This window comes from Bifidobacterium thermophilum (assembly GCF_002846655.1).
Taxonomy (GTDB): Bacteria; Actinomycetota; Actinomycetes; order Actinomycetales; family Bifidobacteriaceae; genus Bifidobacterium; species Bifidobacterium thermophilum.
Map to the genome: position 1 here is coordinate 461371 of NZ_PCGX01000008.1, position 57671 is coordinate 519041.

General features: G+C 59.4%; 54 protein-coding genes (2 of these 54 only partly in view). 35 read left to right on the top strand and 19 right to left on the bottom strand.

The window, feature by feature from the left end:
- Window positions 1-1221, top strand: the 3' portion of a protein-coding gene (hemW, locus tag CQR48_RS04555) for a radical SAM family heme chaperone HemW (RefSeq protein WP_101452132.1). Its footprint begins 123 nt before the window's first position; only the last 1221 of its 1344 coding nucleotides appear in the window; its start codon lies off the left edge, out of view; it ends in the stop codon at window positions 1219-1221.
- An 83-nt stretch (window positions 1222-1304) separates the two neighbouring features.
- Here hemW and CQR48_RS04560 read toward each other — a convergent pair whose 3' ends face one another.
- A complete protein-coding gene (locus CQR48_RS04560; protein ID WP_101452133.1) occupies window positions 1305-1940 on the bottom strand; it encodes an endonuclease III domain-containing protein in 636 nt (211 codons plus the stop codon).
- A gap of 198 nt (window positions 1941-2138) precedes the next feature.
- On the opposite strand from CQR48_RS04560, the gene CQR48_RS04565 reads away from it, so the two are divergent.
- Window positions 2139-4802: an excinuclease ABC subunit UvrA gene (locus tag CQR48_RS04565; protein WP_244898948.1), complete on the top strand. Its 2664-nt coding sequence runs from the start codon at window positions 2139-2141 to the stop codon at window positions 4800-4802.
- 83 nt (window positions 4803-4885) lie between these two features.
- Here CQR48_RS04565 and CQR48_RS04570 read toward each other — a convergent pair whose 3' ends face one another.
- The gene (locus tag CQR48_RS04570) at window positions 4886-5872 is read right to left on the bottom strand and encodes a YdcF family protein (RefSeq protein ID WP_244898938.1); all 987 of its coding nucleotides are present in this window, start codon (window positions 5870-5872) and stop codon (window positions 4886-4888) included.
- A gap of 585 nt (window positions 5873-6457) precedes the next feature.
- Between CQR48_RS04570 and CQR48_RS04580 the strand changes: the two genes are divergently transcribed.
- From CQR48_RS04580 to CQR48_RS09135, 7 genes are all read left to right on the top strand, one after another.
- Window positions 6458-7213: a carboxymuconolactone decarboxylase family protein gene (locus tag CQR48_RS04580; RefSeq protein WP_101452134.1), complete on the top strand. Its 756-nt coding sequence runs from the start codon at window positions 6458-6460 to the stop codon at window positions 7211-7213.
- A 99-nt stretch (window positions 7214-7312) separates the two neighbouring features.
- Window positions 7313-7795, top strand: coding sequence for a flavodoxin (locus CQR48_RS04585; RefSeq protein WP_101452135.1), 483 nt, complete (start codon window positions 7313-7315; stop codon window positions 7793-7795).
- A 159-nt stretch (window positions 7796-7954) separates the two neighbouring features.
- On the top strand, window positions 7955-8638 hold the full coding sequence (locus CQR48_RS04590; protein ID WP_244898939.1) for a sugar O-acetyltransferase: 684 nt from the start codon (window positions 7955-7957) through the stop codon (window positions 8636-8638).
- Window positions 8639-8844: 206 nt separating this feature from the next.
- Window positions 8845-13416 carry a glutamate synthase large subunit gene (gene gltB / locus CQR48_RS04595; protein WP_101452136.1) on the top strand — a complete coding sequence of 1524 codons (4572 nt, stop codon included), beginning with the start codon at window positions 8845-8847 and terminating at the stop codon, window positions 13414-13416.
- A gap of 1 nt (window position 13417) precedes the next feature.
- Window positions 13418-14944: a glutamate synthase subunit beta gene (locus CQR48_RS04600; RefSeq protein ID WP_101452137.1), complete on the top strand. Its 1527-nt coding sequence runs from the start codon at window positions 13418-13420 to the stop codon at window positions 14942-14944.
- A gap of 179 nt (window positions 14945-15123) precedes the next feature.
- Window positions 15124-15588, top strand: coding sequence for a membrane protein (locus CQR48_RS04605; RefSeq protein ID WP_033505556.1), 465 nt, complete (start codon window positions 15124-15126; stop codon window positions 15586-15588).
- Window positions 15589-16145: 557 nt separating this feature from the next.
- Window positions 16146-16640 (top strand): M23 family metallopeptidase, encoded by a 495-nt coding sequence (locus CQR48_RS09135; protein WP_180335116.1) that lies wholly within the window; start codon window positions 16146-16148, stop codon window positions 16638-16640.
- A 102-nt stretch (window positions 16641-16742) separates the two neighbouring features.
- On the opposite strand, the gene CQR48_RS04615 is transcribed toward CQR48_RS09135, so the two are convergent.
- Together CQR48_RS04615 and CQR48_RS04620 are read right to left on the bottom strand one after the other, a co-directional pair.
- Entirely contained in the window at window positions 16743-18224 is a 1482-nt protein-coding gene (locus CQR48_RS04615; protein WP_425513411.1) for a substrate-binding domain-containing protein, read from the bottom strand.
- An 87-nt stretch (window positions 18225-18311) separates the two neighbouring features.
- Window positions 18312-19529 (bottom strand): NADP-dependent isocitrate dehydrogenase, encoded by a 1218-nt coding sequence (locus CQR48_RS04620; protein WP_101452140.1) that lies wholly within the window; start codon window positions 19527-19529, stop codon window positions 18312-18314.
- 198 nt (window positions 19530-19727) lie between these two features.
- On the opposite strand from CQR48_RS04620, the gene CQR48_RS04625 reads away from it, so the two are divergent.
- The 26 genes from CQR48_RS04625 (at window position 19728) to CQR48_RS04750 (ending at window position 44058) form a co-directional block, all read left to right on the top strand.
- Window positions 19728-20849, top strand: a complete 1122-nt coding sequence (locus tag CQR48_RS04625; protein ID WP_015450532.1) for a GuaB3 family IMP dehydrogenase-related protein — start codon at window positions 19728-19730, stop codon at window positions 20847-20849.
- A 273-nt stretch (window positions 20850-21122) separates the two neighbouring features.
- Window positions 21123-21485 (top strand): hypothetical protein, encoded by a 363-nt coding sequence (locus CQR48_RS04630; protein ID WP_218971684.1) that lies wholly within the window; start codon window positions 21123-21125, stop codon window positions 21483-21485.
- Window positions 21486-21540: 55 nt separating this feature from the next.
- Window positions 21541-23598: an AMP-dependent synthetase/ligase gene (locus CQR48_RS04635; protein ID WP_101452142.1), complete on the top strand. Its 2058-nt coding sequence runs from the start codon at window positions 21541-21543 to the stop codon at window positions 23596-23598.
- Between the two features lie 3 nt (window positions 23599-23601).
- Window positions 23602-24084, top strand: a complete 483-nt coding sequence (locus CQR48_RS04640; protein ID WP_015450535.1) for a peptide deformylase — start codon at window positions 23602-23604, stop codon at window positions 24082-24084.
- 233 nt (window positions 24085-24317) lie between these two features.
- Window positions 24318-25133: a 30S ribosomal protein S2 gene (rpsB, locus tag CQR48_RS04645; RefSeq protein ID WP_015450536.1), complete on the top strand. Its 816-nt coding sequence runs from the start codon at window positions 24318-24320 to the stop codon at window positions 25131-25133.
- Between the two features lie 85 nt (window positions 25134-25218).
- Window positions 25219-26097: a translation elongation factor Ts gene (gene tsf / locus CQR48_RS04650; protein WP_015450537.1), complete on the top strand. Its 879-nt coding sequence runs from the start codon at window positions 25219-25221 to the stop codon at window positions 26095-26097.
- 235 nt (window positions 26098-26332) lie between these two features.
- A complete protein-coding gene (pyrH, locus tag CQR48_RS04655) occupies window positions 26333-27073 on the top strand; it encodes a UMP kinase (protein WP_015450538.1) in 741 nt (246 codons plus the stop codon).
- Window positions 27074-27163: 90 nt separating this feature from the next.
- Complete coding sequence (gene frr / locus CQR48_RS04660) at window positions 27164-27718, top strand: ribosome recycling factor (protein ID WP_015450539.1); 555 nt, start codon at window positions 27164-27166, stop codon at window positions 27716-27718.
- 84 nt (window positions 27719-27802) lie between these two features.
- Window positions 27803-28786: a phosphatidate cytidylyltransferase gene (locus tag CQR48_RS04665; RefSeq protein ID WP_015450540.1), complete on the top strand. Its 984-nt coding sequence runs from the start codon at window positions 27803-27805 to the stop codon at window positions 28784-28786.
- Window positions 28787-28876: 90 nt separating this feature from the next.
- A complete protein-coding gene (gene rlmN / locus CQR48_RS04670; RefSeq protein WP_044288468.1) occupies window positions 28877-30073 on the top strand; it encodes a dual-specificity RNA methyltransferase RlmN in 1197 nt (398 codons plus the stop codon).
- Between the two features lie 117 nt (window positions 30074-30190).
- Entirely contained in the window at window positions 30191-30961 is a 771-nt protein-coding gene (hisF, locus tag CQR48_RS04675; RefSeq protein WP_015450542.1) for an imidazole glycerol phosphate synthase subunit HisF, read from the top strand.
- 193 nt (window positions 30962-31154) lie between these two features.
- Window positions 31155-31577, top strand: coding sequence for a phosphoribosyl-AMP cyclohydrolase (gene hisI / locus CQR48_RS04680; RefSeq protein WP_015450543.1), 423 nt, complete (start codon window positions 31155-31157; stop codon window positions 31575-31577).
- On the top strand, window positions 31574-33160 hold the full coding sequence (locus CQR48_RS04685) for a chorismate-binding protein (RefSeq protein WP_101452143.1): 1587 nt from the start codon (window positions 31574-31576) through the stop codon (window positions 33158-33160). The genes hisI and CQR48_RS04685 overlap by 4 nt, the downstream gene beginning before the upstream one ends.
- A 102-nt stretch (window positions 33161-33262) precedes the next feature.
- Window positions 33263-35356 (top strand): tryptophan synthase subunit beta, encoded by a 2094-nt coding sequence (trpB, locus tag CQR48_RS04690; RefSeq protein ID WP_033492563.1) that lies wholly within the window; start codon window positions 33263-33265, stop codon window positions 35354-35356.
- 3 nt (window positions 35357-35359) lie between these two features.
- On the top strand, window positions 35360-36232 hold the full coding sequence (gene trpA / locus CQR48_RS04695) for a tryptophan synthase subunit alpha (protein ID WP_015450546.1): 873 nt from the start codon (window positions 35360-35362) through the stop codon (window positions 36230-36232).
- A 280-nt stretch (window positions 36233-36512) separates the two neighbouring features.
- The gene (gene lgt / locus CQR48_RS04700) at window positions 36513-37412 is read left to right on the top strand and encodes a prolipoprotein diacylglyceryl transferase (protein ID WP_101452144.1); all 900 of its coding nucleotides are present in this window, start codon (window positions 36513-36515) and stop codon (window positions 37410-37412) included.
- Window positions 37413-37489: 77 nt separating this feature from the next.
- Window positions 37490-38155, top strand: a complete 666-nt coding sequence (gene rpe / locus CQR48_RS04705) for a ribulose-phosphate 3-epimerase (RefSeq protein ID WP_015450549.1) — start codon at window positions 37490-37492, stop codon at window positions 38153-38155.
- Between the two features lie 45 nt (window positions 38156-38200).
- Window positions 38201-38464 carry a phosphoribosyl-ATP diphosphatase gene (locus CQR48_RS04710; protein ID WP_029576760.1) on the top strand — a complete coding sequence of 88 codons (264 nt, stop codon included), beginning with the start codon at window positions 38201-38203 and terminating at the stop codon, window positions 38462-38464.
- A gap of 40 nt (window positions 38465-38504) precedes the next feature.
- Complete coding sequence (hisG, locus tag CQR48_RS04715) at window positions 38505-39356, top strand: ATP phosphoribosyltransferase (RefSeq protein ID WP_033492560.1); 852 nt, start codon at window positions 38505-38507, stop codon at window positions 39354-39356.
- Window positions 39357-39370: 14 nt separating this feature from the next.
- The gene (locus tag CQR48_RS04720) at window positions 39371-39991 is read left to right on the top strand and encodes a CDP-alcohol phosphatidyltransferase family protein (RefSeq protein ID WP_029576758.1); all 621 of its coding nucleotides are present in this window, start codon (window positions 39371-39373) and stop codon (window positions 39989-39991) included.
- Window positions 39992-39994: 3 nt separating this feature from the next.
- Entirely contained in the window at window positions 39995-40984 is a 990-nt protein-coding gene (locus tag CQR48_RS04725; RefSeq protein WP_033492558.1) for a DUF881 domain-containing protein, read from the top strand.
- Window positions 40984-41316, top strand: a complete 333-nt coding sequence (locus CQR48_RS04730; RefSeq protein ID WP_015450554.1) for a DUF1290 domain-containing protein — start codon at window positions 40984-40986, stop codon at window positions 41314-41316. The genes CQR48_RS04725 and CQR48_RS04730 overlap by 1 nt, the downstream gene beginning before the upstream one ends.
- A 6-nt stretch (window positions 41317-41322) precedes the next feature.
- Window positions 41323-42144, top strand: coding sequence for a DUF881 domain-containing protein (locus tag CQR48_RS04735; RefSeq protein ID WP_101452145.1), 822 nt, complete (start codon window positions 41323-41325; stop codon window positions 42142-42144).
- A gap of 5 nt (window positions 42145-42149) precedes the next feature.
- Window positions 42150-42584 (top strand): FHA domain-containing protein, encoded by a 435-nt coding sequence (locus CQR48_RS04740; RefSeq protein WP_015450556.1) that lies wholly within the window; start codon window positions 42150-42152, stop codon window positions 42582-42584.
- Window positions 42585-42693: 109 nt separating this feature from the next.
- Window positions 42694-43371: a MerR family transcriptional regulator gene (locus CQR48_RS04745; protein WP_244898940.1), complete on the top strand. Its 678-nt coding sequence runs from the start codon at window positions 42694-42696 to the stop codon at window positions 43369-43371.
- Window positions 43372-43476: 105 nt separating this feature from the next.
- Window positions 43477-44058 (top strand): lipase chaperone, encoded by a 582-nt coding sequence (locus CQR48_RS04750; protein ID WP_015450558.1) that lies wholly within the window; start codon window positions 43477-43479, stop codon window positions 44056-44058.
- Window positions 44059-44786: 728 nt separating this feature from the next.
- Here CQR48_RS04750 and CQR48_RS04760 read toward each other — a convergent pair.
- From CQR48_RS04760 to CQR48_RS04830, 15 genes are all read right to left on the bottom strand, one after another.
- Window positions 44787-45809, bottom strand: a complete 1023-nt coding sequence (locus tag CQR48_RS04760; protein ID WP_143252480.1) for a protein rep — start codon at window positions 45807-45809, stop codon at window positions 44787-44789.
- Window positions 45810-45867: 58 nt separating this feature from the next.
- Complete coding sequence (locus tag CQR48_RS04765; protein ID WP_101452148.1) at window positions 45868-46056, bottom strand: hypothetical protein; 189 nt, start codon at window positions 46054-46056, stop codon at window positions 45868-45870.
- Window positions 46057-46124: 68 nt separating this feature from the next.
- Window positions 46125-46508 (bottom strand): hypothetical protein, encoded by a 384-nt coding sequence (locus CQR48_RS04770; protein WP_101452149.1) that lies wholly within the window; start codon window positions 46506-46508, stop codon window positions 46125-46127.
- A 162-nt stretch (window positions 46509-46670) separates the two neighbouring features.
- Window positions 46671-47579 (bottom strand): hypothetical protein, encoded by a 909-nt coding sequence (locus CQR48_RS04775; protein ID WP_101452150.1) that lies wholly within the window; start codon window positions 47577-47579, stop codon window positions 46671-46673.
- Window positions 47579-47851, bottom strand: coding sequence for a hypothetical protein (locus CQR48_RS04780; protein WP_033492545.1), 273 nt, complete (start codon window positions 47849-47851; stop codon window positions 47579-47581). The genes CQR48_RS04775 and CQR48_RS04780 overlap by 1 nt, the downstream gene beginning before the upstream one ends.
- Complete coding sequence (locus CQR48_RS04785; protein ID WP_143252482.1) at window positions 47848-50691, bottom strand: hypothetical protein; 2844 nt, start codon at window positions 50689-50691, stop codon at window positions 47848-47850. The genes CQR48_RS04780 and CQR48_RS04785 overlap by 4 nt, the downstream gene beginning before the upstream one ends.
- Window positions 50692-50765: 74 nt before the next feature.
- Window positions 50766-50960 carry a hypothetical protein gene (locus CQR48_RS04790; protein WP_033492541.1) on the bottom strand — a complete coding sequence of 65 codons (195 nt, stop codon included), beginning with the start codon at window positions 50958-50960 and terminating at the stop codon, window positions 50766-50768.
- 303 nt (window positions 50961-51263) lie between these two features.
- The gene (locus tag CQR48_RS04795) at window positions 51264-51557 is read right to left on the bottom strand and encodes a hypothetical protein (RefSeq protein ID WP_029576744.1); all 294 of its coding nucleotides are present in this window, start codon (window positions 51555-51557) and stop codon (window positions 51264-51266) included.
- A gap of 234 nt (window positions 51558-51791) precedes the next feature.
- Complete coding sequence (locus CQR48_RS04800; RefSeq protein WP_101452152.1) at window positions 51792-52310, bottom strand: hypothetical protein; 519 nt, start codon at window positions 52308-52310, stop codon at window positions 51792-51794.
- Between the two features lie 44 nt (window positions 52311-52354).
- Window positions 52355-52726 carry a hypothetical protein gene (locus CQR48_RS04805; RefSeq protein ID WP_101452153.1) on the bottom strand — a complete coding sequence of 124 codons (372 nt, stop codon included), beginning with the start codon at window positions 52724-52726 and terminating at the stop codon, window positions 52355-52357.
- Between the two features lie 195 nt (window positions 52727-52921).
- Window positions 52922-53653 carry an HAD hydrolase-like protein gene (locus tag CQR48_RS04810; protein WP_015450560.1) on the bottom strand — a complete coding sequence of 244 codons (732 nt, stop codon included), beginning with the start codon at window positions 53651-53653 and terminating at the stop codon, window positions 52922-52924.
- 243 nt (window positions 53654-53896) lie between these two features.
- Entirely contained in the window at window positions 53897-54244 is a 348-nt protein-coding gene (locus CQR48_RS04815) for an RNA polymerase-binding protein RbpA (RefSeq protein ID WP_101452154.1), read from the bottom strand.
- Between the two features lie 158 nt (window positions 54245-54402).
- Window positions 54403-57006 carry a DEAD/DEAH box helicase gene (locus CQR48_RS04820; protein WP_101452155.1) on the bottom strand — a complete coding sequence of 868 codons (2604 nt, stop codon included), beginning with the start codon at window positions 57004-57006 and terminating at the stop codon, window positions 54403-54405.
- A gap of 47 nt (window positions 57007-57053) precedes the next feature.
- Entirely contained in the window at window positions 57054-57368 is a 315-nt protein-coding gene (locus CQR48_RS04825; protein ID WP_015450563.1) for a hypothetical protein, read from the bottom strand.
- 42 nt (window positions 57369-57410) lie between these two features.
- Window positions 57411-57671: the 3' portion of a helix-turn-helix transcriptional regulator gene (locus tag CQR48_RS04830; protein WP_101452156.1), read on the bottom strand. Its footprint extends 1662 nt past the window's final position; the window shows 261 of its 1923 coding nt (coding positions 1663-1923); its start codon lies beyond the right edge, outside the window — the gene reads right to left on this strand; its stop codon occupies window positions 57411-57413.

A 57671-nucleotide genomic window follows, 5' to 3' on the forward strand; every position in this document is an offset into this window, starting at 1 on the left:
GCGGTTCGCGAGATGGAGCTGGTGCGTGCGTGGCAGGCGGCGCATGACATCCGTGAGCAGAAGACGGCTACGGTGTTTTTCGGCGGCGGCACGCCCACGATTCTTCCCGCCGCTGACTTGGTCGCCATGCTCGACGCGGTGCGTCGCATCTGGGGGATTGAGCCTGACGCGGAAATCACGACCGAGGCGAATCCGGACACTGTCGACGCCGACTATATCAAACGGCTGGCCGACGGCGGGTTCACGAGGATTTCGTTCGGCATGCAGTCCGCCGTGCCTCATGTGCTCGCTACCCTTGACCGACGGCATACCCCAGCGAATGTGGAGGCTGGTTTGCGGGCGGCCGATGCATGCGGGCTTCGTTCCAGTGTGGATCTGATTTATGGGGCACCGGGGGAGAGCTTGGAGGATTGGCGCACATCCGTGCGCACGGCGATAGATCTTGGTGCGAATCATGTTTCCGCATATGCGCTGACCATCGCCCCGCACACCAAGATGGGCAGGATGATCGCCACCGGCGATCTTCCCCAACCCAGTGATGATGATGAGGCGGCGAAATACGAAATCGCCGATGAGGCTTTCGCCGACGCCGGGTTGCACTGGTATGAGATCAGCAACTGGGCGAGGCCGGGCTACGAGTCGCGTCACAACTTGGGGTATTGGCGTAACGTCGATTGGGCGGGTATAGGCCCCGGCGCACATTCGCATTACCGATTAGACGGGGAAGCTGCCGGGGTGGCGAGCAGCAGCCTGGAAAGCGGGGCTGGCGACAATCCCAAGTCAAAGGATTGTGGTGCAGATGATGCGGTTGCGCGTCATGATGACGCCGGATTCCGCAAGACCGCGGCGGCTGCCCCCGACACCTCAAGCATATCAGTGGCAGCCGGTGCCGTCGGCTTGCGCGCTTGGGACATTGCCCATCCACGCGCTTGGGCGCATGCGATCAACGCCGGCACCGTGCCATGGGGTGGCTGCGAAGGCATCACGGCCCAGGAAGACCGCGAGGAGACGCTCATGCTGGGGTTGCGCTTGCGAGAAGGCTTCGACACGTCGCGTTTCGCGGGCATCATTCCCGATGAAGCGTGGGTCTCTTTGCAATCCGAAGGGCTGGTCACATTGGCGCCCGGTTCGCGTGCCGGTCAAGGGTGCATCGCCGTGCCCACGCTACGCGGCCGGTTGTTGAACGACCTCATCATAGAACATCTGTTCGATTACCTGTGACGCGCCGATAGAAGGCGCAACTGCCGTATACCGCCCGGTGACACGGAAATCGAGACGCCATTCAGGCTTCGCCGATGGCATGCTCAGAGAGCCCGTCCAGGGCATACCTCGCTGAACACGCAGCCTTCGCACACCGGCTGCTTGCGGCAATGGTTCTTGCCATGTTCGAGCAGCAGCCAGTGGTACCACCCGTAGACCCGGTAATCGGCGGTCAGGCCGGATTCGAAGAAGCGGCGGATTTGCCGGTCATCGCCGAACCCGTACCCCATGCGGTCAAGGAAGCGGCGCGTGTAGGCGTCGATGACGAACGACGGCTTGTGCAGCGCGAACACGAGCATCGCGTCCGCGGTTTCCGCACCGATACCCTTCAAACCCAGCAGTTCGCGCCGCAGCCGATGCTGGTCTGCTGTTCGCGCCTGTTCGATGTCGAAGCCATACCCGCGATACCATTCGGTGACGCCACGGATCGTCGCCGCCTTCGCCTTCATGAAACCGCACGGGCGAATCGTCTCCTGCAGCTGCTCGACAGGCATCGCCAGCACTTTTGCGGGCTCGGGTTCACCCCATGCGGCGAACACCTTCTCCACCTGCGTCCACGCCGTGTTCTGTACGAGGATGGCGCTGACCATGATTTCGTATGGCGTGCCCGGCCACCATCGCGGCGTGCCGTAGCCTTTCACCAGGTTGTCGTAGACCTGCTGTGCCGTCAACCGTTCCATGTTCCGTCCCGTCTCATCGCGTCATCACGATCGCCGCCCGTAGTAGTGCATTCCGCCCGCATTGTGTTCACGGTGTTCAGCATATCGCTGAGCATATCGCTGAATCATTCCGAACGGTCACGATGCCGTGCAAGGATAGAACCACCAATCTTGGAGACAGCTGTGAATGTCTTGGAGGTAACCGTGAACAAACACCAGATGCCGTCATCGTCGGATAACCACAAGTCGTTCCCCGCACACTCAGCGAACGCCCAAGCGTCAGCCCGCACGCCATCCCAAAAGCCCGCCGCCATCGAAGTGCGCGGGGCGCGCGTCCACAACCTGCGAAACATCGACGTGGACGTGCCGCTCGGCACAATCGTGGGCATCGCCGGCGTCTCCGGATCCGGTAAATCGTCGCTCGCGCTCGGCGTGCTGTACGCGGAAGGTTCACGCCGCTACCTCGAATCCCTTTCCACCTACACGCGCCGGCGTATGACGCTGGCAGAACGGGCGGACGTGGACGACGTGCGCTACGTGCCCGCCGCGCTCGCATTGCACCAGCGTCCCGGCGTGCCCGGCATCCGCAGCACCTTCGGCACGATGAGCGAGCTGCTCAACAGCCTGCGCCTCATGTTTTCGCGCCTGGCGAGCCACCGGTGCCCCAACGGGCATTACGTCGAGCCCACCCTCGCCGTAGCCGCCATGCAGCCGATCGTCTGCCCCGAATGCGGGGCTCAGGTCGAGGCGCCTGGGGCAGAGGATCTCGCCTTCAACAGTCGCGGCGCCTGCCCGACCTGCCAAGGCACCGGCATCGCGCACATCGTCGATGAATCCACCCTCGTGCCCGACCAGTCGAAGACCATTGACGAAGGCGCCGTCGTCGTGTGGGGCAGCCTCATCTGGTCGCTCATGACGGACGTGTGCCGTGAGATGGGCGTGCGCACCGACGTGCCGTTCCGCGACCTGACCGACCGTGAGAAAGACATCGTCTACCACGGGCCCATGGTCAAGAAGCACATCCATTACGTCAGCAAGAACGCGCAGCAGGACGGCGAGCTTGACTTCACCTATTACAGCGCCGTCAACACCGTCAAGAACGCGCTGTCCAAAGTCAAGGACGAGCGTGGCATGAAACGTGTCGCCAAGTATTTAAAGGACGGCACATGCCCCGATTGTCAGGGCACGCGTCTGAGCGAGGCGGCACGGGCGCCGAGACTACGTGGCATCGGGCTGGACGAAGCAACCGCGATGACGCTCAGCGATGCCATCGAGTGGGTCAAGGGCGTGCCGGATTCGCTGCCCGCCAAGATGCGCCCGATGGCAAAGAACATCGGCGATTCGTTCCTCGACACGGCGCGCCGCTTGATGGACCTGGGTCTGGGCTACCTGTCGCTCGACCGCGCCGGTTCCACGTTGTCGACCGGCGAACGCCAGCGCGTGCAACTCGCCCGCGCCGTGCGCAACCGCACGACCGGGGTGCTGTACGTGCTGGACGAGCCGTCCATCGGCTTGCATCCCTACAATCTGCAGGGATTGGTGGGTGTGATGGACGATCTGGTTGCCGACGGCAATTCCGTAGTGCTGGTGGACCATGACACGCAGGTGCTGGGGCATGCCGATTGGATCGTCGAGATGGGGCCGGGCGCCGGTGCAGACGGCGGCAGGGTGATCGCGCAGGGCACGGTGCAAGACCTGGCGGGAGATGCCCGGTCGGTGATCGGCCCGTTCCTCGCGCGGCAAGTCGGATTCAGAGACGGGGAGCGTGCAGCGGCTGGCGGTGCAGACGTGGCGGCGGAACGCGTACGCCCCGTGGTGCCGGAGGGCGAGGTGTTCGACTTGGGCACGATAGCCATGCGCACCCGCGCCATCCACACCGTGCATCCGTTGGATGTGCGCATACCCAAGGGTAGGCTCACCGTAGTGACCGGCGTGTCAGGATCCGGCAAGACGACGATGGTGCTCGAAAGCCTGGTGCCGGCGCTTCAGGCGGCCGCGGATTCGGCTGGTTCAACTGATTCTGCTGATTCGACTGATGTTGCGTTGCCTGCGCATGTGCAGAGCCTTTCGGCGCCGGGAATCAAGCATGCCAAGCTCATCGATGCCACGCCGATCGGCATCAACGTGCGTTCCACCGTCGCCACCTACGCGGGCATCCACGACGAGCTGCGCAAGGCGTTCGCGCGTACGGATGACGCGAAACGGTTGGGATTCAAGGCAGGGGACTTCTCATACAACACCGGAAGGCTGCGGTGCCCCACATGTGACGGCACTGGCCAGATTTCGCTCGATGTGCAGTTCCTGCCCGATGTGCAGGTGGATTGCCCCGATTGCCATGGGTCGCGCTACGGCAAGCAGGCCGATGCGATACGACGCCCGTTCGGCGGCGCAGCCAAGGACGGCGCGGTTGAATACAGCCTGCCGCAACTCATGCGCATGAGCGTGGATGAAGCGCTCGAAGCGTTCGATTCCGGCAGGGGTCTCAGGCTGCTGCGCCAACGTCTGCAGACGCTGCATGACCTGGGGCTGGGCTATCTCACGATCGGGGAGCAGACGCCCGGACTCTCCGGCGGCGAGGCGCAGCGTCTCAAGCTCGCCAGCGAGATGGGGCGCGCCCAGGACGATTCGCTGTTCGTGTTCGACGAGCCGACGATCGGTCTGCATCCCAAGGATGTGCTCACGCTGCTGGACGTGTTTCAGACGCTCATTGACCACGGTGCCACCGTCATCGTCATCGAACATGACCTCGATGTGATGCGCAACGCCGACTGGATCATCGACATGGGTCCGCTCGGAGGTGTGCAAGGCGGGCGTATCGTGGCCCAAGGCACACCGGACGATATCCGTCGCAATCCCGACAGCCTCACCGGCAGGTTCCTCTGAGGCGGGGCACGGCTGGCAAGGCAAAACTGGCGGCTGGTGGCGGGTGATGCCGGCGAGGCGGGTGAAGACGGCGGGCCGGCCGGTCAGCGCTTGATCAGATATTTGGCTTCCGCGAAGGACTCGCGCACCATGTTGTTCAGAAGCATGTCGCGCGGGGAGCCCGCCGCGATGCCGTGCACATCCGTGTACCCCTGGTCATGGGCGATGTGCAGGGAGCGGAATACGTGGAAATCGTTGGTGACGATGCCGATGGATGGTTCGGACGCGGCGCTTCCGGCGCTGCCTGTGTTGCTGGCGCGGTCGATGATCATGCGGCTGTTGTGCAGGTTCTCCACAGTCGTGGTGGAATCGGGCTCCTCGATGATGCGCGACGCATCGATGCCGGCGTCATGCTCAAGATAATCCGCCATTCCCCGCGCCTCCGCATACGGTTCATTGGGCCCCTGCCCGCCCGAGACGATGCACGTCGTGTCAGGGTTTGCACGCAAGTATTCGGCGGCCCTGTCAAGGCGATAGCGTAGCACGAGGCTGGGGGAGCCTTGGTGGACCTGAGCGCCCAGCACGATGATGTAATCAAGGTTCCGGTCGCCTTCGTCGCGCATATGAGAAGCAATGGCGGCTTGCGACACGCCAAAACCGCACAGTGCGACGCATAGCACGATGCCGATGGGAATGCGCACCGCATTGGGCAGCGCTCGCCACCAATGGAACCAGATCGCCGCAGCCCACACGCCGAGGGCGAGCGCAATAGCCACCCAGAACAGCCAGAATGACGTGCCGGTGTGCGTGTTGTAGACCGCACGGGCGTACCACAGGCTGGCGAGCGCGCCGATGCTCACAATCGCCGTCGCCACCTGACGCAGAGGGAAGTGAATGTGCGAAGCGGCTGGGTTGGTGGCGGTCGCGGCGGTGTCATTGGCGGATTCGGTGGTTGTGGTTTTGGCATCGGTTGAGGCGCCGGTTGCGGTGGTGGTGCTGGTGGTGTCGGTGTCAGCTTCGGTAGCGCCACCTGTTGAATGAGGATCGTGTCGGTTGTCTTGCGGGTCCCCGGACTGGAGTTCATTCATCATGGATCGTCCTTCAGCGGTTGTCTGTGGCGGATTGCCCTTGGGCAGTCTTGCGTGCCGCGGGTCGCGTTCTATGCGTAGCGTCAGCGGTGATGCAGCTCATGCCACCATGTGTATCGATTGTTGGCGAGCTTTCCCTTTTTCTTCGCTTTCCATTGTATTTCATTCCTTTTCGTTATCTCTTGTCATCTCCTTTCCCGTATCTCCTCTCTTTCTCCCCGCTTTCCCTTTTCCGCCTCCTTCTCTCATCCTCTGCGTGTCGCGCTTTGACTTCAAGTGCACTTGAAGTCCTACGGTGAAGTTATCGAAAGCAAACACGGCTGGATGCCAACCGAGAGGAGATGCGCCGCATGGAACGCTGCGCTGCGGACTGCATGACGATATAGAAGGAGACCACATCATGACGGATTCAGCATTGATCCAGAGGCCAATCTCAACAACGGGGTGACGACCAAACTCGCCGCGGAATACCTCGCACGCGGTGTCCAAACAAACCCACAGGCGCATTTGTAACAACCCGATGCAAACACAACTCAATCCACACAGGCCGAAGGGTAAGCATTCGGCCCTATTACCAAGGGGATGACAATGATCAAGCAAACAGCAGGACACGATCAGTTGGGCGATTTCTCGCCGAAGTTCGCCCATTACAACGACGATGTGCTCTTCGGCGAAGTGTGGAATGACCCCACGCTCTCGCCTAAGACGCGCAGTATCATCACGATCAGCACCCTCATCGGCAAAGGCATCACTGATTCCTCGCTCACATACCATCTTCAGACCGCCCGCACCAACGGCGTGACCCGCGACGAAATGGCATCGATTCTTACGCATATCGCTTTCTACGCAGGCTGGCCGAACGCATGGGCAGCATTCCCGATGGCAAAGGAAGTGTATGCCTCCGATGCCGTGCGTGACACGGCAAAGCAGGAGGAACACGGCGGATTCTTCGGCATGGGCGAACCGAACGACGGCTACGCGCAATACTTCACCGGACGTTCCTACCTCAAGCAGGTGAGCGCACCTGACGATCCACTCGTCATCCACAACGTGACATTCGAACCTGGATGCCGCAACAACTGGCACATTCACCATGCCGCGCGTGGCGGCGGGCAGATCCTCATCTGCGTCGATGGTGAAGGGTGGTGCCAGTTGGAAGGCCAACCTGCGAAGCGTATGCTTCCAGGCGACGTTGTGGAGGTGCCGGCCGGAGTGAAGCATTGGCATGGTGCAGCGAAGAACAGCTGGTTCTCCCATCTGGCGTTCATGCTGCCCGGCGAAGGCATGAGCAACGAATGGCTTGAGCCCGTCACCGACGTCGAATACGACGCACTCGTGGCATGACGGGCGGTTCTGTCGACAGTTTGCGACCGGGATTGAACGGTTCAGACCAACAACACAAACGAGTCACATGACTCAGGTGATTCAAGAATCGAGGAACCTATGAAGACTTTGGTGGTGTATTTCACTGAAAGCGGTTGCACACGCCGTGTGGCACAGACCATTGCAGAGGCGACTGGAGCCACGCTGTATGAACTCAAGGCGGCGCAACCATACACATCGGCGGACCTTGATTGGCGCAATCCCGAAAGCCGCGTCAACCGTGAGGCGAACGACCCCGCTGCACGCCAGTCGGTGAAGCTTGCGGACACATCCGTGCCAGACTGGGATTCTTACGATGTGGTGTTCGTAGGAGCCCCGGTATGGTGGGGCGTCGCTGCATGGCCGATCGATGATTTCCTCACATCCAACGATTTCACCGGCAAGAAGCTGGCGGCGTTCGTCACCTCGGCAAGCTCCTCGTTCGGCAATGAATCCGATGTCAAAGACATGGCGAAGCACGCCCAGTGGATGGTCGGCAAACGCTTCCCGTCCTCCGTGTCAGCTTCCACAGTCAAATCCTGGGTCGATTCCTTGGCGTTGTAGCCAGACAATCAGCCGCCCATAATATGGACGCATGGCAGCCATATGCCATAGGTGTATCGTGGCGGCATATCGCACAGTTGGCTCAAGTGCGTTTGATGCCAACCCGCGACACTCCATGATGTCCGCGCACGTGTCCGATGACCCATCGCCTTGGGTAGTATGGCATCGCTGGAATACACAGACCCGCCTTATCAGGCGGCGGAAGCGGAGCGAACCATGGTCGAGAATACGATGAATCAACACGAACGGATGCTGGCGGGACTGCCATACAAGGCATGGTTGGACGGACTGCCTGAAGCCCGTCTCGAATGCCGGCGCAAATTGTATGTGCTGAACACCATGGCACCGGATCTTCGTGAAGACGGCGTGCCTCGGGTAATCAAAGACCTCTTCGGCGGCACAGGGGAGCGGGTCTGGGTTGAACCGCCATTCCATTGCGATTATGGGTCAAATATCACCGTTGGAGAGGATTTCTACGCCAACTTCAATCTCACGATCCTCGATGTCGGGAACGTGACGATCGGCTCGAACGTCATGTGCGCGCCGAATGTGTCCATCTACACCGCCGGGCATCCCGTCCACCCGGACAGCCGCAACTCCGGCTATGAGTACGGGATCCCGATCACCATCGGCGATAACGTATGGCTTGGAGGCAATACGATCGTCCTGCCCGGCGTGACGATCGGCGACAACGTTGTCATCGGCGCGGGCAGCGTCGTGACCAAGGACATCCCTTCAAACGTGATCGCCGTAGGCAGCCCGTGCCGTGTCATTCGCGAGATCACCGACGCCGACCGCGATTACTACTTCAAGGATCGCCGGTTCGACGTCACCGATTACTAATACTGACTGATCTGGCGCATCGGCGATTCACGCCTCGGATATGTGGCTGCATCACAAGGATTCCGTGCCGATCTGAATGTGGGGCTTGACTTTTTGAGGTCGCCGGTATATGGACAAACAACGATATTTGACCTGTCTGCGCTGTAACCTGTGAGGGCAGTGTATTGGGTCGCAGGCATTGTCCTGCCTAAAGAGAGGTGGTTTCGGTGACGTTCAAAGCTCCGCTAGATTTGACGGTTCATCGCCCGGAAGGCATGTATGACCCTTCCCAAGAACATGATGCCTGCGGTGTCGGCATGGTCACCACGTTGAACAAGCGTCCCGAACGCAAGATCGTCGATGACGCCATCGAAGTGTTGGTGAACCTCAATCATCGCGGTGCGGTCGGTGCCGAGGAGAACACCGGTGACGGTGCCGGCATCCTCATGGCCATGCCTGACGAGTTCATGCGCGCGACCGTCGGCGTGGAGCTGCCCGAAGCCGGGCATTATGCCGCGGGTATCGCGTTCCTGGATCGTGATATCGCGACATCCGGCCAGCAGGAGCAAGCCATCGCCAAGATCGTCAACGAAGAAGGCCTCGAAGTACTTACGTGGCGCGTCGTCCCGACGAACCCGGACGGTCTGGGATTGCAGGCTTTGGCATCGATGCCTTCGTTCAAGACGCTGGTGGTAGCCGACCCGGAGAACAAGCTTTCAGGAATCGACCTTGACCGCAAGACCTTCCGCATCCGCAAGCGCGTCGAGCATGAGGTCGGCATCTATTTCGCATCCCTGTCCGCCCGCACCATCACCTACAAGGGCATGCTCACCACCATGCAGCTGACCGGGTTCTTCCCAGATCTGCTTGACGAGCGCATGAAGACGACTATCGCGATTGTGCATTCACGCTTCTCGACGAACACCTTCCCGAGCTGGCCGCTGGCCCAGCCGTTCCGTCTGATTGCGCACAACGGCGAAATCAACACCATCCAGGGCAACCGTAACTGGCTGTCCGCCCGCGAAGGCAGGCTGAGCTCCGAGCTGCTCGGCGAATTCAAGCCGTTGCTTCCGATCGCGACCTCCGGATATTCGGATTCAGGCACCTTCGACGAGTGCTTGGAACTGCTGCATCTCGCCGGACGCAGCCTCCCGCACGCTCTGCTCATGATGCTCCCGCCGGCTTGGGAGAACGACGACACGCTCGACCCCGACGTCAAGGCGTTCTACGAGTACAACAACACACTGATTGAGCCTTGGGATGGCCCGGCGGATATCGTCTTCACGGACGGCACACTAGTCGGAGCCCAGCTCGATCGCAACGGATTCCGCCCCGGCCGCTGGCAGGTCACCGACGACGGCTATCTGGTTCTTGCATCCGAGGCTGGTGTGCTCCCGGAAATCAGCCAGGACCATATCGTGGCCAAGGGTCGTCTCGAGCCTGGAAAGATGTTCCTCGTCGACACCAAGGCAGGCCGCATCATCCCTGATGACGAAATCAAACATGAGCTTGCCTCGCAGCATCCGTACCGTAAATGGATCGAAGGCAACTCCGTCGAGATGAGCCAGTTGCCGGTACGCGAGCACGTCAGCCACTTCGGCCAGTCCGTTCAGCGTCGTCAACGCGCCTTTGGCTACACCGAAGAGGATTTGAAGCTGCTGCTCGCCCCTATGGCGAACACCGGCAAGGAACCACTCGGATCCATGGGCTCGGACACGCCGCCGGCTGTCCTGTCCAAGCGCAGCCGCATGCTGTTCGACTACTTCACCCAGAAATTCGCCCAGGTTACCAATCCTCCGCTGGATTGGGAGCGCGAGCGTATCGTCACCAGCCTCGAATCGGCGATTGGCCCTGAAGCGAATCTTCTGCAGGACACCGAACTGCATGCCAAGAAGATTCTCATCCCGCTGCCGGTCATCGATTCGGACCAGATGGCCCAGCTTAAGCGCCTTGACAAAGCCAAAATCCTCGGCGGGTTCTACAAGCCCTTCGTCGTCCGTGGCCTGTATCAGGTTGCAGGCGGTGGCAAGGCGTTGAAGGAGCGTCTCGACGAAATCTTCCAGGAAGTCGATGACGCCATCGAGCAGGGCAAGAACTTCATCGTGCTGTCCGACCGCGAATCCGACCACACGTGGGGTCCTATCCCGTCTCTTCTGCTGACGAGCGCCGTGCAACACCACTTGCTACGCAAGCACACGCGCACCCAGGTCTCGCTTGCCGTGGAAGCCGGCGACGTTCGTGAAATCCACCATGTCGCGCTGCTTATCGCTTACGGCGCCGCATGCGTGAATCCATACCTCGCCTTCGAATCGGTCGAGGAGCTGGCACGCAACGGCTATCTCAAGGTCGATGCCCAGACGGCCGTCAAGAACCTCATGCATGCGCTGTCCACCGGCGTGCTCAAGATCATGAGCAAGATGGGTGTCTCCACGATTATGAGCTACCGAGGCGCGCAGCTGTTCGAAGCCGTCGGCCTGAACAAGGAAGTCATCGACGAATACTTCACCGGCACCACTTCGCGTGTCGGGGGAGCGGGACTTGACGAAATCGCCGAAGAAGTGGCGATCAGGCACCGTGTGGCGTACCCGAACCAGTGGACGAGCCGTCCCCACCGCAATCTGCGCACCGGCGGCGATTACAAGTGGCGTCGCACCGGTGAGGACCACCTCAACGACCCCGAGGCGATCTTCCTGCTTCAGCAGTCCACCCAGCGTGGTGATTACAACCTGTTCAAGAAGTACTCCGCGCATATCAACGACACTTCGAACCGTCTCATGACCCTGCGCGGACTCATGAAGTTCAAGCAGACCCGCAAACCGATTGACATCTCCGAGGTCGAACCCGCAAGCGAAATTGTCAAACGCTTCTCCACAGGCGCAATGAGCTACGGCTCCATCTCGCAGGAGGCGCATGAGACGCTTGCCATCGCGATGAACACCATTGGGGCGAGGTCGAACTCCGGTGAGGGTGGCGAATCCGACGACCGTATCAACGATCCGCTCCGGTACAGCCGCATCAAGCAGATCGCTTCCGCGCGCTTCGGCGTGACCAGCGATTATCTGGTGCACGCCACCGATCTGCAGATCAAGCTCGCGCAAGGTGCCAAGCCGGGCGAGGGCGGCCATCTGCCTGGTGCCAAGGTGCCGCCGTGGATTGCGAAGGTCCGTCATGCGACACCTGGTGTCGAGCTGATCTCCCCGCCGCCGCACCACGACATCTATTCCATCGAGGATCTTAAGCAGCTGATCAACGATGCAAAGATGGCGAATCCGAAGGCGCGTATCCATGTCAAGCTCGTCTCCGAATTCGGCGTCGGCACCATCGCCGCTGGTGTGGCCAAGTGCCATGCCGATGTAGTACTCATCTCCGGCAGCGACGGCGGCACGGGCGCGGCTCCGCTCAACGCCATCAAGCACGCCGGTACGCCGTGGGAGATCGGTCTGGCTGAAACCCAGCAAACGCTGGTACTCAACGGTTTGCGCTCCCGCATCGTCGTCCAGTGCGACGGTGAGCTCAAGACCGGCCGTGATGTGGTGATCGCAGCGCTGCTTGGAGCCGAGGAATTCGGCTTCGCAACAGCCGCCCTCATCACCGAAGGCTGCGTGATGATGCGAGCATGCCAGAAGAACACCTGCCCGCAAGGCATCGCGACCCAGGATCCGGAATTGCGCGCGCGCTTCCGCGGCAAGCCTGAATACGTGATCAACTTCTTCATGTACATCGCTCAGGAGGTCCGCGAAATCCTGGCACAGCTCGGTTTCCGGACGCTTGAAGAGGCCGTCGGCCATGTCGAGTGCCTGGATCAGAACGAAGCAGTCGCGCGCTGGAAGTCCGACGGCATAGATCTGAGCAATGTGCTCATGCAGCCCGGCCCTGTTCCCGGAACGATCCTTCATCAGACCATCGAGCAGAACCACGAATTGGACAAGGCGCTAGACAACAAGCTCATCGAGCTTGCGCAACCTGCCCTTGAACACAAGGAACCTGTTCGTATTGATATGCCCATCCGCAACGTGAACCGTACGCTCGGCACCATGGTCGGCTACGAAATCACCCGCCGTTATGGTGCCGAAGGCTTGCCCGACGACACCATCGACATGACCTTCCACGGTTCGGGCGGCCAGTCCATCGGCGCGTTTATCCCCCGCGGCGAGACTATCCGCGTCTACGGTGAGGTCAATGATTATGCGGGCAAGGGCCTGTCCGGCGGTCGCATGATCATCCGTCCGGAGCATGACATCACCTTCAATCCGCACACCAACGTGATTGCCGGAAATGTGACCGGTTTCGGCGCGACCTCAGGCGAGATGTTTGTTGCCGGACGTGCAGGCGAACGATTCGCCGTGCGTAACGGCGGTGCCACCTTCGTGGTCGAAGGCGTCGGCGACCATGGCTGCGAGTATATGACCGGCGGTGTCGTCGTGGTGCTCGGTTCCACGGGCCGCAACTTTGGCGCCGGCTTCTCCGGCGGCAACGCATACGTGCTCGATCTCGACATGGACCAGATCAACCCGGATGCACGCAAGAACGGCGCATTGCTGTTCGAATCGTTGGAAGGCGCCGACGAGGAGCTCGTCCACAGCTTGGTCAAGCGGCATGCCGAGGAAACCGGATCTGCGTTCGCCCAGAGCCTGCTGGACGACTGGGAGCACACCCGCACACGCATCACACATGTGACGCCCAAGCACTACGTCGCCATGACCAAGGCGATGGAACAAGCCGAAAAGAACCACGTCGACTTCAACGCCCCCGGTGCGTGGGAGCACGTGTACGAGCAGGTCATGGAAGGAGCACACTGACATGGGAGATCCAAGAGGATTCCTGAAGGTCCGCACCCGTCGCGAGCTTGCTGAGCGCCCGGTCGAAGAACGCATCAAGGATTGGCTTGACGTTCACGCGGAAAGCGGTTTGCAGCCTTGGACCACACAGCAGGCTGCACGGTGCATGGATTGCGGCACGCCGTTCTGCATGAGCGGATGCCCGCTGGGCAACCTCATCCCGGAGTTCAACGATCTGGTTCGTCAGGAGAAGTGGGAGGACGCCTACAACCGGTTGTCTATGACCAACAACTTCCCCGAAGTCACCGGCAGAATCTGCCCGGCGCTGTGCGAGCAGGCATGCGTGCTCGGCATCCATCAGCCGCCGACCATGATCAAGAACGATGAGGAAACAATCATCGATCAGGCGTGGGCGCTCGATTATGTCAAGCCCATGCCACCTGAACGTCTGACTGATATGACCGTTGCGGTCGTCGGATCCGGCCCATCGGGGTTGGCTTGCGCCCAACAGCTGACCCGTGCAGGCCATACGGTTGTCGTCTACGAGCGTGACGACGCAATCGGCGGACTTATGCGCTACGGCATCCCGAATTTCAAGCTCGACAAGCGTCTGCTCGACCGCAGAGTCAAGCAGATGGAGGCCGAAGGCACCCGATTCCGCACCAACATCGAAATCGGCAAGGATCTCAGCTGGGACGAGCTTCGTGACCGTTACGATGCTGTCGTGGTAGCTATCGGTTCGACGGTCCCGCGCGATATGAAGTTGCCGGGCCGTGAGCTTGACGGCATCCATTTCGCCATGGAATTCCTGCCTGATGCGACTCGACGCGTCTACGGCGTGGAGCCGGTGCACGACATCACCGCGAAAGACAAGCATGTCGTGGTCATCGGCGGCGGCGATACCGGTTCCGACTGCTTGGGAACCGCAATACGCCAAGGTGCGAAGGACGTCACCGTCCTGCAGATTATGCCGAAGGAACCGTCCTCAAGGCCGGACAATTCCCCGTGGCCGACGTATGCACGCACCTACCAGAAGACCTCGTCGATGGAAGAGGGCGGCACGTACCTGTACAACGTGGATTCCGTGGAATTCGAAGATGCGGACGCCGACAAGGTGACCGTCGAGAACTCCGCGACCGCATCCGCGTTCCTCGCGGACGAGCGCGGCCATGTCACCGGTCTGAAGATCGTGGACGTGGCTCCAGGCAAGAACGGGCCGTTCACTCGCCAGCCCGGAACCGAGCGTGTCATCCCAGCAGATCTGGTTCTGATTTCCGTCGGGTTCCTGCATCCGGACACCTCTTCAATCATGGAGCAGATGCCGGTCGAACTGGACAAGCGTGGAAACGTCGCCCGCAATGACGATTTCGCCACTTCGCAGGATGGCGTCTTCGTGTGTGGCGACGCCGGCCGCGGCCAGAGCCTCGTCGTCTGGGCGATTTCCGAAGGCCGCAGCTGCGCGGCCGCCGTTGACCGGTATCTCACCGGATCAACCGAGCTGCCGGCACCCATCGTGCCGACACAACGCCCGATGATGCTGCCCCGCTGAAACGGGGAGCCCACTCATGATGGCGGATGGAATCAGGCAATACCCCGATTCCATCCGCCATCAGGTTCTTCACAGTCTGTACGAGTCACCTGGCATAGCCGGCTCAACAGAGTCGCAAACGGTACCTTGGCAGGCGAGTACACTAGTGACCGATAACCCAACAACGCGAAGGGAGCGAAATGCCGAACCGAGCAGAGCGTCGCGCAGCAGCGAAGCGCAGCAAGCAGAACAAGGGAGTGCCTCAGCAGGCCAACGAAGCACAAGGTGGTAATCGTAGCGGACTCGTCGACGAGTACGCCCTGCAGGAACGTTCTCGCCATCTCGAAGAGCATGAGCAGGAGGGCGAGTGGAAGCCCTCTTCCAGCGTTCAAAAAGAGCGCCACGAAGACGAGGATATCACGCTCAACAACCCCAAAGTAAGCCATACCCCGCATTCAGTGCGCCAGGTATTGCGCATCATCACGTGGACGCTGATTCTGCTGTGCGCAATCTCATTCCTCGTCATCATGTGGATTCCGTCCGTGCCGATGTGGCTGATCATCACCATCGCCTCGGTCTTCGCCGTCGCGGTCATCAGCCTGTTCTTCGTCGCGGGCAACTCGAAGGACAATCCCAATCTCGACGCGAATGGATGCGCGATCTGACAGATCGCCATATGTGATTGGCCAATCCGCAGCCGATCAAGGTTCCGGCCCGGCGTATGTTGTATACGCCGGGCCGTGTTGTATACCCCCTGCGTATGCCCCGCAACTTTTGACCACATGTACCGCTGCGGCTTGTCCCGATTGCGGCAATCATGGCACGATGCACTCATATACTTCAGCACAACGTGACAGCACAACGCATCATCACAGAGAACGGGGGTCTCATGTTCATATCGAAGCCTATTCCTAAACCCACTTCGCAGTTCATCTCGACGTTCGCCCGAATCGTTTGCATCCTCATCACGTGCAATGTCATTGCTTTCCCGGCGCAAGGTTCGCATTCGGGGATTTCCGAAACTTCAATCCCCAGCGATCCCACACCGCAAAATCCGGACATCGTGTCGGTGACCGGACTCGCATCGTGCAGGAGCAACACCGAAGCAGTGAACCAGAGCACGATATCAACCCGCATCACAACATATCAACCCACTGCAGCCGATATGACGGCATCCGCCGAAACCGGCAGGAACCCAAATCGATCCCCAGCGGGATCGTCAGTGACAACCTCGTCAGCGCAAATGTCCGATATCCGCAACAGCAATACGTCAAACTCCGGCACCGCCCGCCAATGCCGTGCGCGGATGGTGTTACCGGTCGCCGACGCTCACATTTCCAAGGCCTTCGACCGTCCGTCCATGCGCTGGGCCACGGGACACAGGGGAGTGGATATCACGGCCGGCACTGGCACTGCCCTCATCGCGCCCGATGATGGCGTCATCGCCTTCAACGGAACGGTCGCCGGCAAGGACGTGATCAGCATCAAGCACGCCGACGGGCTGACATCAACATTCGAACCGGCGCACAGCGACTTGGAAACCGGCGATCCGGTTTTCAGAGGCCAACCTTTTGGTGTCGCCGATGGGTTGTCCGATCATTGCCTTGATCTCTGTGTCCATTGGGGCGTCATGGACGCGTCCGACGACTATCTTGACCCGTCAACGTTGATTCTGCCCAGAACCATCGCGCTCAAACCTGTACAGGTCGGCGATTGAAGCCCTCGCGAGGAACATCGGATCAGACATCGCAGACATCACAGCCGTGACAGCAGACTTACAGCCATACCCACCCGGGCGAAAAACACCATGCCTAAACAATCACAACCCTGCATCGGCCAAAGTGACATACCCCGTATCGATCAGCTCGCTCTTGAGATTCGACGCACTGACCGCGATAAGCGCTTGTGTGAGCGTGGGCACCGACTTGCCGTTGATGGTGGTCTTGCTCACGGATTTCAGGATGGTGACCGAACCGCCTAACGCCAGCCGCTTGCTCACCTTCGCGATGCCGGACGCCAGCGTCGCACGGTCTTCGAGAGCGGTCATCCACAACTTGCCGTTCACAATGTCAGGGAGCATATCGGTGTACGCCCCGTATCCGGTGACGATCGGCCATTGCAAGGTGTCATCGTCAGCCGGCGAGTACGGCTGGGAACCTGCCGGGGCTGGAACGGCTGATTTGGTCAAATCCTTATGACCGGCGAGATTGCCGACAATACCCATGATCGATATCGAGGGGTTGATTTCCGCCGAAGACCCTTCGTACCCCAACGCATCGAGCTCTTGGACGATCACCGAGGCGATGTAGTCGTTCATTGCGATGATACCGTCGATATGAACGGGTTGCGTGTCTTCATCGGGTTGCAATCTGGAATCAAGCTCTTGCTTGATGTCATTGTCGTCGGACGCCGTAAAAGCCACGGAACTCCAGCTCGTCGCCGACGTGGAGGCGTTGAGCGTGTCTGATGCGCTGACCACCGCTCCTGACTTGAAATACGGCCCGAGCACATCCCAGATGCCTTTGAACGCCTCTTTGGCGAAGGCCATGGAGACGGACTGGTCCTCATCTTTGGCGGAACCGACAGGCAGGAAGACTTCTATGGTTTTCGGATGCGATGATGATGCGGAGTCCAGTTGCAGTTTACTGACGAGTTGCTTCGCTTGGATTTGCCCGATATTGCGTGCTGTGGACATCTGGACGAACACATCAGGCGTGAATCCGCTGATGTCGTTGGATAGCACGATGACATGCATGCCTGATTTGCGTGCGAGCGTCAACGCGCTGGCGAGCCGCTGGTCCGCCTCGGTGTCGGTGCTGCTTGAGTCATCCGCGTCCAAGGGCGTGGTGACGTAGTCGCCGTACTGCGTTGTGGTGCTGTCCGTTGATGCGCATGGAGCGACGATCAGCGTGGTGGTGGTGTTTGCGGACGCGGTCGTTGATGCGGTGTCGGCTGCCTGGGACACGACATAGTCTTGAATGTCTTGGCTTTGCTTGTCGAGATTGCTGTCGGTATGTGTGCTGATTTGTTTGGCGGTGAATCCTGTTTCGACAAGCTCGTCCTTGATCTGCGGCACGAGTTTCGCCCACTTGTTGAGCGGGGTGTGCTGCGAGATGGTGATGCCGTCGGACGGGGTGAAGATCGCGACTGATCCCAAGCGCGCGGTTGCGGTATCGGTTGGCTGCTGCTTGTCGCTCGCGCCGCACGCGCCTATGGATAACAGGCCGATGCATGCGACTGACGCGACCAAAGCCTTCAACGTGCCCATGCGATGGAATCCCATATCAACCTTTCCGTCCATACGTACTGACGCATGTTATACATTACCGGATACAGCAAAGCCCGGGAGCGTAGCGTTCCCGGGCAATACCTCCACGAATGGGTTTCGCTATTCGGCGAGCGCCTTGGACAGCTCCTCATCGAGGGCGTCCATGAAACCTTGGGTGTCGAGCCATGACTGATCGGGGCCGACCAGCATCGCCAGATCCTTGGTCATGCGTCCGGATTCCACGGTCTTGATGATCACCTTTTCGAGCGTTTCGGCGAAATGTGCCACTTCCGGCGTGTTGTCCAGCTTGGCGCGGTGCTTGAGGCCACCGGTCCAGGCGAAGATGGAGGCAATCGGGTTGGTCGAGGTCTTCTCGCCCTTGAGCCAACGACGGTAATGCCGGGTTACCGTGCCGTGCGCCGCTTCGGCTTCGACGGTTTGGCCGTCCGGTGTCATGAGCACGGACGTCATGAGACCGAGCGAACCGAAGCCCTGGGCGACGCTGTCGGACTGGACATCGCCGTCATAGTTCTTGCACGCCCAGATGTACCCGCCATGCCACTTCAGCGAGCTCGCCACCATGTCATCGATGAGGCGATGTTCGTAGGTCAGGCCTTCCGCGGCGTACTGGTCCTTGAATTCGGTTTCGAAGACCTCGGCGAAGATATCCTTGAATTCGCCGTCGTACGCCTTGAGAATCGTATTCTTGGTGGACAGATACACCGGCAGGTGACGCTGCAGCCCGTAACGGAAGCATGCCCGCGCGAATCCGCGGATGGATTCGGCCACGTTGTACTGCACCTGCGCAACGCCGGCACCCGGGTAATCGAAGACCACATGCTCAATCGGCTCGCTGCCATCGTCCGGAGTGAAAGTCACCGTGAGACGTCCGGGGCGATCGACCTTGAAATCGGTCGCCTTGTACTGGTCGCCGAACGCATGACGGGCGACGACGATCGGCTTGGTCCAGCCGGGAACGAGCCTCGGGATGTTGGAAATCACAATCGGCTCGCGGAAGATGGTGCCGCCGAGGATGTTGCGGATGGTGCCGTTGGGGGACTTCCACATCTTCTTCAGACCGAATTCCTTGACCCTGGCCTCGTCCGGGGTGATGGTTGCGCATTTGACGCCGACATGTTCACGCTTGATGGCGTTGGCCGCGTCGATGGTCACCTGGTCGTCAGTGGCGTCCCTGTTCTTGATGCCCAAATCGTAGTATTCCAAGTCGATGTCGAGATAGGGGAGAATCAGACGATCTTTGATATCCTTCCAGATCACGCGGGTCATTTCGTCTCCGTCGAGCTCGACGACCTTGCCTTCGACCTTAATCTTGGCCATGAATTGCCCTCCTCACGGGGTTGTGAAGGTTATGCGATATCTAATTCATACCGCAAACCCATAACGAATGTGTGACCGCGTCCACGATGTTGGACACTTCCGCCGCTTGAGCCGCTTCGAACGCCCCGATGCTGCATCGGGCTTCAGCTGGTGGAAACTTGATGGCGTTCGTCACGAGTTCGCATTAGCCTTGAAACCATGTCTCAGGAAATTGAAATCGGTCTGGGCAAGAAGGCCCGGCTCGCATACTCTCTGGATGATGTCGCCATCGTCCCGTCCCGCCGTACGCGCGATCCGCAGGACGTCAGCACGGCATGGCAGATTGACGCCTACGAGTTCGACATACCGGTCATCGCCGCGCCGATGGATTCGGTAACGAGCCCGGAAACGGCCATCGAAATGGGTCGTCTCGGCGGACTCGGTGTCCTCGACCTCGAAGGCTTGTGGACGCGGTATGAAGATCCCAAGCCACTACTCGACGAAATCGCCACATTGCCGGAAGAGCAGGCGACCCGTCGCATGCAGGAAATCTATTCCGAGCCGATCAAGCCTGAGCTGATTACGCAACGCCTTCACGAGATCCGCAAGGCAGGCGTGACCGTCGCCGGCGCGTTGAGCCCGCAGCGTACGCAGGAACTGTATTCCACCGTGATCGAAGCCGGTGTGGATCTGTTCGTGATCCGCGGCACTGCGGTGTCGGCGGAACATGTGTCCACTGATCATGAGCCGCTCAATCTCAAGAAGTTCATTTACGACCTTGATGTCCCCGTCATCGTGGGAGGCGCCACGAATTACACCGCGGCACTGCATCTGATGCGCACTGGCGCCGCGGGTGTGCTCGTCGGCTTCGGCGGCGGCGCTGTCTCGGGAACGCTCAACACCATTGGTCTTCAAGCCCCTATGGCCACGGCCATCGCGGATATTGCCGAAGCAAGGCGCGACTACATGGACGAATCCGGCGGACGGTATGTCCAGCTCATCGCCGACGGCGGCATGGGCTCGTCGGGTAACTTCATCAAGGCTCTTGCACTCGGCGCCGACGCGGTGATGCTGGGTGCGCCGCTTGCCCGTGCGACCGAGGCCCCCGGTCATGGCATGCACTGGGGTTCCGAGGCGCGGCATCAGACGCTTCCGCGAGGCAAACGCACCAATGTCGGTACCGTCGCCCCGCTCAAGGAGATTCTGTATGGGCCCAGCCATCAGGCTGATGGTACGACCAATTTCATCGGTGCGCTTCGCCGTGCCATGGCGTCCACGGGTTATGTGGACGTGAAGAATTTCCAGCGTTGCTCGGTGGTCGTTACCTCCTCCGGTCGCTGACCGAGGCAAGTTATCCACATATCCACAAATCCCGTCATGCCGGTTGACATGGCGGGATTTTTCTGTTCCCCTTGAATAGTCATCCGGCAACAGGCCGGCGAGCAATGAAGCCCGGAAGGGGGAACACCATATGAACGACAGCACCGAACTGTGGACATACCGGTACGAACGCAATCTGCCCAGAATGGAGGGCAATATCACTGTGGGCTCCTTTGGGTCACGGTTCCCGTGCGTATCGTCGGCTTCTTTCCCGAAGCCCCCGACACGTACAGTGTGAAATTCTGTCAGGAATACGCATTCCTCGTCTACAACATGGCGTGCATGCTCGCAGACACCTATCGCGGCCGCGGCGTAACGCCCTTATTACGCAAACATCTGGCGCCTCAATGCATCGAACGTCTTGAATTCATGTGGCAGCTGGTTGGCTGCTATGACATCCTCAATCTCGAAGATGAGAAAAACGCGATGATCAAAATGGTTCCACCTATGCCGCAATGGATCCATTTCGCGCTGGTGACCAGTGAGCTCATGGAATGCACGGTTAACGTCAACATCGGCACCATTGTGTTCCATTCGATGCTTGTCTTCCGCCGCAAAGCAAGCCGGTGGATTTGCGACCTCGCGGACATTGGCTGACCAATCCCAGCGAACATCCATGTTCCAAGCAAGTCATAGGACTATAGTTGAACACATGCTGAAAGAATTTTCTGTTGATCCGGTCTATCAGACCACGGATGACGATACGGTCTACTCGCTCCTCGCGAAGCGTGCGCAACGCGATCCGCAAGGAGCGATAGCTGAATGGCAGAGTGAACGCGACCGTGTATGGCATACGGCCAGCGCACAGGAGATGGATGACCGTGTCCGCGCGGTCGCCCGCGGTCTGTTGGGTATCGGCGTCAAGCACGGCAGCATGGTGGTCATCTACTCCGCCACCTGCTACGACTGGGCGATCGTGGACTTCGCATGCTCGGCGATCGGTGCGGTCACCGTACCGATTTACGAGACGGATTCCGCCAAGCAGGCGGCAGGCATTGTCCAGGATGTCAAGCCGATCATCGCATTCGCCGGCGATGAATCGCATGCCCATACGCTTGACGCCATCCGGCGTGACAGCCCTGACCTGACCTACGTGTTCAATTTCCAGACCGATGGGCTTAACGCCGTCGTTGATTTCGGGGAATCCGTCACCGATGACGAGCTCGCCCTCGCCATGAGCAAGGTCAAGGCCGACGACGTGTCGACCATTGTGTACACCTCAGGTTCGACGGGCAAGCCCAAAGGCGCCATGCTCACCAGCCGCAACTTCACCCACATCGTCTATGCTGGTTACGACGTGCTCGACGAGATGCTGTACCAGCCCAGCCGCCTGCTGCTGTTTCTGCCGCTTGCACACTGCTTCGCCAGGTACATCCAGTACACCGCGATCGGCGCCCAGGGCGTGGTTGGGTATATCCCTACCGCCAAGCATCTGCTCGCCGATCTGCGCAGTTTTAAGCCAACGTATCTGCTCGGCGTGCCGCGCGTGTTCGAGAAGGTTTACAATGCGGCTTCGCAGAAGGCCGGCGCAGGCTTCCAGGGCCGCGTGTTCGCCAAGGCGTTCAAGCATTTCGCCCAATGGTCGAAGGATGAGAACGAGCACCAAGGCCGTCACACTTTGGGGGAGCGGATCCACCATCGTTTCTACATGGCCACGGTCGGCAAATCGATGCGCTCCGCACTCGGCCCGAACCTCAAGTATCTTGCCTGCGGCGGCGCGCCTATCAATGCCGACCTCGCCCATTTCTTCAACGGGATGGACGGCATTACCTTCATCCAGGGGTACGGCATGACGGAAACCGCAGCTCCGTGCGTAGTCAACTTCGAAGACGCGAACGAAGTAGGTTCGGTCGGCCGCCCCGGCCCCGGCATCGCCATCAGGACGCTGGACGACGGAGAAGTCGAAATAAAAGGCCCGAATGTGTTCAAAGGCTATTTCAAGCAGCCTGAACTCACCGCTGAAGTCCTTGAGCCCGACGGCTGGCTGCACAGCGGCGATATCGGATATATCAACGACCGCGGATTCCTGTTCATCACCGGCCGCAAGAAAGATATCATCATCACCGCGGGTGGTAAGAACATCAGTCCGGCACCGTTGGAAGACACGATCAACACCTGCCCGATCGTCTCGCACACCGTAGTGATCGGCGATGGACGGCCGTTCGTGGCGGCGCTCATCGCGCTCGACGAGGAGATGACCCGTGATTGGCTGAAGAACCAGGGTATGGATGCCGAGATGCCAATGGAACAAATCGCGAACAACGATGCTGTCAGGGCGTTCGTGCAGCAGTACATCGATCAGGCGAACAGCTCCGTCTCCCGTGCGGAATCGGTGCGCAAGTTCGCCATTCTTCCCGATGATTTCAGCCAGGACGCCGGCACGCTTACCCCGAGCATGAAAGTGGTGCGCAAGAAGGTCATCGAGCGTTACGACGATATCATCGAGCATGTCATCTACACGCCGAAAGGCCCGTCCGTACCGATTCCCGCGACCGTGAAACTGTTTGACAAGACCGCGGAAACGGTATCGCAGGTCTCTGAGACCGTCAGCCCGAAGGTTAAGCAAGCGATTGACCAGGCCAAGTCGAATATGGCCGAACTCCGCGCCAAGCGGCAGGGCGAAAACTCCGACGAGGAACTCGCTCAGGGCACGGATGCCGAGACCCAAGACAACGGCACTGAGAACACCAACGAGACAGAGGAGAAGTGACAATTGGCAATCCGAGAGATTCGAGTAATTCCCGACCCCATCCTGCGCACCCCGTGCGATGAGATCACCACAATCACGCCGGCGATCCGCCGTTTGGTGCAGGATCTGCTCGACACCGTCGACGATCCCGGTCGCGCCGGACTTTCAGCGAACCAGATCGGCGTGGGTCTGCGCGCCTTCTCATACAACATCGAAGGCAAGGTCGGCTATGTCCTCAACCCGGTAATCGAAGACAAGCAGGGCGAACAATACGGCGATGAAGGCTGCCTGTCCGTACCCGGCTTGTGGTACAAGACCCGTCGCGCCGATTACGCCCGGGTGCGCGGCATCGACCTCGACGGCAAAACCGTCGTGCTCGAAGGCAAGGGCATCATGGGAAGAATGCTGCAGCATGAGACAGACCACCTCGACGGCCATATTTATCTGGACCGGCTGGAGAAAAGCGAGCGCAGGGCCGCAATGAGGCAGTTGCGCGGCGAACGCTGATCTGACGGTTGGTTGTGTGATGGCACGGATCGGGAAATCCCCGGTCCGTGCTATTATTTTGCCCCGTGCGCCACATCGCTTCCATGCCAGTCGCGCGGCAGGGAGGCACCCATTGTCCAACCGGCGCATAATTCGCGTCATGTCCGCGACGCCCCGTGTCGGTCGGCCTGGTATCAGGTTGCACGCGGAGGCACATGGCCAGGCAATAACCGACAATGAAAGGTAGCAGTACCATGGCTCAGATCACTATGAGCGACATGCTGAAGGCCGGTCTCCATTTCGGCCATCAGACCCGCCGTTGGAATCCGAAGATGAAGCAGTACATCCTCATGGAGCGCAACGGCATCCACATCATCAATCTGTTCAAGTCCCTTGATCTGATTGACGTCGCCTACGACTTCATCAAGGAGACCGTTGCTCACAACGGCACGGTTCTCTTCGTGGGCACCAAGAAGCAGGCGCAGGAAGCCATCAAGAACCAGGCGACCCGCGTCGGTATGCCGTATGTCTCCGAGCGCTGGCTCGGCGGTATGCTTACCAACTTCCAGACCGTGTCCAAGCGCGTCGCCCGTCTCAAGGAACTCGAAGAGATGGACTTCACCGACGTGCGTGGTTCCGGCCTGACCAAGAAGGAACTGCTGCTGCTTGAGCGCGAGAAGGACAAGCTGGAGAAGCAGCTTGGCGGTATCCGCAACATGAACCGCACTCCTTCGGTGCTGTTCGTCGTGGACATCAACAAGGAAGCGCTGGCCGTCTCCGAAGCCCACAAGCTGGGCATCCCGGTGGTCGCCATCGTTGACACCAACACCGACCCGGATCTGGTTGATTACCCGATTCCGGCGAACGATGACGCGATCCGCGGCATCGAACTGCTCACCAGCCTGATGGCTGACGCCGTAGCCGACGGTCTGCTCGAGCGTTCCGGCAAGGCGGCCAAGGCCGATGACAAGTCCGAGCAGCCGATGGCTGCTTGGGAGAAGGAGCTCCTGACCAAGGACGCCCCGACTGCCGAGGCCGAAGAAGCCAAGAGCGAAGAGCCCAAGGCCTGATTCGCGGCATTTGTTATCCTAGGCGGCGGGAGACCAACCATCTCCCGCCGCTGGGTATCACTTCAAAATCAAGAGGAGACAACACATGGCAGCTATCACTGCAGCTCTGATCAAGCAGGTGCGTGAAGAAACCGGCGCCGGCATGATGGATGTGAAGAAGGCTCTTACCGAAGCCGAAGGCGATGTCGCCCGCGCCAAGGAAATCATCCGCGCAAAGGGCATCGCGGCAGCGGGTAAGCGCGAAGGCCGCAAGGCCCAGGAAGGCACCATCGCGTCTAAGGTCGTCAAGACCGCGGACGGCGAGGTCGGCTACGCTGTTGAGATCAATTCCGAGACCGATTTCGTGGCAAAGACCCCGAAGTTCGTCGAGTTCGCCGAGTCCGTGCTGGACGCAGCCATCGCCGCCGACGCGAACAACGTGGACGACGTGCTTGCAGCCAAGACCGCTGACGGCGATGTCAAGCTGGACATCGAACAGGCCGCCGCGCTCTTCGGCGAGCATGTCAAGGTCGGCCAGTTCGCCAAGATCGCTGGACCGCATGTCGAGATCTACGCGCATCGCAAGTCCGCCGAAATGCCGCCGTCCATCGTGGCCCTCATCGCCACTGACGAAGCCGGCGAAAAGGTCGCTCACGAGGCCGCGCTGCAGATTTCCGCGATGAGCCCGCGCTGGCTCACCCGTGAGGACGTCGATCCGGCCGTTCTCGAGTCCGAGCGTCGTATCGCGACCGAGAAGACTTCGGATGAGCTCGCCGCCAAGGGCAAGCCGCAGGCAGTCATCGACAAGATTGCGCCGAAGATCGTCGAAGGCCGTCTCAACGCTTTCTATAAGGAAACGGTGCTTCTGGATCAGGATTACGTCAAGGATCCGTCCAAGACCGTCGGCAAGCTGTTCGACGAAGCCGGTGCGAAGGCAATAGCTTTCGCCCGTATCGAAGTCGGCAAGGGCGACGAAGAGGACTGAGCCTCTGACAGCCCGCCCCGTGCCATCACCTGAGGGGTCGGGGCTACGGACGCGAACCGGTACCCGCCGTAGTCAGTTTCAAGCAACTGGCCGCGGCGGGTTTTCCTATTTTGGCGGTTGCGATATCCCCAATGCGGTGATGCAACACCCGCGTGCGAGTCGATGTACGCCTGTCGTTCATCGACGCTACAGTGGTTAGGCGGCAATGATAAGACAGGCATAGAAAGGCCCAAATATGACTGGCACGGATAAGCCACGCAGGGTGTTGCTCAAGCTCTCAGGCGAAGCCTTCGGCGGGGGAGCAGTCGGCATTGATACGAAAGTGGTGCGGCGCATCGCCCAGGAAATCGTTCCCGCAGTACGTCAGGGTGTTCAGGTAGCCATCGTCACCGGCGGCGGCAACTTCTTCCGCGGAGCAGAACTTCAACAGGCCGGCATCGACCGCAGCCGCGGCGATTACATGGGCATGCTCGGCACCGTTATGAACTGCCTCGCATTGCAGGACTTCCTCGAGCAGGAAGGCCAAGCCACCCGTGTGCAGACGGCCATCGCCATGGGGCAGGTCGCCGAGCCGTATATCCCGCTCAAGGCCATCAGGCATCTGGAAAAGGGCCGCGTGGTGATTTTCGGCGCCGGCGCCGGCATGCCGTATTTCTCAACTGACACGGTTTCCATCCAGCGTTCCTTGGAAATCCATTGCGACGAGGTGCTGATGGGCAAGAACGGCGTCGACGGTGTCTATACCGCAGACCCGCGAAAAGTCGAAAACGCGCAGCGTTTCGCCACGCTCAGCTACAATCGCGCCCTTGTCGACAACCTCGCTGTCATGGACGCGTCCGCATTGTCCATGGCACGCGACAACCGCAAGCCGATCCGCGTATTCGGGCTCGAGGAGCCGGGCAATGTCACCAAGGCCCTGCTCGGCGAACAGCTCGGCACGCTCGTGTCAACCGCCCAATCGACGCTCGTCGACTGAACATCAAGGGTCGTGCGCCGATTCGACGCCGCATGACGATACAATAAGAACAACCAGTCGTTCAACGACGAATCCGCCAAAGGAGATAGCATGGCCACAGTCATCGAACAAGCCAAGGAACAGATGGGCAAGTCCGTCGAAGCCACCAAGGAGAACTTCACCGGCATCCGTACCGGGCGCGCGAACCCGGCGCTGCTCAACGGCCTGACCGTCGAGTATTACGGCGTGCCTACGCCAATCAAGGCCGTCGCCACCATCGGCGTTCCAGAGCCGCGTACTCTGGCGGTCACTCCTTATGACGCCTCACAGGCGAACGCCGTCGAAAAGGCCATCCGCGACTCCGATCTCGGCGTCAGCCCCCGCAGGGAGGGCAGCGTCATCTACGCGACCATGCCCGAGCTGACCGAGGAACGCCGCAAGGAATATGTGAAGATCGCCAAGACCAAGGCCGAAGAGGGCAAGGTGGCGGTTCGTAACATCCGGCGCAAGGCCAAGGAAACCATCGACAAGTCCGTCAAGGACGGCGATATGGGCGAGGACGACGGCGATCGCCAGCTTAAAGAGCTTGACAAGATCACCAAGCAGTTCACGGACGAACTTGATTCTCTGCTGGAAACCAAGCAGAAGGAGATCATGGAGGTCTGAGGACCCCTACACGACGGGCCTCGATCATGCCGTGCACACGGATGTCGGGGCCCGTTTCCGATGGTGAGCCGATAAGGGATGATGATGGACAAACACGCAGAGCATGACGGTAACGCCGACGAAACGATAGAGGAAATCAACAAGAAGACGGGGCGTAACATGCCCCAGGCGATTGCCACGGCCGTCGTGCTGATCGCGATCATCATCGCATGCTTGGCGATCAGCATGGACGTGTTCATGGTGTTGCTCGTCGTCTTCATGATCCTGGCCTTGTGGGAGCTTCGAGTTGATTTCGCGATCGCCGGCATGCACATCCCTGTGGTGATGCTGTGGATTTGCTCAACGGTCACCCTGCTGGCAACCTACTATTCGCCTTGGCATGTGTCGACAATGGCCTTGTGCATCATGCTCTCAATCGTGCTCGTCGCACTGAGCGCCACCGCGAATTTCAGCTTCGGAGACCGGCTGAGCATGGAGGTTGAGCGGAAACTCGCGCAGACAAACGCCGGGGCACGGCTCGAATCCTCCTTCAATCACGGTTCCGCCACCATCCAGCACAGCCGGCTGACCAGTGTGGCGGTCTCCGTGTTCGCAGTGTTGTATATCCCGCTAATCGCTTCGTTCATCGCATTGTCGCTGACCTTCCACGGCCATGCTTTCGCCCATGCCATCATGATTGTGTTCCTTCCCGCGTTGAGCGATACCGGCGGCTTGTTCGCAGGCGCTTGGTTCGGCAAGCACAAACTGTCCCCGCGTATTTCACCCAAGAAGTCGGTGGAAGGGTTGCTCGGCTCGATTCTGTTCGCCATGGCTGGCGCGTTCGCCATCTTCGCATGCACCTACCCGTCTCTGTGGGCATCCCGCTGGTGGGTGCCGATCGTGGTCGGCATCCTCATGGGTATCGTGGGCACGTTCGGCGATTTGTGCGCATCCATGCTCAAGCGCGACATCGGCATCAAAGATATGGGCCATCTGCTCAAAGGTCACGGCGGGGTGATGGACCGCGTCGATTCCATTCTGCTGACCGCCCCGTTCATGATGGCGTTGCTGTATGTCACCGGCTTGTAACCTGATACGCCGGTCGGCATCATCAATGACAGCATTCCATGAGTACGCCCGCAATACAAGAAGCAAGCAACACAACTGACAGGAGCATGTATGGCTACGCACGATGACGGCGATGTGAACTCGGGTCAGACACCGGAAACCGGTATCACACCCGGAGGCACCACTGGCGCATTCCGCGATGTGCTCGCAAAGGACCATGCCCGGCGCGGCAAACCGCCAGTTCATCTGGTCGATATGAGCCCCGAGGAACGCGTGGCTGCGGCGAAGGCCATCGGCATGCCCAAATTCCGTGTCAAGCAGCTCGCCAACCACTATTTCGCGCATTTCGACGCGGATGTCGAATCATTCACCGATTTTCCGTCGAAACTCAGCGCCACCGCGCAGGAGGCGTTCTTCCCGGAACTCATCCATGAGGTCACGCACCAGAGCGCAGACGAGGGAACGACAATCAAGACGCTGTGGCGCTTGTTCGATGGGGCCATGATCGAATCCGTGCTCATGCGATACCCGAGTCGCACCACCTTGTGCATCTCAAGCCAGGTCGGTTGTGGGATGGGCTGCCCATTCTGCGCCACCGGTCAGCTCGGACTGACGCGCAACATGTCGACCGGCGAGATTCTCGAGCAGGTGCGCATCGCGGCGAAAACCGCTCGCGACGGCGGCATCACCGGCGGTCCATGCCGATTGAGCAATGTCGTGTTCATGGGCATGGGCGAGCCGATGGGCAACTACCGTTCCGTCATCAGCGCGGTCCGGCAGATCAGCGCGATGCCTCCGGAGGGGTTCGGCATCTCCGCACGCAACATCACCGTCTCAACGGTCGGCGTCGTGCCCGGCATTCGAAAACTCGCCCAAGAGGGGCTGCCTGTCCGTCTTGCGGTGTCGCTGCATGCCCCCAGCGACGAGCTGCGCGATGAACTCGTCCCGATGAACCGCAGGTTCAACACCACACAGGTGCTCGATGCCGCTCATGACTATTATCTGGCGACCAAACGCCGGGTGAGCATCGAATACGCACTGATGCGGGGAATCAACGACCAGGCGGAACATGCCCGACTACTCGCGAAACGATTGAATCACTACGGCGATGATTGGGCGCATGTCAACCCAATTCCGCTTAACCCTATCGAGGGATCGAAGTGGACCGCGTCCAAACCGGAAGACGAGCGCCAATTCCTTGACATCCTCCACCACGCAGGCATCACGGCGACCCTGCGGGACACCCGTGGGCAAGATATCGACGGCGCGTGTGGGCAGCTTTCAGCGAAATACAGGAAAACCGCTTGAGACGAACCGAATTCGGATTGCTCGCCCACTTCGTGAGACGTACCGCCGGATTGCTCTAGCCCAACGGCTATGGTGTGACGTGTAGGCAAGCTTCACCCTTCACACAAGGAGTCGCAAATGGCATTGGCGGTTCGCGTTATTCCGTGCCTCGACGTCGACGCAGGTCGTGTGGTCAAGGGCGTGCATTTCGAGAATCTCCGCGATGCAGGTGATCCAGTGGAACTTGCAGCCGAATATTACCGTCAGGGCGCAGATGAGCTCACCTTCCTCGATGTGACCGCCTCCACAGGGCATCGTCGCACCATGTTCGACGTCGTCAACAGGACGGCCCAGCAACTGTTCATCCCGCTTACCGTGGGCGGTGGAGTCCGTTCCGTCGACGATGTAGACCAGCTCTTGCGGTGCGGCGCCGACAAAGTCAGTGTCAACACTGCCGCAATCAACAATCCGACGCTAATCAGCGATATCTCCCAGCGTTTCGGTAGCCAGGTCCTCGTGCTTTCTGTGGATGCACGTCGCGAACGCGGCGAGCAGCACACGCAGTCCGGTTTCGAAGTGACGACCATGGGCGGCCGCCATTCCACCGGCATCGACGCGTTGTGGTGGGCCCGCCGGGCCCAGGAACTTGGAGCAGGCGAAGTACTGCTGAACTCAATGGATGCTGATGGAACCGAGAACGGATTCGATCTCGAGATGATCCGTGCGATGCGTTCGCAGGTCACCATACCGATTATCGCCAGCGGTGGTGCCGGCAAGGTGGAGGATTTCCCACCCGCCATCGAGGCCGGAGCCGATGCGGTCCTCGCAGCGTCAGTCTTCCATTACGGGAAGATGACGATTGGCGAAGTCAAAGCCGAGCTGCGCAAGGCCGGCTATACGGTTCGCTGACCCAACAGCATTCCGAGGACACATTGAGACATCCGGATATGGCCGTAACGCAATCAGGCCAGTCCACTATCCCGGAGTTTCTCTCATGTTTTCTTCAGTACCCGCTTTCCGCACCGGCGGACGGGAAATCCCTCGCCGATGCTTGGCGACAATGACATCCCAACAACAAGCCAACAGACAGGGAGCGAAACCCATGGCATCGAATGGCAATGATCCACAGCCGCAATACGACAACAGCACCGTGCTCGACCCAAGGATCGCCGCAAGACTCAAACGCGACGACAAAGGACTTGTGGCCGCGGTCATCCAGCAATACGACACGCGTGAAGTGCTGATGGTCGGTTACATGAACGATGAGGCTCTGAGACGCACACTCACCACCGGGCGGGTGACGTTCTGGTCCCGCTCACGACAGGAATACTGGCGCAAAGGAGACACGTCCGGACATGTCCAGTATGTCAAGGCGCTGAATCTCGATTGTGACGGCGACGCCATCCTCGTTGAAGTCGACCAGGTCGGAGCGGCATGCCACACCGGCAAGAGGTCATGCTTCGAACAGGGCGGTCCGCTGCCGGTGGTCGTCGGATATCGCACGAAGGAGCAGGAACAGCAATGAGCACGTGCAGTGTAACCAACCTGAGATGGGGCGAAACCTGGCCGGACCGCCGCCAATTCCTCGAGCTGGCCGACCAAGGGTACCGTGTCATTCCCATCGTGCGCAGGCTGCTCGCCGATTCACTGACGCCCGTGGGATTCTACGAACGGCTCGCCGGTGGAGCAAGCGGCACGTTCATCTTGGAATCCGCGGAATATGGCGGATCGTGGAGCCGGTACAGCTTCATCGGTGTGCATTCCATGGCGCAATTGCGTTCCGACCACGGCCAAGCCAGCTGGTTAGGCACTGTGCCCAAAGGCATTCCCACAAGCGGCGATGTCGCCGAAGTCGCGCATGCCACTCTGCGAGCGCTCAAGGCGCCTAACGTCGAGGGGCTGCCGAACCTGACGAGTGGACTGGTCGGCACGGTCGGCTGGGATGCCATCAGGCATTGGGAGCCGACGCTCAGCGCGAACGCACCCGATGAGACCGGTCAGCCGGAAACGGTGCTGGCGCTGGCCACGGATATCGCCGTCGTCGACCATGTGAACGGTTCGGTGTGGCTGATTGCGAACGCCGTCAACATGGATGATTCGCCTGCCCGTGCCGACCTCGCCTACGATCGCGCCGTCGAGCGCCTGAACACGATGGAGCGCAAGGCCGCAACCCCTGCCGAGGGCGAATCCCGGGTCAATGTTCTCGACCCGAGCGTCCCCAAGCCGGAACTTAGGTTCCGTACGCCCAAGGACCAGTACGAGCACGCGGTCGAACGCGCCAAGCAGCATATCATCGACGGGGACGTGTTCCAGGTCGTCATCTCGCAGCGTCTCGACATTGATTCCCCAGCCGATCCGATTGATGTCTACCGGGTGTTGCGCACGCTCAATCCGAGCCCGTACATGTACTTCTTCGCGCTGACGGACGCACAGGGCCGTGATTTCAATGTCGTCGGTTCGAGCCCGGAAACCTTGATCAAAGTGGACGACGGCCATGCGATGACCTTCCCGATTGCAGGATCGCGACCCCGCGGCGCCACCCCGGAAGAGGACGCCCGTTTGGAACAGGAACTGCTTGCAGATCCGAAGGAACGCAGTGAGCACATCATGCTTGTCGACCTGTCCCGCAACGATCTGAGCCGCGTATGCGTCCCCGATAGCGTGGAAGTCGTCTCCCTGATGGATATCAAACGGTTCAGCCACATCATGCACATCTGTTCGACGGTGACAGGCACGGTCAGCCCGGACAAAACCGTATTCGATGTCTTCACCTCGGCGTTCCCTGCGGGCACGTTGTCGGGAGCACCGAAGCCCAAGGCGATTGACATCATCGACCAGCTCGAACCCGCAGACCGTGGTATTTACGGTGGAACCGCCGGATACTTCGATTTCAGCGGCAACATGGATATGGCCATCACCATCCGCACCGCCTTCATCCGCGACCATCAGGCCTCGGTGCAAGCGGGCGCCGGCATCGTACTGGACTCCGTGCCGGCCAACGAGTGGCAGGAGACACGCAACAAAGCCGAGGCGAGCGTCGAAGCAATCCAGATTGCCGCGCAATTGCGTTCGCTGCAACCCGAGGATCCACGTCATGTGCGGGGATGAGCTGCGACACGTCCACGCGCACGCCGATGTACCGGCATGCGGGAATCCCTGTGGAATAACACGTCTGAATCGTTAGTCTTGGGAACAACTTCTGGAGGAACCATGTCAGTACTTGACGATCTTGTGGCAGGAGCCACACAAGACATGCATGAACGTGCGCAACGCACGCCGCTCGATGAGCTCAAACGGCTCACGGAGACGAGGACGCCGGCACTTGACGCCACGAAATGGCTCAAACGCGCCGATGCCATACCGGTCATCGCGGAAATCAAACGCGCATCGCCGTCCAAAGGGCATCTGGCCGATATTCCCAATCCGGCCGCGCTGGCACGCGAATACGAGACCGGGGGAGCAAGCGCAATCTCCGTGTTGACGGAAGGGCGTCGATTCCTCGGCAGCCTTGCCGATCTCGACCAGGTGCGCCAAGCCGTGCATATTCCGGTGTTGCGCAAGGACTTCATCACAGATGAATACCAGATCTGGGAAGCCAGGGCGCATGGAGCGGATCTGGTGCTCCTCATCGTCGCGGCGCTTGACGATGACCGCCTCGTCCAGCTGCTGAAGCTCACCCACGATTTGGGCATGACCGCACTGGTCGAAACCCATACGCGTGAGGAAATCGACCGTGCGCGCCATGCGGGGGCGAAGGTCATCGGCATCAACGCCCGCAATCTCAAAAATCTTCAGGTGGATGTCAGCAAGTATCAGGAACTTGCCGGCGATCTGCCTGATGATGTCATCAAAGTCGCGGAATCCGGCGTGTTCGGCAGTGTAGAACTCGAGGATTACGCGCGGGCCGGCGCCGATGCGGTGCTGGTCGGTGAAGGTGTCGCGACCGCTGACGACCATACCGCGGCGGTGCGCAGGCTAATACAGACAGGAGAACGCGTGAAAGCCTCAGAATCCACACCATTATCACAACATCAGGGCCCGTATTTCGGCAAGTACGGTGGCCGATTCGTTCCGGAGGCGTTGATTGGGGCGTTGGACGAGCTCGAGCGCGTCTACAACGAAGCCAAAGCCGATCCGGCGTTCCAGGCAGAGCTCAAGCGGCTCAACGAACAATATGTCGGCCGTCCTTCGAAACTCACCGAGGCCCCGCGCTTCGCCGAACGACTCAACAAGAAGACCGGACTCAACGCCCGTGTCTTCCTCAAGCGTGAGGACCTCAACCACACCGGTGCCCACAAAATCAACAACGCGTTGGGCCAGGCGTTGCTGGTCAAGCGCATGGGCAAGACCCGCGTGATCGCGGAGACCGGCGCCGGCCAGCACGGTGTCGCGACCGCAACGGTCTGCGCATTGCTCGGCCTCAAGTGCCGCATCTACATGGGCCAAATCGATGCCCGCCGCCAAGCGCTGAACGTGGCGCGTATGCGGCTGCTTGGTGCCGAGGTTGTCGAAGTAACTCAAGGATCGCGTATTCTCAAGGACGCCATCAACGAAGCGTTGCGAGACTGGGTCACCAACGTGGAGACCACGCATTACCTGCTCGGCACGGTCTGCGGGCCGCACCCGTTCCCAACCATCGTGCGTGACTTCCAGAAGATCATCGGCGAGGAGGCCAAGGAACAGCTCAAGGACATCTACGGCATCGACCATCCGGATGCGATCTGCGCTTGCGTCGGCGGTGGTTCGAACGCCATCGGCATCATGAACGCCTTTCTCGATGACCCCCGTGTCAACCTGTACGGGTTCGAAGCCGGCGGCCACGGCATCGAATCGGGCGAGCACGCCGTACGTCTGACCCCGGGGGCGGCGGATCTGGGCCTGTTCCAAGGCGCTGAATCCTATCTGCTGGAAGATTCCGAAGGACAGACGAAGAACACGTATTCGATTTCCGCCGGCCTTGATTACGCCTCCGTCGGCCCCGAGCACGCGTGGCTCAAGGACATCGGCCGCGTACAGTACTCGTATGCCACCGATGACGAAGCGATGAGCGCGTTCAAAGATCTGTGCGAGACCGAAGGTATCATCCCAGCCATCGAAAGCTCCCACGCAGTCGCAGGCGCCTATAAGGCTGCCGCCGATCTCAAGGCGAAGGGGTACACCAATCCGGTGATTGTGGTCAACATCTCTGGACGAGGAGACAAGGACGTGGCCACAGCCGGCAAATGGTTCGGCTATCTGACCGATGAACAAAGCAAGGCGCTGGAAGCCAACGGCGCACACGGCACGAGCGTAGATGGAGAGTGAACGATGACCAACCCCGCAACAACCCCTTCAGGACAGCCTCTCGGCATCAGCCATAAACCGAGCAAGACCCGCGCGATGTTCGATGACTTCAGGAAGCGCGACGAGCCCGCGTTCATCGGATACCTGCCGTATGGTTTCCCGGATTCCGAATACTCGCTCAAGGCCTTCGACACGATGGTCCGCCATGGCGTCAACGCCGTGGAAATCGGCCTGCCGTATTCCGACCCGGTGATGGATGGCCCGGTCATCCAAGCGGCGTCGAAAATCGCAATCGACAACGGCGAGCGCATCGCCGACGTGTTCAAAGCGGTGGAAACCGTGGCGAACGCTGGCGGCGTGCCGCTGGTTATGAGCTATTGGAATCTCATCTTCCATTACGGTGTGGAACGTTTCGCGACCGATTTCGAGAACGCCGGTGGCGCAGGTATTATCACGCCTGATCTGATTCCCGACGAAGCCGGTGAATGGATAGAGGCGTCTGACCGACACGGTCTCGATCGAATCTTCTTGGTGTCTCCAGACACTTCGGATGAGCGTCTGCGCATCGTCGCGGCGAACGCACGCGGTTTCGTGTATGCCGCATCCCGTATGGGCGTCACCGGCGAGCGCACGACCCTGTCCGCCTCCCCGGAGCGTCTCGTCGCCCGGACCAGGGATGCCGGCGCACAGAACGTATGCGTCGGCATCGGCGTGTCCACCCCCGAGCAGGGCGCACAGGTCGGATCGTATGCGGATGGCGTGATTGTCGGTTCCGCGTTGGTGCACACCTTGCTCGATGATTCTGCACGCACCCCGAAGCCGCTCGACGAAGGCCTGTCAGCGTTGGCAGCCAAAACAGAGGAGCTCGCTGAGGGCATCCACAACGCGCGGCACTGACACCATGCGCTGAGGCGCTCGGTCGGTCGGCCCGCCTTCACGTACCCCCGCGCCAATGATAGGACCCCACCAAGGTGATGCTTGGTGGGGTCCTGTGGTATTCGTTCCGTATCCTCGCCTGGTCACAGCCGACCTAAGCTGCTGTACTGCTGTATTTCAGTAATGTAATACAGCAGTACAGCAGGAGCAAAGACAGCCCGGGAGTAATTGCCCGCCCACGACGCGCGCCAATCCGCCACATCGGCACGTTATCTCCATCGTCTACTACCATCAAGGAATCATGACACTGGCTTATATCCCGTCCCCGTCGATTTCGCAGTTCACCGTCGGCCCGGTGACCATCCATTTCTACGCGCTGTGCATCCTCGCCGGCATCATATGCGCGGTGTGGATCACCACGAACCGGTGGAGGCATGCCGGGGGCACATTCGACCAGATTCTCGACATCACGCTGTGCGCTGTGCCGGCCGGCATCATCGGCGCGCGGGTGTACCACATCATCACCACGCCGGAACGCTTCTTCGGTCCCAACGGCGATTGGGTCGAGATGTTCCGCATCTGGAACGGCGGACTCGGCATCTGGGGCGGTGTCGTCTTCGGTGCCTTGGCCGCATGGGCATGGTGCCGGCACAAGCATTACCCGATGGCCTTGCTCGCCGATTGCGTGGCACCGGGGCTCTTGGTCGCCCAAGCAATCGGGCGTCTGGGCAACTGGTTCAATCAGGAACTGTACGGAGCGCCCACCACTCTTCCTTGGGGGCTGAAACTCAACACTGCGGGAACCGCCATCGGCAGCATGGAGCAATGCTACGACGGCTCGACCTGCCCGACAGGCACTCTGTTTCACCCGACCTTCCTCTACGAGATGATTTGGAACCTCATCGGCGCCGCACTGCTCGTGTGGATCGGGCACAAGGCGTACCGCACCCTCAAATGCGGATCCCTGTTCGCGCTGTATGTCATGTGGTACACCGCTGGACGCACATGGATCGAATGCTTGCGCATTGATTTCGCCCACGAGTTCCTCGGCGTGAGGATCAACGTATGGGTATCCATGGTGGTGTTCGTCCTCGGCGCCATCGCCTTCGTCATCCTGCAACGGCGCGGAAAAGACAGTTCGCTGCTTGCGGAACGCTTGCGTACCCAGACCGAGCTGGAAGCCAGCACAATCGAGGCATGACCTGCCCGGCGGCGGGCCGTGTCCATCTTCCGGCTCCCGGATCGTCATCGTCAGCCGTACTCCATAGAATGGGTATTATGAGTATTCAAATCGCACCTAGCATCTTGTCCGCCGATTTTTGCAATCTCGAGCGTGACCTCAAAGCGATCAGCAATGCCGATCTCGTCCACGTCGATGTGATGGATCACCATTTCGTGCCGAACCTCACCTTGGGCGAGCCAATCGTCAAGCGTATCTGCGAGGTTACCGACCTGCCGGTCGACGTGCATCTGATGATCGAGGATCCGGACCGCTGGGCTCCGGAGTATGCGAAGCTCGGCGCGGCGTCGGTGAGCTTCCATATGGGCGCCACACATGCGCCGGTGCGTTTGGCCCGTCAACTGCGTGACATGGGCTGCAAGGCTTGCTTCGCGGTTCGTCCTGCTGAGCCCGTCGAGCCGATTTTCGACATTCTTGACGAGTTCGACATGGTTCTGATCATGACCGTAGAACCGGGCTTCGGTGGCCAGAAGTTCCTTGACAACCAGATGGGCAAGGTTCGTCGCTTGCGCGATGAAATCACCCGCCGCGGTCTGGATACCCACATCCAGGTCGATGGGGGAGTTAGCCCCAAGACCGCGCACATCGTCGCCGATGCGGGCGCCGACGTGCTCGTCGCAGGTTCCGCCGTGTACGGTGCCGAAGATCCCGCCGCAGCCATCGAATCAATCCGTGAGAAAGCCCAGGCGGCATACCGGGCATAACCGGCCGCACTGCACGCAACAACAGACAACATAGGGAGACAACAAGTGAAGACCTTCGAATCACTGTTCAAGGAGCTCAGCGAGAAAGCCCAGACCCGCCCTCAAGGTTCACTCACCGTCGGCGAGCTCGACAAAGGCACGCACTTCATCGGCAAGAAGATCGTCGAAGAAGCCGGGGAGACGTGGATCGCTGCCGAATACGAAGGAGCGGAACGCACTGCGGAAGAGATGAGCCAGTTGATCTACCATCTTCAGGTCATGATGATCGATCGGGGCATCACACTGGAAGACATCTACAAGAACCTGTGAGCGTCCTGTCTTCGGGAACCGCAGCAATTAGGGAGGAAATATGTTAAGGATTGCCGTGCCAAACAAAGGCATGCTGTCGGAACCGGCTTGGAACATGCTTGCCGAGGCAGGGTACCGCCTGCGCAGCAACTCACGGCAGTTGGTCGTCGAAGACCCTGATAACGATATCGAGCTGTTCTACCTTCGCCCGCTGGACATCGCCGTGTACGTGGGCCGCGGAACCATCGACGTCGGCATCACCGGCCGCGATCTGCTGCTCAATTCCGGCACCGAGGCCGTCGAGCATATGCCGCTCGGGTTCGGTGCATCCACGTTCAGGTTCGCAGCTCCCGCGGAATCGCCGATCAACCGTCTTGAGGACATCGATGGCAAGCGCGTTGCCAGCTCCTATGACAAGCTGGTCGACGATTATCTCAAGGCCCGCGGAATCCACGCCGATATCATCCACCTTGACGGCGCGGTCGAATCATCCGTGCAGCTTGGTGTCGCCGATCTCATCGCAGATGTCGTCTCCACCGGCACGACGTTGCGCAATGCCGGCCTGCGCGTGTTCGCCGACCCGATTCTGCACTCGGAAGCCATCCTCATCCGTTCCCCGCGTGTCACGGAGAACGACGAGCGCCTGACCATCCTGGGCCGCCGCATCCAAGGCGTCTTGACCGCACAGCGGTACGTGCTCATGGACTACGATATCCCCGTCTCGAAAGTCGCAGCTGCGGTCGAGGTCACGCCGGGCTTCGAGAGCCCGACCATCTCCCCGCTACATGACAAGCAGTGGGCAGCCGTGCGCGTCATGGTGCCGCGTGAAAAGGTCAATCAACTGATGGATCGGCTCTATGAGGTCGGCGCCCGCGGTATCATCGTCACCGCACTCCAGGCATCCCGTATCTGAAGTCCCCGGTGTATATGAGCGATACACACACGCATTCCAACACCTCAGGGGAGCAGTACAGCCCTGAAGCACGCGACGTGATATTCACGGTGCCCAATGGCATCAGCGTTTTGAGGATTATCTCAATCCCAGTGATTGCCGTCTTGGTGTCCAAACACGAGATGGTCGCCTCGTTGATCATCATCGCCCTGTCGGCCATGTCCGACGGGCTTGACGGAGTCATCGCAAGGAAATTCAACCAGGTAAGCAAACTTGGACAGATCCTCGACCCTATCGCTGACCGGCTACTCATTTTCTGCAGTATCCTCGCCCTCGGCATCGCCCATGTCATCCCATGGTGGGTGTTAATCGTCGTCGGTATGCGGGATTTGCTCATGGGAGTCCTCATCGTGATGCTCGCGCAGCACGGGTATGGGCCCCTGCCGGTCCATTTCGTGGGAAAGACGGGCACGGCTCTGCTTATGACGGCGATCGTGTTGCTGATTTTCGCCGATATCTGGAGAAATCCGGCAACATTGACCTTGCATCTGGTTGCCTTGGCCATCTGCATCTGGGGCATCGCGTTGTACTGGCTCGCAGGGCTTATCTACGCACATCAGGGACTGGGACTGATCCGTAACGACAACAGGCAGTGACATATGGCAGATACGCTGCATGAAGCACGACAGGCGCCGGACTCCATACCGATACCGAAGGAGACGGCGCCTGTGCGCACGCGTGCTGTCTTTTCCGCTTCCGCAGCATCACTGGGCGCACACCATGCAGCGCCGTCACCTGACATGCCCATCACTCCGAGGCGCAGGCGCCCCCAACTGGAGGATGATTCACTGCGTCTCATCGATGACCTGACGAACCGTCCGATGGACCCGATGTTCAGCGATTCAAGGCTGGACAAGCGGCCGAAATCGGCTTTTCGTGTGTGGTCGACACGGGTCATCGTGTTCATCATCTGCGTCGCCGTAGGATTCTCCGGTAGCATCATCGTCCAGATTCTGCACACCGACCCTCGCAAGGAGATTCGCAGCAGTCTGGCGAAGGAACTCACACAGCAGACCAAACATCTCAACACCCTGAACAGTGAAGTCTCCTCTTTGAGAGTCAAGGTGGAGAACCAGTCCAAGAAGCTGGCCAACACCACCAAGAACGACACCTTGACCTACGACGAGATGGCCACCGGCACGATTCCGGTGACTGGGCCGGGTATCACGCTGACCATCGCGAACCCGCTCGCCGCGAACAGCGACACCACCTCGGGGTCGTTGCCGCGGGAAAGCAGCTCGAATATCCGTGTCGTCACCGACGGCGATTTGCAGGTGTTCATCCAGATCCTATGGCAGGCCGGTGCGGAAGCCATCTCCATCAATGGCTATCGTCTAGGTGTGCAGACTTCGGTGCGCACCGCAGGCCAGACAATTCTGGTGGGTGTCAATCAGGTGCAGAGCCCCTATAAAATCCAAGCCATAGGGGATGCAAGCGCGTTGGCCTCCGCCGTGGGGGAGAAGAGCCAGCGCTCTTTATATACGACGTTGAAAGGCGCGGGAATCTACCCGCAAATCACGACGTCGAAGTCGATTACACTGGAAGCGGCAAGCTCAAGTGAAATTAGCTACGCGGAAAGGGCGAACTAATGGCTGCAGTATTGGGGCTGATCATAGGCGTGGTCATCGGCATCTTCGTAAAACCGGATATACCAGTCGTCTTGCAGCCGTACCTGCCGATCATGGTCGTCGCGGCGCTTGACGCGCTGCTGGGAGCGGCCCGGGCGTATTTCGAACGCACATTCTCCGACAAGGTGTTCGTGATTTCGTTCATCTCCAACGTATTGACCGCCACACTGCTCGTGCTTCTGGGCAATCAGCTCGGCGTCGGCTCGCAGCTGCAGACCGCAGTCATCGTCGTGCTGGGCATCAGAATCTTCTCCAATGTGTCCGCAATCCGCCGGTTCGTCTTCAAGGCGTAATGTCATATGAGTCATAAGAAGGAACCACAGGATTTGCTCAGCCGCGTGCACCGCCAGCATGTCGCGGACAGCGCAAACGACCATACCGAGACGGGATCGTTCCCGGTTGTCAGAAGAAAACCCAAGCGTTCGCTACAAGCGAACGCGGCCCGCACCCGTTTCATGACCAGCCTACTTGTGCTCTTGCTGTGCGCATTGCTTGGTTTCAGCTATGCCATCCAGCTGAACAACACCACATCAACATATGAGACGATGAGCGAGGACGAACTGACCAGGCTTATCACCGAGACCAGTTCCCAAGTGCAGAATCTCGAACAGCGCAAAAGCCAGCTGACCGAACAGCTCACCGCGCTGCAGAAGGCCGCGGACAAACAGGCGGAAGCCGAACACATCGCCAAGCAGAACGAAGAGACCAGCGGCTTGCTCTCCGGCCGTCTGGCGGCACAGGGCAAGGGTGTGGTAATCACCATCAGCAAGGGCACGAAGGACCGCATCGATGCCGCCACCATGTTCGAACTGATCGAGGAACTGCGCAATGCAGGTGCGGAAGTCATGGCGGTCAACACCGTGAGAGTCGTGACGTCAACCTACTTCGCCGACACGAAAACAGGGCTGATTTGCGATGGTCAGGAACTATCCACACCGTACAAGGTCAAGGCTATCGGCGACCCGCAGAATCTGCAGAACGCCGTCAATATCGCCGGCGGCGTCGGCTCCAGACTCAGTGTGAAATTCGGCGCGAAAGTCAAAGTGACATCATCCGATAAGGTCGAAATCAACGAGATTCGCGACGTACCCCAATATCAATACGCAAAGACTGTAGAATAGCAAGTATGACTGATCCGATTCCAAGCGCAGGCGAAACGACCATCATCGGGATGCCTGCCATCACAATACCCATTACCACGACCGGGGACCGTCCTCTGACCCAGGAAGACCTCGACACCATCACCAAATTGTCGCCCGGCACGGCGCTGCTCATCTCGACGCGAGGCGCTGTATCAGGCTCCAGGTATCTCCTTGACGAGGACGAAGTGACGGTGGGACGCGACCCGCATGCGGACATCCTGCTCGACGATTCGACCGTGTCGCGTCATCATGCGGTCTTCCGCCGCACGAACGGCACGTTCGAAGTCATCGATGCAGGAAGCCTCAACGGTACATATGTCAACCGTCAACGCGTGGATAACGCGGTGTTGCACAACGGTGACGAAATCATGATTGGTAAATTCAGGCTGGTATTCTTCGGCAACGCCGCGCAAGCCTGAATTTCGGCGTGATCAGCGGCAATCCCGCGATCACGCCTCTTCTTCCCGCATGCGACCTCGGTACGGTCTCCAAGCCACGGCAGTATTCTTCAGAAAGGGCACAGGTGACATGGCAGTCCATCGTGCTACTCACGCGTCGAACGCTACTGTGTCATCCAGTGACATCATCATCGTCCAGGGTGAGTTGTTTTCCTTCCCTGACGATGACAAGCCGACACGCGGGTACCGGGGGACTGTTGCTTCGAAAGTCGCCGGCATCACCTACCGTCAGCTGGATTATTGGGCGAGGAAACAAATCGTTGAGCCGTCCATCAAAGCCTCGCATGGCTCAGGTTCGCGAAGGTTGTACTCGTTCAAGGACGTGCTGATTCTCGCTGTGTCCAAACGGCTGCTTGACGCAGGCGTGAACCTGCAGAACGTGACCATTGCCATCGGGTATCTCATGCAACGAAGTACCGCGCAACTGGAGCATACGACGATTCTCAGCGACGGCGAGCATGTGCACGAATGCCGGGATGGGGACAGAATCGGCGATGTGCTCGGCAGCGGAACTGCGGTGTTCGGCATTTCCGTGACCGCGCTGTGGCATGGAATCGAGCAGCGGCTTGAACAAGAGCCGCACGTCGACGTGTTTCCCGATGGTTCCGTCACAGCTTCCCAGATGCCAAGCGGTGGACCGTTCGAGGAGCTTGCGCAAGCCCGTATGCGCAGGAAACTTGAAATCCGGCACGAGGAACGCAGCATGCAGGACTTAGATGAGTATGATCCGTTCCTTGTGCATGTATGAGTAGCCGGGCATTCACGCGCGGCATGCCATTGCCGCTGCGGATCGCCGTTGTTGACAGATATGCTCTGATATAGGTTTATTGTCAGTTCTAAGGAGTTACATTCGATGCCTGCTCTTCCGCTTGTTCTCTGGCTGATTGCCTTGGTATGCTGCGTCACCGTCATCGTGATGGTGCTGAAGACAGATACGCGACGCTCCCATGCCGGTCATCCGACGGATTCGGCGTCCGCCACCTCTGTAGCGTCTGCTGCGTCTGCTGCCAAGACAGCATCAGACGGCGTTGTGGCGTCAGGCGATACCGTCGCGGCAGGGGAGGGGGAGAGCACAGATCCTCGTCCGGTCAGCAAAACCGTCATCATCCTGCATTTCGTCTCGTTGATTCTTGCTATGGCGCCGTATATCGTGGCTACCGAAGCCGCGGACAGCATCGGCAAAACCATGCTGTCCTGGTATGACAGCGTCGAAGGCATCTCTGGGGCGATTCTGATCGTGCTCATCGCCTTGGAACTGTGGTTCATGTACCGACAGGCGTCACGCGCTGCGAAAGCCGAAGCCGCACGCGCCAAACTTGCCGGGCATAAGAACCTCGAGCATGCCAATCAGTCTGCGCAAACCGGGAAAGACAACACCGGGAAACACGACGATGACGCCGTCTCGGCGGCAAACAGCGGGAATGACCGGAAGTAGTCCTTACGTGCTGACTCCTGCACATCGCTCCCGCATCGGCGATATGAGTCACGTTCGATTTACCAGCGCGTGGTCATCCACCAACCGGGCAGAAACACCAGGAGACAGATTGCACTAATCGCATACGCCGATATCATCAGCGCGCGTGTGACATCGGGGAAACAACCGCGGTTCCGAAATCGCCTAAACGATCCGCCTACGAAGAAATACAACACCCACAAATCACCGAACGAGCGGAACAAGGGCAGACTCACGCCGGGACGTTGCGGCAGCAAGGATGCCACAGTTCCATATGTGGTCCAGGCGCTGAGTAGACACAGCAGGACACAGAAGAATATCCACCTAGCACCGTCATGCAAGCGGTAATGGATCACGGACACAGCAACGGCATACACCAGAAAACCGATATCCAGTATCAGCGCAACCATTGCCGGCAGGGACCAAGCCATAGCAACCTCACTACACGTCATCAAATATCATCATGGTGTGCCGAACGCCATGTCGAGCCGAAGCCGATCCACGCGATAACAACGCCGTCGTGACAATGGTATCAATGACGTTTGGCGCCTACACCAATGATATGACGACGAACAGTCACGTTGGAATTCCTATCGGGGTGCCGACGCTGATTGTCGCAAATCGCAAATTCACCGGGATGAGAGCGTGCGTCGTTGTCGTATTGAATCGTCGAAAGATATGCGATTGCGTGCATGGGAAGGAGTCAACAGTTACAATCTGACATAACATATGTTTTTCGGATTACAGTTCGCGTCAAAGGACTTGGAACCATAACCAAGCTCCGAAAGAATCGACAGCCAATCCCAATAATTCGTATGCAAGACAGGCTTGCCGTTATGCATCTTCACCTTACCGGGCTTCGACTGGGAATCCGTAATCTCATTAGCCGCACGCCAAATCGCATTACGCCCAGGCAACGCAACGGACTTACGCGTCGTGCAATACCGCGAATACGTATCAATCACGTTGTCAGACAAGCGAAGTTCCTTGAACAGCTGATGCTCCGGCAGGGGAGCAGCGAACGGCTCGACATCCGGATTCTTACGATTCACCCGGTCAACCGCGGCAATCCACCGATCGGCGAAATCAGCTTGGAAAGCGTCCACACGCCCCTTGTCCAGACGATGACGGAAGAACCAGAACACATGGAAATGCACATGCCAACCATTGGCCGGACTGAACGTGCACTCCATCGCACGGATATACCCGAGACGCCCCAATCCATCAAGCATCGACCGCGTGCCATGCTGCTGCATCACGCTCCGCCACACCTGCTGGATCATCGCACGGACAGACTTCAGCTCGTCGCCCAGGTCATGACGCAACGTCAACGTGCCGAACACGACACCGTACCCGCGCTCCTGCGCAACCTTCAGAGCCTGCTGTATCTCGGACTGACGCACGTTCTGAATCTTCGCATTGCACACCGGGCAGCACCAAACACTGCCACAGGTACGCAAGCCACTGAACCTCGCCTTATGCTTGCTGTCCCAATACAGGCCGACACCCGTCTGCTTCGAGACGGGACGCCCGCATCCCGCGCAAGCAGTACCAGGCAGCAACCGACGATTCACGGCACGCTGCGCCCAACGCTGGGCACGGAACTTACGTGACAGCAGCTCCCGCGTCGCGTGGTTGTAATGCCGGCCGACAGGGGCCGCATAACTTGCCATGCTCTCAAGGGCGGCTACGCCGCCGTCGCATGGCGGTTGTGATACACTGGAATCAACCATGAAAACCTCGCAGTTAGATTGGTTACCGTCCCGCGATCTTCCCATCGCGGGACTTTTTCTATTCTGGTAGTGGATTATAGTCGTCCAACGTGGACGTGGTGTCCTGTTGCATATCGTCGAGGTCACGGGCTATCAGCATAGAGACATATGCGCTTCTGCTGACGCCGATGGGTGCCAGGTAGTCGTCCATGCGTTTGACGAGTTCGGGGCTGATGCTCATTTGTATGGGGGCTTTTTGTCTGGCCATTCCGTACCTCCTTTCATACTTACATTATACACTATATGTTGTCGTTGACAACATCGGCGTGTCGTTTTTTAGTGAATCAGCCACGACCAGGCGGGGAGGACCCCGAGCAGGCCGAACACGGATATGGTGTAGCCGGCTATCATCAGAGCCCGGGACGCTTCGGGGTACACGTCGCGATTCATGAAACGCCTAAAGGACCCGGCAACGAAGATATAGAAAATACAGACCCAGCCGAACGCGATATAGACGGATTGCGATTCATTACGGGGGAAGAAAGCATATTGCACGGTTTTCACCATGGCATTGACTCCGATCAGGCACAGCAGCACCGCGAACACGATCCACCGGTCGCCGTCGCCCAAGCGGTAATGTATCAACGGCACCGCGACCGCATAGACAAGGTAGCCAGCCAGGAGCAATTCGGCGGTGACGAAAAGTGCGATATTCAACATACCTCCATTCCTCAATCCTTAAATGTGATTACATTATACATCAGTAATGTTGGTATTGTCAATATCTCTTGTATCGGCGTGTCGCGTTGTCAAGGCCTACGGCCTTGTGTGTCGGGGGCGACTGTCGCCCCCGAACCCCTACACCCCACGCCGGCATCGCGCCTATCGGCGCTCAACCGACGAGGGGCCCCGATCGCGCGATTTGCGCGCTTTAAGAGCCACGTAATCGTCGCACGTACACTCGGGGACCCGGCGACGACCACCGCACACCGCGCACCGGCCGGACAACAGCACCGTGCCGATTGTGCTGACCGAATCCAGCGTGTCGTAACACAGTCTCGCCACATGACGCGACAGGAGGAACCAACTCGACTGCTGCGGGTCGAACCTCCTACGAGCGCCGTTGATATCCAACTCCGTGTAATCGCTCGCATCATACGAGAGGAAGCGGAACAGCCGGTTGGACCGCCAACGACTACCCTCCGCAGGACGCGACAAAAACCCGTAACAGATCGTGACCGTGCGCGTGGTCTCGCGCAGGATCTTGTCCGCACGCGACCAGGACGGAGCCGTCCACCGCAACACCAGGTCACGCTTGCGCAGCTGCTGCAACAGCGTCGCGATCTGCGGGGGCAGCGCGTCAGTCTCACGGCTCGACGCGATGGACGCGACCTCGTCCAACAGGATATCCGCGTGCCGCGCGTTGAGGATCTGTGACCAGTCGTGAAGCATGACGACGTTCGGGGGAGTGGTGCCATCCGGCCAGGTTAGAGGAACGGTCGTATAGATCATGCGCCCGGCGTAGAGACTGGGTAGAGTGTCATGCACCATGCAGAGCGTTTTACCCGACCCGTTGGAACCGATGTACGCGGTGATAGCGAACCGGGTGCGATACGAGCGTCCGCAGTCCCGCTCACGGGGCAACGGGACCGGAAAGCCGGGCGCGGGCACGGGCGCAGTCGCGCCCTCAAGCCCGCGCCCCGGCCCCGCCGAACCCGAATCCCCACGGGAACGAGCCAAGCGGTCGCGCGTGACCGCGACCAGGCGACGCAAACCCCGATTATCATCCATCAACCGTTACCTCCAATCCAGGGCAGATGCCCGATCGCCGCGCGCGCCGCACGCAAGGCGAAGCACCCAGACACGAACGCGACGCCGGCAAGGACGATGACCCCGAAGCGGCCGAACGGGATCCACACGCCGAACCCGTGCAACCGTGACAGGAACTCGGCGACTTCGGGGGGAGGGGACTTGACAGCTTCGGGGAAATCCACACCATCGAAAAGGTGGATGAACCAGTTCCACAGGTCCGCGCCGATCTTCATGAGCCATTCGACGATCATTGCCCGTCACCGCCCGTGTGGAAGTCGAAGATGGCCATGAAGGCACGCCGGCACAACAGCATGACGCCCAGGGCGCACGCGATCGTGAGGAACGCCCGGCACAAGCCCGGCAGCCAATCCAACTGTTGACCCGGACACGCGTCCAGGAAATCGGCGTCATCGAACACTTTGAATCCGGCGAAATGGAAGGAGACGCGATACCCGTGGCAGTCGCCCAGCCCGTCAGTGAACACGGGACGCCAGTTGTCACGGATCAGGTCGAGCTTGACGACGACACTCGTGCGCGTACTGCGCTCTACCCTGGTGCGCGTGGTGGTCACCACCTTGTCGTCGGGCTTGAACAGGACACGACCGGCGCATGCGACCGGCTCGTAGAGCCACTTCAACGGGTTGCCCGCCGTCTCCATCTTCACACACGACCCGTAATCCACCTTCGGGTCGGCCTTCGCGACCGGCTTGTCCAACGGTCTGCCGTCCGGGTCCGCACCCACATCACCAGACCGCTGCGCCTGCTCGCTGAAACTGTTAGCATACGCGACACATTCACCGATAGGCACCTCGGTGATCTTGCCCGGCACATCATACGAACACTTATACCGAAGCGCCGGCAGTTCCTTCGTGGTCGTTTTCGTGGATACCGTCAACTGATGATCAGGGATCAACTGTTGCGTCTCCGTATACCAGTCCGCGCACGCGTACCCCTCGCCGAAACAGGACTTGCCCGTGGTCAAGTCGATAAGGTCGAGACGCTTCTGCGCCGCGTCCACCTGGGGGATCGTGACATCGCCGACATGCTTGGTAGTACCGTCATCGGCCACAACGTCATAGCTGATATTGGACGCCGTGGTCTTGCCGTCCGTGCCGACCGGCGTCGTCACGGACGCCGGCACCTTCACGTCCTCCGGATCGGCCGGATCACTGACCGAGCTGCCTACGTCATTGCCCTGGGGATCCTTGGCCGTCGCTTTGACACGCACCTTCGGTTTCCTGGTCTGCAAATCCGCGGGGCACGACTTATCGCACTTATGCCAGGCATGCACATTGGACGCCATCCTGGTTCGCCCGACGAAATCATCGGACTTCCGACCGATAGCCATATGGGAGCCATTGACATAGTCATACCCGACATAACCATCTTTAGGCGTGACGAGTACGAGCAGTTTCTTGAAAATATCATCAGCCTTGCCAGGCAACGCCCATGTCCTGGCGTTTTGTTTACCCGTGAAGCTGGCAGCATGCGGATTATAGCGAAAATAAGAAACCGTATAAGACGGGTCATCCGGTATGGATTGATCCAAATACGCATCAGTCAAATAGAGCCTATGGGGAGTACTGGAAAAGATACCGTATGCGGGGACATCGTACGTCCAATTATAATTCCCATCCGTTCCGGTCAAGGGGATAAGCATATCGAGACGTAACTTCCAATCTGCTATATCCTGAGATTTTGAGAGCAACCAATCACCCTCAGACCGAACTTGCGAAGCATCATTAAAATCGTCACTATGACCATCTAGAAAGACCAAGGAATGGCCTTTATCGTCAGTCGCCTGGGTCGAGCGCATATAAATTTTGCCATAAGGCGTGTCCGCGTAATACCAAGACGTATAGGAGTAATGCAATGTCGCCAGATCGCCGTCGTGGTCGCCCTGACCCTGATATTTCGGTTTGTCGGGATCCTTCGCACTTTGTTTCGCGAACTTGCGTACAGACGTAGCGGCCTCACCGTCAGCCGGGAAGTGTAACGCATCATACTCGTCACAGTTCAAGCCCTCACCGATACCGAACAGTAAACGCATGACGTTTTCGCCCGCTTCGGACCGGTCGCCGAGCATAGCCGTGGACCCGCAAATGTCATCATCCGTGAAGAACCAGGTGCGAATCTGATGGATGCCGTTTTGCACAAATGAGAACGGCTCAATCCATGCGTTCACGGTATCGACGAAATGGTTGAGCGTGGAATGCGCTTTCTTGACTTTCTCCAGGCGCTTGTGGATACGCCGGTCGCGCGCCGTCGCATGCCGGCCCCATTCCAACTCACGCAATGATGGGTTATTGCTCGTATCGCCGGAATACGCGTCGCCGGCGCCGTTCTTCTGTTCCTCTTCTAGGATCCTCTGGGCATATGAGCTGCCGTCGTCCATATCCATTGTATAGAGTTCCGTGTACTGTTCGCTCTTCTTCATTTTCCGATTGCTGTACGGCTTAACGTCGGAAGCGGGGGTCGTACGTAAAGCGGCAGCACGGACACGCACGGGGGATGTGCCGCACCGGGACACGTACCCGCTCGGCGCAGTACCCGACGAAGATCCGTCCTCAGCGCCGACCGCCGAATCAGCGTTCAGCTCGCTCGTCGTCACGGACAGTTTGCGCGACCACTCGTCAATCTCCGCACTCGTGGGCACATACCCCGGATCCCCGTAATTCAGTTCGCCCGCGTTCGAGCGCGCGTACCCGTCCGCATACACCTTGCCGTAGACATTCCACAGTTTGACAGCATCGACCGTGGTGTCCCCGTACACCAGGCGCGCACGCCGGGCACGGACCAGGCTATTCCAATCATCATCGGACGGGACGCCATTCGGCCGGTCGGCAAGCCGCGCGTCAACCTTCAGATCACCCGTCATCGTGGGGATGGTCCGCGCCACATCCTCCTGAAGCCACAACGGATAATCCGACTCGCCGACACCCATACGGCCCATAGCCTTCACCGCGCCGCCATACCACGACGGATACACCACATCGGCGGCCGCGGGAACCGCCGTCACCACCGCGGCCGACACGACCGCGAGCACCGCGAACGCGCGCCGCGACACCATGCCAGGTACAAACATCTTCATAAACACCCCAAACAACGGATACAAAAAGCCCGGGAGCGCACAGCCCCCGGGCATAACGCACGCAAGCGCGAGCGTCATTTAGCGGTACGCTTGAAGAAGCCGATAAGCTTCGGAACGCCCCACATGATCACAGCCAGACCCGCGGCCGCGGCAATCACAGCCGGAGCGGCGCCGTTGAACTGCGTAGACGCGACATCGGTGAAGTTCTTCACCAAGGCGCCCAGATCGGTGGTGGTGGCACCATCGACAGCAAGCACAAGTCCGTTCATATCTTCTTTTCACCCCCTTACCAACACGAAACGATGCAGGAAACCAAGCAGGAGACCCGCGGCCCAAGCCGCGAACAGCAACATCGCGTCAGACACGAAGCCCCCAAACCCTAACGCGCGACCCGCACGAACAGGACACGCAGCCAATCACAAGCGACCAACGCCCCCGTGACACCCGAAAGCAGCAGAACCAGCGACACACGCGTCACCTCCCGCCGAACATGTGGAACCCCGAGGAGAACACGACCAGAATCGCGAACACCCCGCAGAACTCCATAAGGTCAGGGGACAGGCCCGTCAGCATCAGCGGCCGGCCTGACGCAGGAAGTTGAGCTTCAGGAACCCATAAGGACCGCCCGTGCGCTTGCTCACCCCGTAGATGATGAACGGACGCACGACCCACGACACCACGTCGCCCGGCTGGCAGCCGGCCGCCTGGAGATCACGCGTCGCCTGCGCGCTGAACGAAACATCGCTGATGCCGTCCGCGTTCTCGAGCTGCACCGTCGCATACTCGTTGCCCTTGTCGTCCCTATCCGTCTTCACGTACCGCACGGTACCGTCGAAGCGGAGACCAGCTTCACGAATGTTAGCCATGAAAACCTCGCAAATATCATCACCTTGATAACCAATCGCCCCCGAGGGGACACCATCATCATGCACCTGGAAAGGGCATGCGGGAAAGTACGCAAGCGTACCATTCCACGGTGCTGCCGGCCCATGGCGATGGGCCGGCGCGAGGGGGGCCGCCCCCTCGCAATACACCCCCGGGGACACCGACCCCCGGGACCCGACGCGCTGACGCGCGCGCCGGGTACGGGCCGGGAAGACTCAGGCCCGCGGCGGGCAGCAGAACGACACCGGCGGCAGGGGAGCGGAACCCTCCGGGTCGGGCGCCGCGAGCAGACCGAGCGGATAGGGCAGCGTCTCGTCATCGAACAACGGGCCGGACGGCACCACGGAATCACCGATCACGTTCACCACGCCGGTCAACGCCAGGGGAGCGGACTTGTCATAGAGCGCCTGCGCGGAGATCAGGTCGATGCCATGTTCATGGTTCGCGCGGACCCATTCGACAACCTCGTAGTCGCGTTCCTCCACCACCAGCGTCCACAACGTGCCGTACCGCGCGTGCGTGGACTTGACGATATCGTCAAGACACCAATACGTCGCGTTGCCCACGCGCATCCGGTCGATGCAGTCGAGCCAACGCACATGACGGGACGGGCGCAGGTAATCACCCGAATACCCCGACATGCTCGCGAACAGGCGGGTCGTGACCATCGGCCGGTCGTAGAAGCAGATGACCTGGTTCATGCCGATGCGGCACAGGTCGCTGAACAGATACATGATATCCTCCTTGGATCCATATGGTTGATTGGTTACCGAAAAAATCAGATGTAGTAATCGCCGCCGCCGACGTTCCGCCGTCGCAGATGGGGCGGCTTGGTATGCAGGGCGTTCGACCTGCACCAGCGCAGGCAGACGGACGGGTCGCCCCGGTACTTGTCGCACACGTCCAGCAGACCGACGGCGAGATGCTCGCGGCGCGACAGGCACCTGGACCAGTCCCAGACCGTTAGGACATGGCACTTCGGGTCCGCGAACTCCTGGGCGGCAATCGTCTGGTCGTCCTGCTCGGGCGCAATTCCCAGCAACGCCCGCAAATTGCGCGACCAGACCAGGGCGCGCGACCCCTTCATCGCGCGGTAATACGCCTTGGCCAGGGCGATGACGCGCTCGGGGGAATACCCGTACTTAATCAATCTGACATAACATGCATTATCGGATGTTAACGGTACCACTTCCGTCACCGCTGACTGAAGCGCTTCATGCGTAGTTATTCCCTGCAATCACGCACGCAATAAGAACGCCCGGATGCATATCATTCTGCATCCGGGCGAATGTGTTATGTTCGAATCGGCATCCATTCCGATTATGGATTGTCGATTGCCTTTGATTTAGTTTTCGTCAATGTTGAAGTAATCTTCGACGGCGTCACGCAACTGGCTGACTTCGTCGATAATCCGGTACGCGCCATGTTCGTTGAGCTCTCCGGGCTCGGCGTACCCCCATCCGCAACCCAGGCAATCCAAGCCGCATGCCTTCGCGCCTTCGACATCCGTCCAGCGGTCGCCGACCATCAACGCGCGATCACCTTGGATGACATCGAAGCCCATATTTTCGAACGCGTACCGGATGACCTGGTCCTTGTCGAGCCTGGAATTGTCTTTGCTGGCGCCATAGACTGCATCGACCAGCTTGTCAAGCCCGAAATGCTCGCAAATCGGCTTCGCCTGATATTCCGGCTTGCACGTCGTGACGGCCAGGAAATACCCGTCGGCCCTCAATGCTTGCAACTGCTCAGGAATGCCCGGATACACAGTGTTATACAGCTTTCCCGGTACCTTGTTCCCGGGATGATTGGGGTCGTCGAACACCGCCTTGTTGCTGTAATAATCACGATAAATCTCGACGGCTTTGGCCAACTGATCATCCGGAATGTGATTCCGCTTCATCGATTCAATGATCGCCGGCCCGATGAACCGGTGAAGTTCCGCTTCGTCCGGCACCGGACGGCCAAGCGCCTCAAACGCCTTAATCACGCAGGCGATGATGCCCGGGTCAGATTTGGTCAACGTACCGTCAAGGTCAAGCAGCACAATGCGCCGCGGTGAATGCAATACGGTCATACGGTCCTCTCTCCGAATGCTCCGAAGGCTGTAAGGTAAACGTCTTCTCAACGCTTCTCCCCATTCGTATTATGCCTTGAACGTGTGACCTTGGCGTGTTCGAACCAACGCACGGGAATCCACTGATACACGGGAATCCCTCCGATATACGAAGAGCCGTGCCAGGGGCAATATCCATGGCACGGCACTTCAGTACAACAAGTCCGGCTCAGCGCTTGTAGACGCTGAGCCAAGCCAAGGAAATCACTCGTAATCCGGAATCCAACCGTCACGATGCATCTGAAGCCGCTTTTCCAACAACTCCTTGAGCTCATCCTCAGTACGGCGCTCCATCAGCATGTCCCAGTGGGTACGTGTCGGCTTGTTGATTTCGTCGTCCTCGGCGTCCTGATCGCCTTCACGATGGGCGATCTGACCGCAACGGCATTCCCATTCCTTCGGAGGCTCAGCACCTTCGGCAAACGGGACAATCGTACGATGCCCGTTCGGGCACACGTACGCGATGTCACTACGGGCCGCGAAATCCACATTGTCGTCTGATTCCAGTGACTTGGCTCCGATGCTCATACCGCGCAGACTGCGTTCTGCCATGTCGATCCATTCCTCCTAGGGGTTTAGTCAACTATCCAAATTACCTAACAGCCCGGACGCACCGCATATTCCCCGGGCGAAACGAGCCATGGCTTGGGGGCACAATCCTGAACAAACCCAAGACGAGCAGGGGGAACGACCCCGTGACCCCTTGTTCCTCAGTCAACACCCGAGTAAGCCACGACTCCCCTGTTAATCATCAACTGGGCGGCACGCGCATGCACGGACAGCGGTCCCTCGTATTCCGGAACACCGGGAAGCGCTGATGCTATCTGCTGCAACATATCGGCCAGGCGCTTCATGTTGCGTACAAAATCGCCGCCGGTCAAATCCATGTCGTGAAGGATCACGGCCAGAGGTTCACCGTCGGCCCATGCATACACCGCATCGACAATCCCGAAATCTACATCCGGAAGCCGCTCCAGCCCATAATCCTCACGCAACGCATTGATACGCATGCTCATCACGCGCAACTGCGAGCAGACATGGGCGACCGGACCGGTAGAGCCGCCAGGATACCGGCGAGGTTCACCACCCTCTCCCCTGCGCGACTCATAGACAAGCCCAGACAACGCGGCGGCAAGCTGCTGCGGGGTCAAGGTATCCAGCAAGCCGGTACGGATCGCTTGGGCGAGCACAAGATCTTGTTCACTGTACAGCTGGCGGAGGAGGCGCCCGCCGGCAGTTAATTCCAAAGAGGTTTGCTCCTGGCCGTTCAGATGGCGTTCGAGATACCCCAGTTCGACAAGGATGTCGCAGATGCGGTCGAACTGCCTGGCCACGGACCCTGTGCGCGAATCGTAACGCCGTTGCACCCGGTCGAGTTCGCGCCGCTCCCTCATCCAGCGATGCCCCCACCTGAGGTGTTCCTGCACATCAGGGCATGAGGCGCAAGGATGGTGCTGCTGTTCCCATTTGACTTCGGCAATCTGCCTGTCGAGATCATGGAAGGCCTCACTACGCGCCTCTTGAGACGGGAACGAACGATGTTTGAGTTCGCGCCGCCCGTTCTTCTGCAAATCGCTGAGTTTCATCCTTAGCAGCATGAATTGGGTGAAATCGCCGCGATCGCAGTATGCCGCCTGCTCGTAGCCTTCCAAAGCATGTTCGAGCGTATGGATTTCGGATTCAAGCTGCCACGCCGACTCATTCGCCTCCCATTGCGCGAAGGACTGGTCAAGCGTCTTGCGGGCGGTTTCGTAGGAGCTGGAATACAACAGATTCACAGCCATATTGAAAGTAGGTTTGAAACTCGAATGCAACGGATACACACGTTTGCTGGACAACGCCGCGGCGGTGGCCGGAACGAACCCCTTATGGTCGACAATCACCGCGTGGCCGATCGTATCGATACCGCGACGCCCCGCACGGCCTGTCAGTTGCGTGAATTCTCCAGGGGTGAGCATGACGTGCCCTGTACCGTCGTATTTCTCAAGTTTTTCGACGATGACGCTGCGGGCGGGCATGTTGATACCAAGCGCGAGAGTCTCCGTGGCGAATACCACTTTCACCAGACCCTCTTCGAACAGACGTTCGACAATCTGTCTAAACAGGGCGATCATACCTGCATGATGCGAGGCGAAACCTTCCTCCAACGCGAAACGGAATCGCGAGAATCGCAATGCTTTGAGATCGTCGCGGCTCATCTGCCCTTCGACCATCTCATCGACAATCTCACGGATCCGCATCGCCTCATCGTCAGTCGTCAGTTCGAGCCCCGCATTGATGCACTGCTCGACCGCCTGATCGCAGCCATTACGTGAGAAGATGAAATAGATTCCGGGCAACATGCCGAGGAAATTGAGTTCGTCGATGACTGCCGCACGCCGTGGGGTAAACCGCTCGACTTCATACTGCGAACGACCGGCCCCGCGGCCGAAGCCCCGGCCTTTGCGGGATCCATGGGGTGGACGCCTGCGGGCGGCTTGATGCTCCAGCTGATCGATGCGTCTGGCCAATTGCGGATTGAGCCGTGTTGTGGCCTCACCGTCACTGTCGCGACGATACAGGTCGATGAGCTCCGGTTCGGTGCGCTCGTTGGCCTGCACCATCACATGCTGTTCAAGGGGCACCGGACGATGCTCGGACACGATTAGCCTGGTGGAGCCACGCACCGAGGAAATCCACGCGGAGAAATCCTCGACATTCGATACCGTCGCAGACAATCCGACGATGCGAACGGATTGCGGCAGGTGAATGATGACTTCCTCCCACACCGGTCCACGGAATCGGTCGGCAAGATAATGGACTTCGTCAAGAATGACGTATTGAAGCGCGAGCAGGGTGTTGGAATGCTCGTACAGCATATTCCTCAGCACTTCCGTGGTCATCACGACAATATCCGCCTCTGAGTTGATGGACGTGTCCCCCGTGAGCAACCCGACATGCTCGGCGCCATAGATTGCGGACAGATCATGGTACTTCTGGTTGCTCAACGCCTTGATCGGCGTGGTATAAAACGCCTTGACATGATGTTCGTGCGCCAAGTACATCGCGAAATCCGCGACTACCGTCTTCCCCGCGCCCGTCGGGGCTGCCACAAGGACATTGTCCCCGGATTCCAAGGCTTCACACGCCTGAATCTGGAAAGCGTCAAGATCGAACGGCAGCGATGACGCGAACCTTGCCACGGCCGTTTTCCGATACTGCTGGTTGCGTTTGAACCGCTGGTACCGTTGCGCCGGAGAATCCTGAATCTCCCCCTGACTGTGGCTGGAATCTGTCCCACGCCCTTGCGGGGCATAATGCGAATGTCGAGACATGCCTTCTCTCCCCCATGTCAACACTGAACGAATACCGTGGAACGGTGTTACTCGTTAAACACGCCCCAACGACGCCATACGGCCTCATGCCGTTCGCGCTTGTGTTCCTCACGTCTGATCACTTGGGCGTGGGCGGAACTGTACTGGTCGATGGATTGCTGGAGCGGAACCGTGAACGATGCCGGTTTCGGCAGCGATTCATCGACCCCGTCCGCCGCGGCAAACTTGCTGCCAATGGCATCACCGAGCGAGGAGACCACATGCAATGCGGCCAGACCCCGTCTGAACACATACCAGACACCCGCGGCAAGAGATACCAGCAACGCTAAGACAAGCACAACCCAAACAACCCACCATTGCATGGAAACCTCCTGTCAAACGGATACGGACAGCATTCGAGCCTATCAGTCAGTGTCGTCTTCACGCTTGTCCACGCTGAGTTCACGCTCGGCGCGTGCCTTGATCATCGAACGCAAGGTCTCAGGGGCGACCGCTGTGATATGCCGCGCGTGGGCAATGCAGAAGGCCACGAACCACGAATCGGAAGATACAATCAGCCGGACTTTCTGCCCGTTGCCGCACGGTTCCACCGTCGCGCCCGGGAGCCGCTTGGTGAACGGTAAATCAGGCTGGTCAGTGATGAACACGGTCTGCGTGCCATTGTC

Bases quoted from the DNA above. Each gene is read 5' to 3' on its own strand.
- CQR48_RS04560 (WP_101452133.1), bottom strand. From the start codon at position 1,940: ATGGAACGGTTGACGGCACAGCAGGTCTACGACAACCTGGTGAAAGGC.
- CQR48_RS04565 (WP_244898948.1), top strand. From the start codon at position 2,139: ATGCCGTCATCGTCGGATAACCACAAGTCGTTCCCCGCACACTCAGCG.
- CQR48_RS04570 (WP_244898938.1), bottom strand. From the start codon at position 5,872: ATGATGAATGAACTCCAGTCCGGGGACCCGCAAGACAACCGACACGAT.
- CQR48_RS04580 (WP_101452134.1), top strand. From the start codon at position 6,458: ATGATCAAGCAAACAGCAGGACACGATCAGTTGGGCGATTTCTCGCCG.
- CQR48_RS04585 (WP_101452135.1), top strand. From the start codon at position 7,313: ATGAAGACTTTGGTGGTGTATTTCACTGAAAGCGGTTGCACACGCCGT.
- CQR48_RS04590 (WP_244898939.1), top strand. From the start codon at position 7,955: ATGGCATCGCTGGAATACACAGACCCGCCTTATCAGGCGGCGGAAGCG.
- CQR48_RS04600 (WP_101452137.1), top strand. From the start codon at position 13,418: ATGGGAGATCCAAGAGGATTCCTGAAGGTCCGCACCCGTCGCGAGCTT.
- CQR48_RS04605 (WP_033505556.1), top strand. From the start codon at position 15,124: ATGCCGAACCGAGCAGAGCGTCGCGCAGCAGCGAAGCGCAGCAAGCAG.
- CQR48_RS04615 (WP_425513411.1), bottom strand. From the start codon at position 18,224: ATGGACGGAAAGGTTGATATGGGATTCCATCGCATGGGCACGTTGAAG.
- CQR48_RS04620 (WP_101452140.1), bottom strand. From the start codon at position 19,529: ATGGCCAAGATTAAGGTCGAAGGCAAGGTCGTCGAGCTCGACGGAGAC.
- CQR48_RS04625 (WP_015450532.1), top strand. From the start codon at position 19,728: ATGTCTCAGGAAATTGAAATCGGTCTGGGCAAGAAGGCCCGGCTCGCA.
- CQR48_RS04635 (WP_101452142.1), top strand. From the start codon at position 21,541: ATGCTGAAAGAATTTTCTGTTGATCCGGTCTATCAGACCACGGATGAC.
- rpsB (WP_015450536.1), top strand. From the start codon at position 24,318: ATGGCTCAGATCACTATGAGCGACATGCTGAAGGCCGGTCTCCATTTC.
- tsf (WP_015450537.1), top strand. From the start codon at position 25,219: ATGGCAGCTATCACTGCAGCTCTGATCAAGCAGGTGCGTGAAGAAACC.
- pyrH (WP_015450538.1), top strand. From the start codon at position 26,333: ATGACTGGCACGGATAAGCCACGCAGGGTGTTGCTCAAGCTCTCAGGC.
- frr (WP_015450539.1), top strand. From the start codon at position 27,164: ATGGCCACAGTCATCGAACAAGCCAAGGAACAGATGGGCAAGTCCGTC.
- CQR48_RS04665 (WP_015450540.1), top strand. From the start codon at position 27,803: ATGGACAAACACGCAGAGCATGACGGTAACGCCGACGAAACGATAGAG.
- rlmN (WP_044288468.1), top strand. From the start codon at position 28,877: ATGGCTACGCACGATGACGGCGATGTGAACTCGGGTCAGACACCGGAA.
- hisF (WP_015450542.1), top strand. From the start codon at position 30,191: ATGGCATTGGCGGTTCGCGTTATTCCGTGCCTCGACGTCGACGCAGGT.
- hisI (WP_015450543.1), top strand. From the start codon at position 31,155: ATGGCATCGAATGGCAATGATCCACAGCCGCAATACGACAACAGCACC.
- CQR48_RS04685 (WP_101452143.1), top strand. From the start codon at position 31,574: ATGAGCACGTGCAGTGTAACCAACCTGAGATGGGGCGAAACCTGGCCG.
- trpB (WP_033492563.1), top strand. From the start codon at position 33,263: ATGTCAGTACTTGACGATCTTGTGGCAGGAGCCACACAAGACATGCAT.
- trpA (WP_015450546.1), top strand. From the start codon at position 35,360: ATGACCAACCCCGCAACAACCCCTTCAGGACAGCCTCTCGGCATCAGC.
- lgt (WP_101452144.1), top strand. From the start codon at position 36,513: ATGACACTGGCTTATATCCCGTCCCCGTCGATTTCGCAGTTCACCGTC.
- rpe (WP_015450549.1), top strand. From the start codon at position 37,490: ATGAGTATTCAAATCGCACCTAGCATCTTGTCCGCCGATTTTTGCAAT.
- hisG (WP_033492560.1), top strand. From the start codon at position 38,505: ATGTTAAGGATTGCCGTGCCAAACAAAGGCATGCTGTCGGAACCGGCT.
- CQR48_RS04720 (WP_029576758.1), top strand. From the start codon at position 39,371: ATGAGCGATACACACACGCATTCCAACACCTCAGGGGAGCAGTACAGC.
- CQR48_RS04725 (WP_033492558.1), top strand. From the start codon at position 39,995: ATGGCAGATACGCTGCATGAAGCACGACAGGCGCCGGACTCCATACCG.
- CQR48_RS04730 (WP_015450554.1), top strand. From the start codon at position 40,984: ATGGCTGCAGTATTGGGGCTGATCATAGGCGTGGTCATCGGCATCTTC.
- CQR48_RS04735 (WP_101452145.1), top strand. From the start codon at position 41,323: ATGAGTCATAAGAAGGAACCACAGGATTTGCTCAGCCGCGTGCACCGC.
- CQR48_RS04740 (WP_015450556.1), top strand. From the start codon at position 42,150: ATGACTGATCCGATTCCAAGCGCAGGCGAAACGACCATCATCGGGATG.
- CQR48_RS04745 (WP_244898940.1), top strand. From the start codon at position 42,694: ATGGCAGTCCATCGTGCTACTCACGCGTCGAACGCTACTGTGTCATCC.
- CQR48_RS04750 (WP_015450558.1), top strand. From the start codon at position 43,477: ATGCCTGCTCTTCCGCTTGTTCTCTGGCTGATTGCCTTGGTATGCTGC.
- CQR48_RS04760 (WP_143252480.1), bottom strand. From the start codon at position 45,809: ATGGTTGATTCCAGTGTATCACAACCGCCATGCGACGGCGGCGTAGCC.
- CQR48_RS04765 (WP_101452148.1), bottom strand. From the start codon at position 46,056: ATGGCCAGACAAAAAGCCCCCATACAAATGAGCATCAGCCCCGAACTC.
- CQR48_RS04770 (WP_101452149.1), bottom strand. From the start codon at position 46,508: ATGTTGAATATCGCACTTTTCGTCACCGCCGAATTGCTCCTGGCTGGC.
- CQR48_RS04775 (WP_101452150.1), bottom strand. From the start codon at position 47,579: ATGGATGATAATCGGGGTTTGCGTCGCCTGGTCGCGGTCACGCGCGAC.
- CQR48_RS04780 (WP_033492545.1), bottom strand. From the start codon at position 47,851: ATGATCGTCGAATGGCTCATGAAGATCGGCGCGGACCTGTGGAACTGG.
- CQR48_RS04785 (WP_143252482.1), bottom strand. From the start codon at position 50,691: ATGAAGATGTTTGTACCTGGCATGGTGTCGCGGCGCGCGTTCGCGGTG.
- CQR48_RS04790 (WP_033492541.1), bottom strand. From the start codon at position 50,960: ATGAACGGACTTGTGCTTGCTGTCGATGGTGCCACCACCACCGATCTG.
- CQR48_RS04795 (WP_029576744.1), bottom strand. From the start codon at position 51,557: ATGGCTAACATTCGTGAAGCTGGTCTCCGCTTCGACGGTACCGTGCGG.
- CQR48_RS04800 (WP_101452152.1), bottom strand. From the start codon at position 52,310: ATGTATCTGTTCAGCGACCTGTGCCGCATCGGCATGAACCAGGTCATC.
- CQR48_RS04810 (WP_015450560.1), bottom strand. From the start codon at position 53,653: ATGACCGTATTGCATTCACCGCGGCGCATTGTGCTGCTTGACCTTGAC.
- CQR48_RS04815 (WP_101452154.1), bottom strand. From the start codon at position 54,244: ATGGCAGAACGCAGTCTGCGCGGTATGAGCATCGGAGCCAAGTCACTG.
- CQR48_RS04820 (WP_101452155.1), bottom strand. From the start codon at position 57,006: ATGTCTCGACATTCGCATTATGCCCCGCAAGGGCGTGGGACAGATTCC.
- CQR48_RS04825 (WP_015450563.1), bottom strand. From the start codon at position 57,368: ATGCAATGGTGGGTTGTTTGGGTTGTGCTTGTCTTAGCGTTGCTGGTA.